A 57671-nucleotide genomic window follows, 5' to 3' on the forward strand; every position below is an offset into this window, starting at 1 on the left:
GATCGGCGTAGGCCAGCAGACGCGAACCTTCGACGGTGATTTGCAGCTTGCGGCCGGAGCGGTGGAACAGCGGCACACCCAACGACTCCTCCAGCTGCGTCAGCCGCGCCGATACGTTGGACTGCACGCGGTTCAGCCGCAAGGCGGCCAGCGTGACGCTGCCCTCTTCGGCGACCGCTTTAAAGATGCGCAGGGCGGAGAGTTCCATGGTCGATTCTTAAAATGAGATAGATGTCTTCATTATTATTCATTTTTTGAAATAGTCAAACCATCCTATAGTGCAGTCATGAAAACCGACCACGCCCCTTCCCTGGCCATCCTGCTCGCATGCAGCTTCGCCTTTATCATCGTCCAGCTGGACGTCACCATCGTCAACGTCGCCCTGCCGCAGATAGGCCGCGAGCTGGGCGCGGACGTGACCGACCTGCAATGGGTGGTGGATGCCTACACGCTGGGCTTCGCCGTCTTCCTGCTGTCGGCCGGCGCGCTGGGCGACAAGTTCGGCTCGCGCCGCACCTTCCTGACCGGATTCGCGCTGTTCACGGCGGCCTCTTTGGCCTGCGCGATGGCGCCCGGCGCCACCGCCCTGAATATCGCCCGCGCGCTGCAAGGCGCCGGCGCCGCGCTGCTGGTGCCCAGCTCACTGGCCATCCTCAACGCCACCTACGCCGACGACAAAGCCATGCTGGCCAAGGCCATCGCCTGGTGGACCGCCTCCGGCGGCATGTCGATCGCGGCCGGGCCGGTGCTGGGTGGCCTGCTGCTGTCGGTGGCGGGCTGGCGCAGCATCTTCTGGGTCAATATCCCGATCTGCGTTATCGGTTTCTGGCTGACCTGCCGCGTGGTGCCCGCGCTGGCCGGCCGCGATCCGCACCGCTCGCTGGACCTGGCCGGGCAACTGCTGGCCATCGTCGCGCTGACCGGCTTGATCGGCGCCGTCATCGAATTCGAGTCCCTGGGCTGGTCGCACTGGATGGTGCGCGGCGGGCTGGCGGCGGCAGTGGTGGCCGGGGCGCTGTTCATCCACGTCGAATCGCGCAGCAAGTCGCCGATGCTGCCCCTGGCGCTGTTCCGCAGCGCGCCCTTCTCCGGCGCGGTGCTGTTCGGCGTACTGATGAATTTTTCATACTACGGCGTGATCTTTGTGCTCAGCTTCTACCTGCAAAAAGTGCGCGGCTTCGGCGTGCTGCATGCGGGGCTGGTGTTCCTGCCGCTGACGGCCACCTTCATCCTGTCCAACATCGTCAGCGGCTGGATGGCGCCGCGCACCGGGCTGCGCACGCCGATGATCCTGGGCGCCTTGATTGGCGCCAGTGGTTACTCGCTGCTGGGCTGGTGGGGCATCTCGAACGACGCCACCTTCCTGCAAATGCTGCCCGGACTGGCGCTGATCCCGGCCGGCATGGGCCTGGCCGTGCCGGCGATGACCACCTCGATCCTGTCCGGTGTTGAGCGGCGCCAGGCCGGCACCGCGTCGGCGGTGCTGAACACGGCGCGCCAGGTGGGCGGCGCGGTGGGCGTGGCGATCTTCGGCGCACTGGTGGCGGCCAACCGTGACATCCTCAGCGCAATCCAGCTGGCGATGGGAGTGTCGAGCGTACTGCTGTTGTTGGCGGGGCTGCTGGCGTTTGCGTGTATCCGCCGGCCGGCGCCGGCGCCGCTTCAAGCCGTTGCGGACTGTCCTGGATAGACGGTGGCGACAGGCAGTTGTCGCACCGGCAGCAGCGCTCGGAGTCCGGCGGGCGGTCGCCGAAGTAATCCAGCAGCAGCTTCCAGCGGCAATAGCCGCTTTGGGCGTACGAGACCATCTGGTCCAGTCCCAGGCGGTCGCGCTCTTGTTTGTCGACGTAGACCTGCGCCATCCGCTCGAATTCCGCGGCCTTGGGCGTGCCGCCCGCCAGCACATAGGCCAGTTTGCGGTTGCGCTTCAACAGTTTGCCGTCCTTGAGCATTTTCAGGCAGACCTTCAATTGTCCGGCCGGCGTTTGTTCCAGCAGCGACTTCAGTTCCGCCTCCGTGCATGACGCCTGGCCCAGCGCCACCGCGGCCTCGTAGACGGCCTTCAGCTCATCGGCGGACGGATAGTGCTTGCTCAGGAAGTACTGCTGCAGGCGCTTGTCCGCATGGTAGTACAACAGCGTGCATTCGGCGTCGAGGCCGTCGCGCCCCGCGCGGCCGGATTCCTGGTAATACGCTTCAAGGTTGGCCGGCACCTGCAGATGGATGACGAAGCGGGTGTCGGGCTTGTCGATGCCCATGCCGAAGGCATTGGTCGCCACTATCACGCGGCGCTGGCCGCTCATGAACAGGTTCTGGTTTTGATTGCGTTCGGCGGCACGCAGCTTGCCGTGATAAATGGTCGCGCTCTCGCCTGCCTGCAGCAGCAAGTCGTGCATCTCCTCGGCCGCCTTCACGGTCGCCGCATAGACGATGCCGACACCTTCGCTAGCGCGCGCCAGCTGCAAGGCGGTCGCGTACTGCTCTTCCGGATTGGTCACCTGGCGCACGCGGTAGTGCAAATTCGGCCGGTAGACACCGGTGTTGACCACTTCCAGGCGCGGGCGGCCCAGCTGCCGGCGGATATCGGCGATCACTTCGTCGGTCGCGGTGGCGGTCAGCGCCAGCAGTTGCGGACTGCCCAGCGCGTCGAGCGCCGCGCCGATCTCCAGGTAAGCCGGACGGAAATCATGGCCCCACTGCGAAATGCAGTGCGCCTCGTCGACCACCACCAGCGAGACGCTGCTACGCTTGAGCAACGCCAGGAACTCCGGCGTCACCAGCCGCTCCGGGGTACAAAAGATCACTTCCTTTTCCGCTCGCTCAATCGCGTCCAGCGCGGCCAGTTCGTCGCCGCGCGACAGGCTGCTATTGATCTGGGCCGCGCTGGCGATGCCGCCGTCCTCCAGCTTCTCGGCCTGATCCTTCATCAACGATATCAACGGCGATACCACCACCGTCGCACCGTCGAGCAGGCGGGCCGGGAGCTGGTAGCACAGCGACTTGCCGCTGCCGGTCGGCATCACGGCCAGCGTGTCGCATCCCGCCAGCACGCTCTCGATGACGTGGCGCTGGCCGTCGCGCAGGGCCTCGATGCCGAATACCTTGCGCAGCACGTCGGCGATCTGTTTCTTTTGCCTGATTTGCGGGTTTGCCATATCACTCTCCGGTCAGCGGGATGCTCCGCAGTGCAAGCAGATTAGCCAGCGCCGTACCGACGGTATGTACGGCAGCGCACCGCCAATCGCAAACGGCTGAAGTGCTCCGGCAGGGCTTGAGGTCCCGGCCGCCATCCAAATCTGTCATACTGGTGTTTTTTCGCTGGCATGAATAGATGGACCCGAGACGAGAACATGTGCGTCGCCTGCTACAGGTGGACGCCCACATCAGCGACATGGATGGTCGAAACAACACCGTTACGCAAATCATCGACATTTCGCGCATGGGCGTAGCCTTTCTCAGCGACCATCCGCTGCCGACAGACACCAACTACGTGCTGACGTTCTGCTTTCCCGGCAGTTCCGTACAAAACAAAGTCACGCTGACGGTGCTGCACAGCGCCCTGATCGGCACGCACGGCCGTTATCGCAACGGTGCGCGCTTCCTGGCCATCCCCGACCAGGCTGCCGAATTGATATTCGATTACCTTACCAGCGCGCCGGAAGCCTGACCTGGTTACCAGCCGATATCCCTGAGCAGCGGGAAGCTCAGGTCGCGCGGCGGGATCACCTCGTGCGTCAGGTCGCCGTTGATGGACGGCTCCATCAACAGGTTCGGGACAGCGCTGACATCGTAGTGCGACACGGACGATCCCGGCTGGTTGGGATTGGGCGCGTACATCAGCACCCGGCCTGCCGCATCGGTGCCCGCGCGAATCGCCAGGTTCACGCCAAGATTGGCGTAAACGCCGGAATGCGTGCGCGAGCGCGTCGCCAGCGCCGCCTTGAGGCGGATGCCGTCGTCCAGCGTGATGCGTACGGCGGGGATCACGATGCCGGGATCGGTGCCGCCCAGGCCGGGCGGCGGCGCGCCGGCGGCGTTGTCGGCGATGATGACGCCGATGGCGCCGGCGTCCTGCGCGTTCTTGACCTTGACCACGAAGGTGCAGGTGCCGCGATCGATCAGCGCGATCTTGCCGTTGACCGCCAACGCGTTGGCCGGCGATAGCGGTGCGCAGGCCAGGCCGCGGTCGGGCGGCGTATCGACCACCGGCATGACTTCGCCTGTCACCCCGGGGCTGGCCAGCGGCGGCCCGAAGCTGGCCGTGCCGACCTGGATGATGCCCGCGATGCCGGCCGGCGCCAGCATCGTCAACACCGGCGTACCTTGTTGCAGCACCGTCTGCGCGGCCAGCTTGACCATCGCCCCATTCCACACCAGCTTGCCGGACTTGAGGGCCGACGCCGCGCGCTCGGTGTCGCTCATGTCCTTCCACAGCTTGCCGGTGCTGGTGTCCAGCAGGAAGTAGTCCCAGATGCTGGGGACGCCGTCCAGTTGTTCGCCGGTTTCGTCGTCGGTGTAGGTCTGGAAGCCGAGGCCGTGGCCGAACTCATGCAGCAGCACCGTCACCAGATCGACCTCGGCGCCGTGCAGGTTGTCCAAGCCGAGATAGAACGGCGTGCCGGTGAAGCAGCCCGGCCGTCCCAGGTTGACGTTGAAGCGGGCGCGGATGTCCGGCGTGGAGGGATCGACGTCGGCGCCGACGTACTTGTTGGTCTCCGCCTTGCTGAACCAGGCGTTGGCGAGCGGCGCGCCGGGAAAGTCCCTGAACACTTCCAACGCGCCGGCCGAACCCAGCACCGCGCCGCCGTCGTTGCACGGCAGTGCTTCCCAGGTCGCCAGGATGCGGATCGGCACCGTGCTGGTCAGCGTTGCGCCCCACTTGCTGGCGGCGGCCTGGAAGGCGTTCAGGCGTTGCGCGCCCAGCGTGGTGCCGGCGTTGCCGCCGACCGGAGCAACCGCCGTGGCGTCGTTGAAGCCGACGCCGGCGGGGTCGCCGTTGACGATGGTGATGGTTGCGGCGGCCCAGGCCGCCGATGTGCACAGCAGCGCCATTGCTGTCATAAAGGCTGGCAGGACGCGCTTCATTTTTGTTCTCCTTGGGCGGTGGGATTCTTGTGCACGACCGAATACTGGGTATGCGCCTCATCGAGCATCACGCCGACGCCGCCGTGCGGCGGATGGATGGGCGCCGGTCGAACGAGACGCGACTTCGGCCCGGCCGCGCTGGCGCGGATTGCCTTGTCCAGCTCGGCGGCCTGGTCTGGGTTGGGGCTGCCCAGCTTGCCGGTAGCGGGATCTTTGTAGGCCTTGAGACCGCCGGCATCCGCTGTTGCCGTCTGCTGTGGCGCGGCCTGCTGCGCGACAACGTTCACATACGGGAACGTCATCAGGCCATTATCCGGCACGGCCTGCGCCGCCGTTGCCGCCAACGCCAGGCCGGATAACGCCAGCCAGTTGGCCGGCCGGCGACCGCGCGATACACCGGCCAGCGCGCACAAGCCAAGCGCGAGCAATGCGATGGTGCCGGGAACAGGAATCGCGATCGCGTTCACGCTGACGGTATCGATGCCGATGTAGTCGCCGTGGATGCGGGTGTCGTCGACCACGTAACGGAAGGCAAATCTTCCGCTGGCCGGCGCCGTCAAGCCGCCGACCGTGATGGCGTGGTCGATCCAGCCGGTATCGGCGGCCGAGGCAAATGTGCCCAGCAGATTGAAGCCGCCCAGGCTGGTGCTGGCGCCGCCGGTGCTCAGGTACACTTCGACCGTGTCGAGAAAACCTTCTCCCAGCAGCCGCAGGGAAAAGTTCAACGACTCGCCGTTGAGCAGCGCCAGCTCCGGCGTCAGCAGCCAGTTGCTGACCGCGCCGCCGAACGCGGCGTTGTTGAAGTTGGCACCGATATAGGCATTGGACGGGCCGGCGGCCGCCGCAAAGATCGCGGGTTCGCCCTGGAACCAGGAAGTACTGCCGGACGGCGAACTGTTGTTCACGAACACCCAGCCGTTGGCGGACAAGGCCGTGATGTCGTTAAAGCCTTCGTTAAGCAACGGTGCGGCGGAAGCGGAGACGGTACAACCAGCGGCGACTGCAAGCAGCCCCGCCCAGCGTTTGATCAAGTCCATGTCTATCCCCATGATGAGAAGGTCGAATCGGAAACCTCATTGGTACGGCTCAACTTGCCTTGATTAGACCGGTTCGATACTCATCAGTTCCCGCGACGCGAAAAAAATCCGGCGCGGTGGCCGGATAATTTGGGGAATCTTTTCGCTCGAATGGTCAGCTGACGGTCGTGTTGATCACCATCCCGGCCTTCAACGTCAGCGTCACCGGCGTCTTCTCGGCGATTTCGGCCATGCGGTTTTTTTGTTCGGCGTCCAGCGCGCCGGCGAAGGACAGCGTGCGCTTGACCATCATCGCGCCATCGTCGCCGTGGCTCAGGTGCAGGCCGACATCGACCGCGTCCAGCGGCCACTGCTTGCGGTCGGCGTACATGCGCAGCGTGATGGCGGTGCAGGCGCCCAGGCCCGCCAGCACGAAATCGTAGGGCGCCGGACCGGTGTCGCGGCCGCCGTTGCGCTCCGGCTCATCCCCGACCAGCGTGTGGCCGCTGACTTCGATGGTGGTTTGATAGCTGTCCTTGCCGATATGTGCGGTGCCGCGTGCCATGTGATTCTCCTATGTGAAGGCCGCTATTTTATCCCGCAGCTCGCCCCATAAGTAAAGTATTGTAAATAGCAATCATTCTTACCTGAGTTCAAATGTAAAATATCATCCTTTCAACGACGAACAAGACGGCGCCGATGCATCGGCCCGACTCCCCATGCACAAGATATTCCTGACCGCCTGCCTCGCCGCGCCGCTGACCGCCCTCGCCCAAACCCAGCCTGCCACCGATAAACCGGAGGCCAAGCCGACCACCTCGGCCAAGCCCAAGGAAGCTGCGCCGGTGGTGCCGTCGGTCACGGTGGCCGGCGAGCGGCCGACCAACCGCATCGACCGCCAGGTGTACGACGTCAAGTCCGACATCAGCAGCACCAACGGCACCGCCGCCGATGCGCTGAACAACGTGCCGTCGGTGGCGGTCGACCCGGACGGCACCGTCACGCTGCGCGGCAGCAGCAATGTGCAGATCCTGGTCGACGGCAAGCCGTCCGCCATGCTGCAAGGCGACAACCGCGGCCCGACGCTGCAGGCGATGAACGCCGACGATATCGAGTCGGTCGAAGTGATCAACAATCCCGGTGCGCAGTTCGGCAACGAAGCCGGCGGCGGCCCCATCCTCAACCTGGTGATGCGTCGTAACAAAAAGCCGGGCGGCTTTGCCAACCTCAACGCCAACGCCGGTTACGCCGGCCGCTACAACAGCGCCGCGTCGGGCAGCTACAACGAGGGACCGTGGGGCTTCCAGGGCGGCGTCAACGTGCGCCACGACGGCCGCAACTCCACCGCAGTGGTCAGCCGCGACCGCCTCGATCCGGCAACCGGCGCCTTCGTGCACAGCAGCCAGACTTCGTCCGGCGCCGGCCTGAACGACATGGGCGGCGTGAACGGCACCGTCAGCTACAACCTGGACCAGAGCGACACGCTGACCGCGAGCGCCAACTACATGGGTCGCGGCAACGACCAGCGCGGCGTCGACCACTACGTCAACGGCGCCACCGCCGGCTTCCCCGCCACCGACTACGTGCGCACCACCTCGCGCGAAGGCGACGCCAAGAACTTCAGCTGGGGCGGACGCTACGACCACAAGGGCCAGTTGCCGAACGAAACGCTGAAGATCGACCTGCGCGTCTCGGCCTCCGAGAACGACAGCAACAGCGCCTACGCCAATGACTACGCCGGCGGCAACCTGCCGGACACCCGCGCCCACCAGCGCAACGACAACAGCAGCCACATCGTCGACTTCACCGGCGACTACGAGCGTCCGCTGGCCGGCGGCAGCCTCAAGGCGGGCTACAAGGTCGCCACCAACAAGAACAACTTCGACACGCTGTACACCGACATCGATCCGCTGAGCTCGGTCGCCGTGGTCAATCCGGCGCGCAGCAACCGCTTCGACCTGGAAGAGACCGTGGTCGCGCTGTACGGCTCCTACCAGCTCAAGCTGAACGACAGCTGGGGCGTGCTGGGCGGCCTGCGCACCGAGTACACCGGCATGGACATCCACCAGATCACCAGCGGCGTCGAGGCCAAGAACAACTACACCAACCTGATCCCGAGCTTGTTCGCCACCTACAAGGCGACCGAGACGGCCAATATGCGCTTCTCCTACGCGCGCCGCATCCGCCGCCCGAACGCCAACGACCTCAATCCCTACGTGGTGTATCGCGACGAGTTCAACGTCTCGTCCGGCAATCCGATGTTGAAGCCGACCAAGACCGATTCCTTCGAAGTGGGCTATGAAACCAAGTTCGGCACGCTGGAAACCAATCTGCGCGGCTACTACCGCAAGGACACCGACGCCATCGTCGACTACCGCACCTTCATCGCCAACAACGTGTTGCTGACCACGCGCCAGAACGGCGAAGGCAGCCATTCAAGCGGATTGGAATTCACGGTCAGCGGCAAGCTGACGCCGTCGCTGACGCTGAACTCCAGCGGCAACCTGGCGCGCAGCCAGCAGACCACGCAGGACGACAGCGGCGCGCTGGTCACCCGCACCGCCAACTCGCTGAGCGGCCGCGTGCGCCTGAACTATGCATACAGCGCCGCGACCCAAGTGCAGATGGCCTTGCAGATGCAGGGCAAGACGCTGTCAGGCCAGGGCTTCCGCTCGCCGAACAGCACCTTCAACCTGAGCGTGCGCCAGGCCGTGACGCCGCGCCTGAGCCTGGTGGGCACGGTCACCGACCTGTTCAGCACCAACAAGATGGAGACCGTCATCAACAGCGCCACGCTGCGCGAGACCAGCACCCGCCGCTTCGACGGCCGGGTGTTCTATCTGGGCCTGTCCTACCGTCTGGGCGGCGCCGCCACGGCGGCCGACTCGAACAACGAGCCACGCTTCGGCCCGCCACCAGGCGGCCCAGGCCCAGGCGGCCCCGGCCGCGGCCCGTCGGAAGGCTAAAACCCGGGGTCAGGTCCCCCATTTATTCATCAGTTCGGCTGAATAGCCGAGCTGATGAATAAATGGGGGACCTGACCCCGGATTAGTTATTTCATCACCGCTACTTTTTCGCGCTTGGCGTTGCGGAAGGTGTAGATCGTCAGCACGCCGTCTTTCACGTCGCCGCGCGCATCGAAGGTGATGTTGCCGGTCACGCCTTTGTGGGTGATGCCGGCCAGCGCCGGCAGGTACTTGGCCGGCTCCGGCGAGCCGGCCTTCTGCATCGCTTCGACCATCGTCATCAGCGCATCGTAGGCGTACGGCGCGTAAGTCTCGACGTCGATGCCGAATTTCTTCTTGTAGGCCACGCGGAAATCGGCCATGCCTTTTTCCTGGGACGGCTCGACCCCGCCCGCTTCGGCGCAGATCACCTGGCCGTCGCTCATGGCGTCGCCCGCCAGGCGCGGCACCGAATCCGAACACATGCCGTCGCCGCCCATGAACTTGATCGGGATCGCCAGCGCCTTCATCTGGCGCAGCATCGGCCCGGCCACGGCGTCCATGCCGCCGAAGAACACCATATCCGGCTTGGTCGCCTTGATGGCGGTCAGGATGGCGCTGAAGTCGGTGGACTTGTCGGTGGTGAACTGGGTCGACACCACGGTCGTCCCCGACGCGCCGCCGGCGCGCTTGACGTTCTTGACGAATTCATCGACCAGGCCCTTGCCGTAGGCAGTGCGGTCGTCGATGACGGCGACGCGCTTGGCCTTGACGTTCTGCATCGCGTAACGCGCCAGCGCGGCGCCCAGCTGCTCGTCGTTGGCGATGTTGCGGAACGCGGTCTCGTAGCGCTGGCGGGTGTACTGCGGATTGGTGGCCGACGGCGAAATCTGCGGTATGCCGGCATCATGGTAGATGCGCGAGGCCGGTATCGTCGTGCCTGACGTCTCATGCCCGATCACGCCGTTGACCCTGGCATCCACCAGCTTCTGCGCGGCGGTGGTTCCCTGCTTGGGATCGGCGGCATCGTCTTCCGCCTGCAACACGATCTTGTACTTCTTCCCGCCGATGACCACGCCCTTGGCGTTGAGCTCGTCGACCGCCATGCGGGCGCCGTTCTCATTGTCCTTGCCCAAGTGGGCGATCGGTCCCGAAGTCGCCGCCACATGGCCGATCTTGATGATCGCTTCCGCCTGCGCGGCGCCGGTGGCGACGAAGGCCAGCGCAAGCGCCTGGCCACATGTTTTTGTTATTAATCGCATAAGATTATTGAGCCATCCTCATTGGTTAAGTGGTCAAGGATACCATCAGGCAAATATGTACGCAGTCGTGCGTACTGACTTCCCTATCTGAAGTAGAATAACAAATCGAAACATTTGCCATAGAGACACTTTGCATGGAAACATCACAACGCATCGCCCGCTCCAAGCCGCTGGCGACCACCGCAATGCACGGCCGGGTCGACGCCATGAAGGCGCGCGGCGAGGACGTGATTGACTTTTCCATCGCCATTTCGCATTTCCAGGCGCCGGAGAGCGTGCTGCAAGCAGTGCGCGACGGCTTGCAGCAACCGTCCCTGGCCTACACCACGGTCGGCGGCGACGCCGGCATCCGCGCCCGCCTGGCCGCCAAGGTCAGCAGCGAAAACGGCATCGCCGCCAGCGCCAGCGAAATCATCGTCACCAACGGCGCCAAGCAGGCCTTGTACCAGGCGCTGTACGTGATGGCCGACCCGGGCGACGCCGTCATCATCTTCAAGCCGCACTGGCCGGCCTACGTCACCACCTGCAAACTGCTGGGACTGGAGCCGGTGCTGGTCGATTTGCCCGCCACCGTCAGCGCCGAATTCCTCGACAGCCTGCCGCCGGCCAAGATCCTGATCATCAACAATCCGCACAACCCGACCGGCGGCGTGCTGCGGGCCGACGAAATCGAACGCATCGCCGGCTGGCTCAAACGCACCGGCACCCGCGCCATCGTCGACGAGAGCTACGAAAAGCTGATCTTCGAAGGCGTCCATACCAGCCTGGCCGCGCGGCCGGACTGGCAGCAGATCGGCATCGTCAGCCTGTATTCCGCCTCGCAAAGCTACGCGATGATGGGCTGGCGGGCAGGCTTCGCGGTGGCGCCGCCCCACATCGTCACCGCGATGGAGACGCTGCAAGGCCCGATCACCGCCGCCGCGCCCATGCTGATCCAGCTGGCGCTGGCCGCCGCCTTCGAATCCGGCGAACCGATGGCGATGCTGGACGAATACCGCCAGCGCCGCGACCTGGTGCTGGACCTGGTGCACGGCCTGCCCTGGATGCGCATGCACTGCCCGGCCTCCGGTCCCTATCTGTGGGGCGACGTCTCGGCGCTGACCATGGACACCAGGCAGTTCGCCGAACAGCTGCTGAACCAGCACTCGGTGGCGCTGATGCCGGGCGACGCCTTGGGTGCGCCGGGCTTTATCCGCATCGGTTATATTTCGGACGACATCGCCACGCTGCGGCGCGGTGTGGAAGCGATTATCAGCTACGGCAACGCACGTTATCGGGCCCGTTAAGCACCCAGCATGGCCTTTCTTCTCTTCCAACTCAATAGCTTGCGCAGCCGCCTGATCCTGCTGGTGGCGCTGGCGATCGCCCCGATCGCGGTGATGACGCTGGTCAGCGGCGTGCGCGAACGCCAGCACGCGGTGCAGGTGGCGGAAGAGAACCTGCAGCGCCTGACCAACCTGGCCGCCGCCAACGAAGCGCAGTCGATCGAGGGCGCGCGCCAGATCCTGCGCGACCTGGCCAGCATTCCCGACCTGACCGGCGACCAGGCCCATTGCAGCCGCCTGCTGGCCAATATCCAGCAGCAGAACCCCGACTACGCCAACCTTGGCCTGATCCAGCTGAACGGCGACGTCACCTGCAGCGCCATCCCCTCGTCCGCGCCGGTCAACCTGGCCGACCGCTCGCACTTCCGCCGCGCCGTGCACCTGCGCCGCTTCGTGGCCGGCGGCTACGTGTTCGGCCGCGTGATCCAGAAGCACACCGTCAACCTCACCTACCCGCTGCTGGGCGACGGCGACCAGGTCAAGGCCGTGGTGTTCGCCGCGCTGGACCTGACCAAGCTGGATCGCTTCGTGGCCGACATCAAGCTGCCACCGGGATCGCTGCTGCTGACGTCCGACTCGGAAGGCAAGATCATTTCGCGCAAGCCCAATCCGGAGCAGTGGTTCGGCCAGATGGTGTGGCCGGAGATGCGCGCCGCCATGGCCGGCGAGCCGGGCAAGCCGGTGCTGCTGACCGGGCCCGATGGCATCGAGCGGCTGCACCGCTTTGCCCGCGTCGGCAACAACGGCCTGTCCGACTACACCGTCACCATCGGCATTCCGGCCGACGACATCACCGCCGCCGCCCGCCACGACCAGCTGCTCGACATGTCGGCGCTGGCCGTCACGCTGGTGCTGGCGCTGCTGGCGGCATGGTTTGTCGGCGATGTGCTGGTGCTGCGCCGGGTCAAGCGCCTGGCCACCACCGCCAACAGCATCGCCTCCGGCACGCTGGGCGCGCGCAGCGGCATCGTCTACGGCAACGAGGAAATCAGCGAACTGGCGCGGGCGCTGGACGCGATGGCCGAGGCCTTGCAGCAAAAGGAAGTCCAGCACCTGAAGGCGGAAACCCAGCTGCGCCTGGCCGACCAGCGCAAGGATGAATTCCTGGCGATGCTGGCGCACGAACTGCGCAACCCGCTGGCGCCGATCAGCGCCGGCGCGCAGCTGCTGCAAAGCGGCCACGCCACCGCGGCGGCGGTCGAACGCACGGCCGCCATCATCGTCCGCCAGGTGCACCACATGACGCGCCTGGTCGACGACCTGCTCGACGTTTCGCGCGTGACCCGCGGCCTGGTGACGGTGACGCGCGTGCCGCTCAACGTGGCCGACGTGGTGGCCGACGCCGTCGAGCAGGCGGAGCCGCTATTCAGGAACAAACACCAGCATTTCGAACTGTCGCTGCCCGAGGTGCCGCAGCAAGTCAACGGCGACCACAAACGGCTGGTGCAGGTGCTGGTCAATGTGCTCAACAACGCGGCCAAGTACACCCCGGTCGACGGCGTCATCAAGTTGTCGGTGCATGGCGGGGACGGCGTGGTGCGGCTGGTGGTCAACGATTCCGGCATCGGCATGGCGCCGGAGCTGCGCGCCCGCGTGTTCGAGTTGTTCGCCCAGGCAGACCGCAATCCCGACCGTTCGCAAGGCGGGCTGGGACTGGGCCTGGCGCTGGTCAAATCGCTGGTGGAGCTGCATGGCGGCAGCGTGTCCGCCGACAGCCCGGGCGAGCAGCAAGGCAGCACCTTCACCATCTCGCTGCCGGGTGGACCGGGCCAGCACGCGCCGGCGGCGTCCGGACCATTGGCGGCCGGCGGCGCCAGGCTGCGCGTGCTGGTGGTGGACGACAATATCGACGCCGCGCAAACGCTGCAACTGCTGCTCGATGCGTCCGGCCACGAAGTATTGGTCGCGCATACCGCGCTGGAGGCGCTGGAGATCGCCCAGCGCATGTCGCCGCAACTATGCCTGCTCGATATCGGCCTGCCCGACATCAGCGGCAACGAGCTGGCGCGCGGCCTGCGTGAACTGCCGCAAACCGCCAATGCCACGCTGGTGGCGGTGACCGGCTACGGCCGCCGCGAGGACCGCGACCTGGCCAGCGAGGCGGGCTTCGACCACTACTTCGTCAAGCCGGTCGATGTCGAAGCGCTGTTGGCGTTGATCGGCAAACTGTCGTCGGTTACTCCCAAGCCTTAGCGATACGTTCCAGTTCTCCGCTTTTTTCCAGCGTCTGCAAGGCCGTTCGCAGACGATCGACCAAGACCGGATCGACGTGCTTGCCCAAGACGAAGTACAGCGGGCTGATGGCCATGACGGTCGGCAGGATCTTGAATTTCTCGGCCAGGCCCGAACGGTCCAGCACCGCCTGCAAGCCCGGCATCCGATGGAAGAAGAAGCGGCCCCGGTGGGCCAGCAGCTTTTGCAGGTTGAGTTTCGGGTCCGAGGCGCCGGCGTCGATCTGCGCCACCCCGGCCGATTCCAGCACCGTCACACCGGCGAAGCCGCGATTGGCCAGCACCACGTTGTCCGGGGCCAGCTTGCGCAGGTCGTCCCAGTTGGCGATCACCGCCGCGTCGTCGTTGCGCGCGATCAGGTGATAGCGGATCGAGAACAGCGGCGGGCCGACAAACACGTATTTCTTGTCCCGTTCGGGCGAATGCGAGAGGCCGCAGGAGGCATCCAGCACGCCGCGGTCCATGCCGGAGTAAATGCGAGGCAATGGCTGCCAAGCCTGGTCGCCGGTGAATTTCAAGTCGGAATCGAGCTTTTCGACGGCGCGCATGATGTCGATGCAGATGCCGACCACGCGCCCGCCTGTCGCGCTGGCGCTCTGGAACTTGGGTTCGGTGCCCTGCTGCGCCGAAGTACGGATCTCGGTCGCGGCGACACTTGCCCCGACCGTCGACAGCAAGGACAGCATCGCACTCAGTACAACAACCCTGGTTGGCACACGTAGCATCAGCCCATTGTAGCGCGAGCTTACCGCGCCGTCACCAATTGCCGACGACGCGCAAGCCTGGCTCAGAACTGGATGGTTTTCAGCCGTTTGGTTTTGCCGTAGTGTTCATCGAAGCCATACACTTCGATGCGCACCCTTCCGCTGGCGTGCACCTTGACCAGCGCCCATGCGTAGCTCCGGTCCTGCGGATTGCGGCTATCTCCGGCCTTGGCGCTGAACGGCGAGCCGCCGGAGCCCACCATCACCTGCCAGGCCTTGCCGCCACCGGCGCGTGCCGGCTGCTGCGCGTTGAAGATGTGCTGGTGGCCGCAGAAATAGGCGCCGCCGTATTCTTCCATCACCTGCCAGAAGGCCTTGGCATTGTCCGGATAGATGTCCATGCCGTCCGCCTCCACGCCGTCCTTGAAGTAGTAGGTGTAGGCCGGCTTGTGGCCGAACACGAAGAAGCGTTTGGCGCCGCGCGCCCTGGCCTGGCGGAAGTCCTCCGCCAGCCAGTGCGCCGGGCCGTGGCCGTCGTTGCCAACCGGGTCGGTGTCGATCACGGCGAAGTGGCTGCCGCCGGCGTCGAAGGAAAACGTCAATTGCGACTGGCTGGTCCGGTTGCCATCCGGCCCGCCCACCGGCGGCGCGTTGTTCGCGTCGAAGGCGCTGGCCTCGATGCCGGTGACGGCCTTCCAACGGGCGGTATCCAGTATCAGGTCGCCCATGCTTTCGCGCCACAGCTCCTCGTTTTCAAGACGCGCGATCTTGGTGGTCTTGCCGGCGGCGTCCTTGTCCTTGAACTGTATTTCATGGTTACCGGTCACCGGCACCACGTAGGTGCCGCTTTCCATCAGGCCCGCCGTCATGCCGCGCCAGTAGGCGTATTGGCGGGCGATCGCGGACTTGTCGGCGGTGTAGCCCATGATCATGTCGCCGTTGAAGAACAGGGCCTTCGGCCGGGCCGCCTGGATCTCGCGCAGGATGCGCGACAAGGCGCGGGTGTTTTGCAGGTAGACCCCGTCCTGCGCCGTTTCGGCGCTGGCCGGGTCGGCGCGCGAGTCGCCCACGGTGGCGAACGACATCACCACCGGATCGGCCGCCGCCAGCACAGCGCCCTGCCACTGCCCCAGCACCAGCGCCGCGCAACACAGCATGGTGGATGTGCGCATGCGGGCCACCTTAGAAGTCAGCATTGAGCGACACCGTCCAGCTACGCTCAGGCACAAAAGTGTACTGATCAAACGCCGCGCCTTTGCTGTTCGCGCTGATCGACGTCGCATCCTGCTTGTTGAAGACGTTGTTGACGCCAACCTGCACCTTGAGCATCTTGACGACGCCGCCCACGCGCCAGCGGTAGCCGGCGGTGAAGTCGGTCAACGTGTAGGCGCCGATCTGGTAGGCGGCCGGTTCGCCGTCCTTGGCATACTGGCTGCCGTTGGTCTTGGCGATCAGCGAGCCATACAGGCCATGGTCCTTGTACAGCAGGCCCAGTGCGGCCGTGGACTTGGGCACCTTGGCGATTTGCAGGCCGGTGTCCTTGGCTTCGGCCTTGTTGACCGAACCGTTGGCATGCAGCGAGAAACCGCTGCCGACATAATAAGTCGCCGCGCCTTCGATGCCCTTGTAGACCACGCCGCCCTGGTTGTAGTACACCAGGTCGTTGCCGCTGCCGGTCGAGGCGATCTTGTTGTTGAAATCGATGTAGTAGATGTCCGCATCGAAGGTCAGGTTGCCCGACTGGTGCACGGTGCCCAGCTGGTAGTTGGTGGAGGTCTGCGGCTTGGGCGTGCTCAGGTTCGGGTTATTCACGTAGAACATCGACAGGTCCGGCACCAGGAAGCCGCGCGCCACCTGGGCATAGGCCGACCATTGCTTGTTGACGGCGTGGTTCGCGGTCAGGAACGGCAAGGTGGTGTTGTACGTCTGGTCGGCCGTGGTCGGAATGCGCGTGCCCTGGTTGACCACCGCATCCAGCGAGCGCTTGAAGTTGACGTACTTGAGGCCCGGCGTCACGGTCCATTGCGGCGCCACCGCCCATTCGAATTCAACGAAGGGCTGATACTGCTTCCACGACGAGTTCTGGTTGTAGGCCACGTCTTTCGGCGCGGTCGCTTCCTTCGGGTTCGGTACGTTCAGCGTCCAATCCAGGTCGAAGGTGTGGCGTTCGGTGTCCGAGCTCTCCAGCCAGACGCCGGCGCGCAGCAAGCCCGCCTGCAGCTGCTTGGTCAGCTTGAAGATGTCGCCGTTGACGCGATAGGAATTGAGCTTGTTATAGCCAGGGACGTTCTTGTTGCCGGCCGCGCCGGACTTGGTGCCATTGGCGGTGGCGCCGCTGGCGTCCTGGCCGGAGAAGGTGTTGTTGTCGTAGGCGTAGGTGTAGAGCGTGTTGTCGATCGCCCAGCCGCCGTCCAGATTCGATTGCAGGCGGATGTATTCGAAGTCGGTGCGCTTGTCGTTGTAGTTGTAGCCGTAGTAGTTCTGGCTGGTCTTGTCGTTGTTGAGCGAGTAGTTTTTACCGTACAGCGCAACCTGGGCCAGCGTGACGCCAGCCTTGTCCGGCACATAGCTGTGGATCTTGTTGTAGGTCGAGAACACCGTCAGCATGGTTTCCTTGCCCAGCGGTTTCTGGAACTTGAACTGGTAGTTGTCTTCCTTGACGCCGCTGTAGGTCTGGTAGCCGTCGCTGGTCAGGCGCGAGGCGTTGAACATCATGCGCGCATCGCCGAACTGCTCCAGCTGGCCGGAGTCGATCTCCGCGCCGAGGATTTTGGTGTTCCAGGAGCCGTAGGTGGCGTAAGGCGAAAAACGGAAGTCAGTCGCCAGCTCTTTCGAAAACAGGTTGATCGAACCGCCGAAGGTGGCCTGTCCCAGATTGCTGGCGTTGCCGGGGCCGCGCTCGATCACCATGCCGCCGATGATGCGGGCCGGGAAGTAGGAGGTCGAATGGTGGGTCGGATTGTTGGTGTCGCCGAACGGGATGCCGTCGTAGGTGATGTTGTATTCACCGTCCTGGAAGCCGCGCAGCGTGACCTTCGATTCGCCCAAGCCAGGGCCATTGGACGACAGGCCCGAGCCGACGCTCGGCGCGATGCGCGCCACGGCGTTGAAGTCCGCCAGCGGCGTCACCGCCTGCTCGATGAAGGTCGCGGTGATGATGGACTGCGGCTGGGTCGCCTTCAACGAAGCCTGCACCGGCGCGCGGTTGGCGGCATTGGAGCCGGTGATCACCACGCGGCTTTTGATCGCGTCCGAATCCAGCGCAGTATTCGATACCGGCACATCCTCGATGGCCGGTGCTGCGGTTTGCGCCTGCACGCCGCCGGACATCAGGGCCAACGCGGCCAGAACATGCGCGGACATCGTCGACAAGATCAAGTGCGGCTTCGGATTCTTCATATATCTTTCCAGTTTGCGGGGGTGAAAACCGGAAAGTCTAAGAATGAATTATGACAACATCATGAACACCGCGCCGTGATCGGCATCGAGCACCGCTTCGCCGAGACGGCGATCATCCCGTCGACCTGGCGGGCGAGAGCAACGGCCCCGCTAGCTTGGCCGTCTGGTCGAGATCAAGGCCGCTCATTTGCAACGCGATGGCGAGCGCCGTGTCGGCCGTGGCCAGGTGAGCGTGAAACCACGGCAGCACCAGACCTACAGCCGCCCTGCCGCTTTTGATCTCCCCCGCTTCCAGCTGATGCAAAGTGGCCAGCACACGGGCGTGCTGCTCGCGATGGCTGCGCAGCGCCGGGTAGTCGATCGCGTCCATCAGCGCTTCCTCATGGCGGAAATCATCTTCCAGGCATTCGATCAGTTGCGCCAGGCCGGCGGCGAAGTCCGCGTCCTTGCAGTGTGTCAGTAATTTGATCTGCTCCGCCAGCGCCTCGTGCGCTTCGTCGAACAGCGGTATGCCCAGCGCCATGTCCGGGGTCCAACCGATATCGTCCATAATGTCCTCGTGGTCTGTCGGGCCGGCGCACACTGCGCCGCTGACAAAGACTATGGGCGTGCGGCCCGACTAAATCCATGATCCAGATCAAATTAAACCAAGCGGAGACCGGTGGCTGGCCAGCCATTGCTGCAACTGCCCGGCCGGCACCGGCTGGCTGAACAAAAAACCCTGGTAGCGATGGCAGCCCAACTGTTCCAGCAAGCGGCGCTGTTCGAGACTTTCCACGCCTTCCGCGATGACGTCCAGGCCCAGGCTGCGCGACATGGCGATGATGGTCGTCACGATGGCCTGGTCGTTGCTGTTGCAGGCCAGTTCGTTGACGAAGGAGCGGTCGATCTTCAGCTGGCTCAGCGGCAAGCGCCGCAGATATTGCAGCGAAGAGTAGCCGGTGCCGAAATCGTCCAGCGAGAAGTGCACGCCGATCTTGCGCAGCCGCTCCATGGTGCCGATGATCTGCTCGATATTTTCCAGCAGCAAACCCTCGGTCAGCTCCAGCTTCAGGCGCGACGGGTCGAAGCCGTGGCGCCGTATCAGGTCTTGCACCCGCTCGAAAAAATCCGGTTGGTGGATCTGCGCCGCGCTGATGTTCACCGCCATCACCAGCTGCGCCATGTGCGGCTGGTCTTGCCACTGCCGCAGCTGGGCGCAGGCCGTTTCCATCACCCACTGGCCGATCGGCAGGATCAGGCTGGCCTCTTCCGCCAGCGGAATGAAGCGGGCCGGCGACATGAAGCTGCCGTCCGGCTGCGGCCAACGTATCAGCGCTTCCGCGCCGACCGCCTGTCCCTGCTCGTCGACCTGGGGCTGGTAGTACAGTTCGAAGCGCTGCTCAGTGATCGCCCGCCGCAACGCTTCCTCCAGCCGGGCCCGGGTGCTGATCTTGTCCTGCATTTTCTGGTCGAAGAAGCGCATGCCGTTGCGGCCCGCCTGCTTGGCCTGATACATGGCGATGTCGGCCTGCATCAGCAATTCCTCCGGATGGGCCGGCCAGCCGTCATGGAACAAGGTCGTGCCCATGCTCGGCGTGCTGTGGCACAGGTGGCGATCGAGCATGTAAGGACGATTCAGCTCGGCCAGGATCTTCGACCCGAGCTGCTCGGCCTGGGCCGCCGCCGCCGGTTCGGTGCAGCCCAGGCCCTCCAGCAGCACGACGAATTCATCGCCGCCCAGGCGGGCCACCGTGTCGCCTTGCCGCAGGCATTCCTGCAAGCGGTCGGCGACCTGTTGCAGCAGCAGGTCGCCGACGCTGTGGCCCAGCGTATCGTTGAGCGTCTTGAAGTTGTCGAGGTCGATGAACATCAGCGCGCCGTAACGATCGTGCAGCTTGCTGGCATCGAGCACCTGGCGCAAGCGCTCCAGCAGCATGCGGCGGTTGGGCAGGCGGGTGAGCGGATCGTAGAACGCCAGGCTGCGGATCTCGTCGCTGGCCGCCTTGCTCAAGGTGACGTCGGTCAGCGCCGCGACGTAGTTGCAGATGCTGCCACTATCGTCGCGCACCGAGGTGATGCTCAGATATTCGGGATAGACCTCGCCGTTCTTGCGGCGGTTCCAGATTTCGCCGGACCAGCTGCCACGCTCGCCGATCTCGGCCCACATCGCCCGGTAGAATTCGGCGTCGTGGCGGCCGGAGCTGAGCATGCGCGGAGTGTGCCCCACCGCCTCCTCCATCGGATAGCCGGTGATGCGGGTGAAGGCCCGGTTGACCTTGAGGATGATGCCGTTGCTGTCGGTGACCATCATGCCCTCGTTCGATTCGAAGGCGGTGGCGGCGATCCGCAGGCTGGCCTCGGCCAGGTGGCGCTCGGTGATGTCTTCGTGGGTCACTACCGCCCCCTGCCAGCCGTAGCTCATCGGCGACACCGTCATGCGGAACCAGCGCCGCGCAGTCGGGGTATGGCAGGGATATTCCATCTGGAATCGGCCGCTTTGTCCGGCCAGCACCGCCTTGATGCCGGCCTCTGCCTCGGCTGCGCCTTCGCTTCCCCGCCCCACCGCGTCACGGCACAACTCAAGGTAATTGCTGCCGATGTCGGTGTACAAGGCGGGCTGCCCCGGCTGGCGGCGCGTGGCGGAAGCCTGGCGCCAGGCGGCGTTGACGGCCAGGATGGTGCCATCCGCCCCCACCACGGCAAGCTGTTCGCGCAAGGCGTCAAGCACGGCGCAGGCAAAGCTGTGGCAAGCCCCGGCGGCCGCGGCGCGCAGCGGTGGCGCAGGTCCCTGCTGGACGGTCGTTGCGGGGCAGGAAAAGTCGCACGACGCGCCGCCCAAGGACGGTGAATGCAGCAATGGCTGGTGATTGGTCATGGCAATGCCTCGCTGAGAGCTGATTTCCACAAGGATACTGATTCAAATCAATAAAAGATTTGACTGAGATCAAGTTTCCGACATCAAGGAAAGTCGTACGGCGCCGCGAGCGAATGGCCAATGACAAACCACACCAAGGCCGTCATATTGATCGGAATAGCGCAAAATTTGACTGGATTGGTTACTCACGTATGTGCTTAGCCCTCTATAATTTCATCACTGCCTTCCACTTTTATAGAAGAACTTCCAGCCATGAAATTGACCAGCATCAGCTTTTCCAACAACCAGCCCATCCCCGGCGAGTTCGCCTTCGCCGTGATCGCTCCGGACACCCACATCACCCTCTCCAGCAACCGCAATCCGCAGCTGGCGTGGGACGAGGTGCCGGCCGGCACGCAGTCGTTCGTGCTGATCTGCCACGATCCGGACGTGCCGAGCCGAGGCGACGACGTGAACCAGGAAGGCCGTGAAGTGCCGGCCAGCCTGCCGCGCGTCGACTTCTTCCACTGGCTGCTGCTGGACATCCCGGGCGCCACGCGCGCCATCGCCGCCGGCAGCCACAGCGACGGCGTCACGCCGCACGGCAAGACCGGTCCCGAAGCAGCCGGCGGCATGAAGCACGGTATCAACGACTACAGCAACTGGTTCGCCGGCGACGCCCAGATGAGCGGCAATTACTACGGCTATGACGGTCCTTGCCCACCGTGGAACGACGCCTTGCTGCATCACTACGTCTTCACGCTGTACGCGCTCGACATCCCGGCCTTGCCGCAAGACCAGGCGCTGGACGGCCTAGCCATCCGCAGCGCGATCGCCGGCCATGTGCTGGCCGAAGCCACCCTCACCGGCACCTACACGCTCAATCCCAAGCTGCTCTGACGATGGACAACGGCCAGTGGACACTGCCCTCCGGCATGCCGATCGCGCGGCGCGGCCTGTGCATGCTGGCGCAGCCGTCCCTGCGGCAGCCGCAGCGCGCCAGTGGTTTTCGCTTCATGGAGGCGACCATCTTGCTGGTCAAGTCGGGCAGCCTGAGCCTGGACACCGGCGAGGCGCAAGCGTTGCTGGAAGGACCATCCGCATTGATGGCGGTGGCCCGGAACGTCTGCGCGGACCTGGTCAAGCTGCCCGGCGGCGATGAGTCAAGGTTTCGTTCGCTGCTGCTCGCCATTGCGCCGGAAGTGCTGCGCGAATTTTACAAGCGCTATGACCAGGAAGAGTTGTCCCCTGCCCCCGTAGCCGCATGGCGCGCAACGCCCCTCGATGACGATCTGGCGGACAGTTTGGAGCACTGCATCCGTAGTGTGGACGCCGGCGTCAGCCAGCGGGTGCTGATGCATCGGCTGGTCGGACTGCTGCTCGCGCTGGCGGACCGTGGCATCGTGTTTGCGCGCCCCGCCAGCCAGAACGTCGGCGATCTGCTGACCAGCCTGCTGAGCGACGCTCCCGGCCAGCAGTGGACCGCCGCCAAGGCCGGCCGCGAATTGGCGATGAGCGAGGCCACCCTCAGGCGGCGCCTGGCGGCCCAGCATCTGCGCTTTGAAACCCTGCTGCTGGAGGTGCGCATGCATCACGCCATGGGCCTGCTACAGACCACGGGATGGAGCATCCCGCTGGTCGCCGAGGCGTGCGGCTACCAGGCGCACGCGCGCTTCTCCTTGCGTTTCCGCGAGCGCTTCGGCTGCCCGCCCTCCCATGTGCGCTGAGGATCACTTGCCTTCCGGCGGCTCCCACAATTCGACCTTGTTGCCGTCGGGGTCGATGACCCAACCGAACTTGCCGTACTCCGATTCATCAACCTTGTCCTCGACCCGGCAGCCTTCGGCACGCAGCGCGGCCAACAGGCCATGCAGGTCGGCGACCCGATAGTTGATCATGAAACTGGCCGTGCTTGGGGCGAAGTAGTCGGTGTCGGCCTTGAAAGCATTCCACGCAGTGGTACCGGTGCCGCTCGGATTATCCGGGCCGGACCAGCGGAATGCCACGCCGCCCCATTGGCTGACCTCCAGGCCGAGATGGACCCGATACCACTCGGTCAGCGCCTTGGGGTCGGGAGATTTGAAGAACACACCGCCTATGCCAGTGACACGTTTCATGCAGGGCTCCTAAGGTAAACGAGAGTTTAATTTGTCTTCGCTGTAGCATTTTAACGTATCTCTCCGATGCAAATCAGCGGCGCAGGAACGCCCTCAGGACGCCGGAAAATCAGATCCTCGGACAGTCGCTTGTGAAAATAGTGTAATTCGCATAATATTGATATAGATCAACAAAGATCGAGCCGTGGTGCCAGTGCAACAGCGTGGGAAGGATACCGTTACGCACCGGGGCCGCCCACACCACAATTCCTGTCCCAATCACATGTTTATCGAATACGAAGATCTCGACAACAATCTTAACCTGCCGGGATTGGAACTGTACCGCTGCCGCTACCGAGCCGACCAATACACGCCGGACCTGTTCGCGCATTTCCGGCTCGCCCAGCCACCCGGCCTGCAAAGCTGGGCGGTAAAGCGCCAGGCGGAGTTCCTGGCCGGACGCTACTGCGCCGCCCGCGCCTTGGCCCGCGCCGGCCAGGCGGGACACCAGGTCGCTGTGGGGCCGAACCGCGAGCCGCTATGGCCACCAGGCTGGCGTGGTGCGATCACCCATACGCAGCAACATGCCCTCGCCGCGGTGGCCGCGTCGGTAGAAGGGGTGGGCATCGATCTGGAAGCGATGATGGACACCCGTCAAGCCGCCGAGTTCGCCCCCTTGATCCTCAACGCGTCGGAACTGGCGCTGGGCAGGGCCGCGGGGCTGGACTTGCCCCCCCTGGTATCGCTGTGTTTCTCGCTCAAGGAAAGCATTTTCAAGGCCCTGTATCCGCAGGTAGGCCGCTACTTCGGCTTCGAGGCCGCCGAACTGGTCAGCCTGGACCCTGCTGCGGGGAGCTGGAGCGCGCGCCTGACTGCACCACTGACGGCACGCCTGCCCGCAGGCTTTCCACTGTCGGGCCGTCTGCAACTGAACGCGACAAGCGTATTGACCGGCGTAGTGCTGGCACAGCAATAACAGCGGGCCGTATCCACCCGCCTCATCCGGCTGATGCCGTTCTGAATTCCGCCTCCCCGCCGCCCCTCGCCGCACAGTCACTATCGATCAGGAACCTAGTACCTACCTATCAGTTCCCAGGTCATTTCCTATCTTGTTTACTAGTTCCTCGGCCTAGTCGCTTCGCATAAAGTAACCACATCGCATAACCCTTTTAACCGATAGACGACTCAGGAGATAGACATGGCTTCAATGATCCAAATAGGCGCACGTGACAGCTTCAAACCAATCGACCTGCGCAGCATCTACCAGTTGCGCGCCAAGGTGTTTCAAGGCCGGCTGGGCTGGGAAGTGGCGGTGTTGGGCGGCATGGAAGTGGATGGCTACGACGCACTCGATCCCTACTACATGATGATACGCGACGACACCCAGCGCTTCTGCGGCTGCTGGCGTTTGCTGCCGACCACCGGCCCCTACATGCTCAAGGACACCTTCCCGGAACTGCTGCATGGCAAACAGGCGCCCGAGGACGGACAGGTATGGGAACTGAGCCGCTTCGCCATCGAGAGTGGCCGCGACAGCAGCTTCGGCTTCGCCGAACATGCGATGAACGCGATGCGCGAAGTGGTGCGTTTCGCCGATGACAACGGCATCGTGAAATACGTGACGGTCACCACCACCGCGATCGAACGCCTGCTGCGCCACGCCGGCATCGAGATGACGCGCTTCGGCCCGCCGATCCGGGTCGGCATCGAGGACGCAGTGGCGCTGGAAATCCACCTGGGCCAGAAGACCCATGCCGCGCTGTTCGATACATTCCACTAGGCGCTCGCCAGTATCGTCACACCGGAGGGAGAGAGTATGAGCATCATGCCATTTTACAAAAAAGCAGTGTTCCGCATCACGCCGCGTGATACGGCCCTGATCCGCGACCTGCGCTACATCCTGGGCGAAAACCAGACCCAGTTCTGGCAACGCTTCGGCGTCAGCCAGTCCTGCGGCAGCCGCTTCGAGCGCGGCGGCACGATACCGTTCCCGGTATTGATGCTGACCCGCTTGCATCTGCTGGAAATCATCAGCGATGATGATCTGGAGCGCGTCAATTCGCCCAACTTTGAAAGCGAGGTCGATGTGACGCCGGCGCCGCAGGAACGGTCCGGTCCGCCCCAGACAGCACTGCCGCGCTAACATCAATCTGTCTTGAGTGCAAGCCCCTCCGCCAGCGGCCAGCCGGCGGCGGAGGCGTGCCTGACAGCAAAATGACAAAACTTCAATTATAATTTCTTGACAATTTATGCCGCGTGCACAAGTTGGCAACAAATTAGCACCATTTCAACGCCATGCATGCCCAGCCATGAATACCGCGCCCTACGCCGTAGCACTCAGCGGCGCTCACAGCCAGCAATGCCCAACACGCTCAGTAAGGAACTTATGGACGATAACTTGTCAACCAGCGGCGAAAGCGTCACCAAAGGTCTGGCCAACTTTGCGCCCATCATGGAGGCCTGCTCCAGCGCGGAAGCGATGTCACATGTTGAGCGGGCCGTGCGGGCCCTGGGTTTCGAACGCTTGCTGTTCGCCGTGACCGCCCAGACCAGCAACGGCAGCAAGGACCTGTATTTGCATAGCACCTACCCGCAAGCCTGGCGCGAACACTACGAAAAAAACAATCTGCGGGCCAACGATCCGACCGTGGTGCACTGCTTCAAGTCGATGTCGCCGTTCGTCTGGAAGCCGGAATCGTTCCACACCTCGGCCCAGCAAGGCATGCTGGAGGAAGCCACCGCGTTCGGCCTGCATTCCGGCGTGACCCTGCCCATCCATGGCCTGAACGGCGAGGTCGGCATGCTCACCTGCGTGCGCGACGACAGCTCCGCCGCTTCCTTCCAGCGCGACCTGAGCCAGACGCTGGGCGAACTGTGCCTGCTGCGCGACGTGGCGGTCGACGCCATCATCTCCCACATCGCGCCCAAGGTCGAGGAGGAGGCGCCGGTGCTGACGGTACGCGAACTCGACTGCCTGCGCTGGATCGCGGCCGGCAAGACCACCTGGGAGATCGGCCGCATCCTGAGCATCTCCGAGGCCGGCGTCAACTTCCATATCTGCAACCTGCGTACCAAGTTCGGTGTCAACCGCCGCAGCGACGTCGTCATCAAGGCGATCCGGCTGGGCCTGATCGCCTTGCCATGAGGCGCCGGCCGGCGCCGCGCCGCGATCAGGCCGGACCCTTGGCGCGCAGTGTGGCGTGGGCCGCCGCGATCCGTCCGGCCACCTCGGCCGTATTGATCAGCACCGCCATATTGGCCTTGGCCGAGCGCCCGTCCGTGACCCGGTCCACCGCCCGCATCAAATGCTTGGTCAGCGCGTTGCCGCGGATGCCATCCTGCTCGGCGGCCAGCACGGCCCGGGCGATGACCGCCTCGATCGCCGCGCCGTCGATGGCGTCCTCCTCCCGGGTGGGGCTGGTGATCAGCAGCGAGCTGTGGTTGCCCAGCGCCCAATGCATGGCGACGGCGCGGGCGATCTGCTCCGGCGCATCCAGGCGGTGCGGGCTGGCGTGGCCGCTGGAGCGGCAATAGAAGGCCGGGAAGTCATCGAACTGGTAGGACACCACCGGCACGCAATGGGTTTCCAGGAATTCCAGCGTCAGGCCCAGGTCGAGAATGTTCTTGGCGCCGGCGCACACCACCGCCACCTTGGAGCGGGTGAACTGGATCAGATCGGACGAGATATCCATGCTCTGCGCGGCCCCGCGGTGCACCCCGCCGATGCCGGCCGATGCGAAATAGGCGATGCCGGCCAGCTCCGCCGCCACCAGAGACGAGGCCACCGTGGTCGCGCCCATGCCGCCCTGCGCCAACACGAAGGGCAGATCGCGGCTGCTGACCTTGGGGATGCCCGGGGTCTGCGCGAAGCGGTCGATGCTGGCCTCGCTCATGCCGATCAGGATGCGGCCGTCCTCGATGCCGATGGTGGCCGGCACCGCGCCGCCGCGCCGCACCGCCGCCTCCACCCGGCGCGAGGTGGCCACATTGTCCGGATAATCCAGGCCATGGGTGATCACGTTCGATTCCAGCGCCACCACCGCCTGGCCGGTGGCCAGGGCCTCGGCCACCTCGTCGGCGAACACCAGTTCGATGCCGTGCGGCGCGCCGTTCGATCGGGCTTGGAGAGTCTTGTTTGCTGCGTTCATAGTAGTCCTTGTGTAGGGTAAGTTGAGTAGTCAGTACTTCGGGGTCTTGCACAACAATTCCTTGCGCAGCTCCAGCTCCGGGTGATACACCCGCTGGCGCCACTCCTCCGGCGCGACCGGCTCCAGGGCGATGGAGACGGCGCCGTCCGGGCAAGCAAAAGTCTTTTGCACGATGCTGCTCAGCGCCTGAACCAGTTCGTCCTTCTGGGCCGCGCTCAGCTCGACCCGGAAGTGTTTGATGTTGATGTGCGGCATATTTACGCTCCTTAACCGGCGGCCAGTTCCGAGGCGTCCTCCGCCACTTTGCGGCCCGGCGCGACGCCGAGCCGGGCATGGATCACGGACACCAGCTCCTCGATGCCGGGCAGCTTGAGCATGCTGTAGTGGTCCGCTTCCAGGTTGATCACGTCCGGCTCGACTTCCGAGTAGCCGGCGCTGTTCTCGATGAACGAATAGTCGTCGCCGTCGGCCTTGAAGATGGTCAGCGGCGCGCGGATGCTGCGCTCGGCCAGCTCGTGGAAGGTGTACTTGAACTCGTAGGTCTGGCAGACGATGTCGATGATGCGTTCGACCAGGTCCTGGTCCAGGCTGCGTATCCGGCCGCAAATGAAGGCCGCGAAGCTGTGCTTATCCTTGGCCACCTTCAGGCATTCGGCCAGGCCCGGTCCGCTGATGCTGTGGGTGAACACCGAATACAGGATGGTGACGAAGGCCGGATTGTCGTAGCTGGGCGCGTTGCCATGCTCGGCCGCGTCCTCGGCGCGCAGCTTGGGCGAGCCCGGCGCGATCAGATACAGGTCATCGACCACCTCGCCGGCCTGCTCCAGCTGGTAGGCCACCTCGAACGCGACCCGCGCGCCGAAGGAATAGCCCCACAGGGTGTAGGGTCCGTGCGGCTGCACCCGCTTGATGGCCAGGATGTCCTCCTGCGCCATCCTGGCGATGCTGGCATAGGCCACCTCGTCCCGATTGATGCCGTGCGCCTGCACCCCATAGAACGGATGGTCGCTGTCGACCTGCTGCGCCAGCAGCCGCAGATTCATCGGGTAGCCGCCCAGGCCCGGCCAGCAATAGATGGCCTTGCGCTGGCCGCCCTTGGCCAGCAGCACCAGGCGCGACAGCGAATCGGCCTGCCCCGCGTCGACCTTGGCGGCCAGCTTCTCGATGGTGGTGGCCTCGAACAGCAGCTGCAGCGGCAGTGACGAACCGAAGGCCTTGTTGATGTGGTTGATCAGGCGCACCGCGATCAGCGAATTGCCGCCCGATTCGAAGAAGTCGTCATGCACCGAGACCGCGTCCCACTTCATGGCCTTTCTCCAGATCTCGCCGATGCGCAGCTCGGTCGGCGTGCGCGGCGCCACGAAGGGCCGGTCGCTGGCCTCGGCGTTGGCCTGCTTGGACGCGGCCAGGGCCTTGTGGTCGATCTTGCCGTTGGCCGTCTGTGGCAGGCGGTCCATCACGATGATCTTGTTCGGCATCATGTAGTTCGGCAGCAGCTTCAACAAATCCTCCTTGATGATCTCGGCCGGCCCCTTCATGTGGATGGCGTCCTCCTTCATGCCCTCGCTGGCGATCTGCTCCTCGCTGACGCGCCCGCCCAGGGCGAAGTAGAACGGTCCCGGAACCTCGCCCCGCTGCGCCAGGATGGCTGCCATCTGCTTGGCCGACGGCAGGTCGTTGCCGGTCTTCGAGCTGTAGCCGGACGACATGAAGCCCAGCTGGCAGCCATTCATCTGCAAGTGCTGCAGCTTGCGCCCGAGCGCGATGAAGTGCATCCAGTCGCGCTCATCCCGGCTGATCAGCGACACGCCGAAGCTGGAACGCTCGTACACCTGCTGGTTGATCGCGATCACATGCTTCTTCTGGATCAGCTGATCGGACACCGCTTCGAAGTCGCCGTCGCGGTAGCGATATTGCCCTCCCGCCAGTCCGGCCACCTTGTCGCCATGCGCCTGGAGGTAGATGTCCATGGCCTGCTCCGGCCGCGCACCCTGCTGCGCCGCCGACACCAGTTCAAAGGTGCCGAGATAGTAGTCCTCGTCCGCGCACGCCAGCTGCGCCTTCACCTCGGGCAGGAAGGCGCCGCCGTCAATGGCCAGCTGGTGCGCCGGCAGGATCTCGTCGAACAGCCCCAGCATGTGGCCGGCTTCCATCTCCAGCACTTCGAGGATGTTGTTCTTGTAGACCGGCTCGATGGCGCTCTTCTTGCCGACGAAGTGGAGCTTGATGCTGCCGCCGGACTCGCCCGCCAGTTCGCTGATCAGCACCAGCTGGTGGTGGACCGGGTGGTAGTAATAGACGCCGTGGCGCAGGCCGCCGATGCCGCCCAGCTCGAAATACATCTGGGTTGCGTACAGCGCGCCGGGCGAGGCATAGCCGTATTTGGGCAGCAGGCGTTCGCCGCTGGCGAACTGGCCGAAGTTGCGCACGATCTCGCCGAATTCGGCGTACCCCAGGCTGGCCGGGCTGCGCGCGGCGCTGGGCGCCCGCGGGGCGGCAAGCAGTTGCGCCAGCTCGTCGCGGTTGACCGGGCCGCCATCGAAGTAGCGATAGGTTTTGCGGGCGAACACGCGCCGGCGCTGCGCCGCGCTGGCGTTCTTACCTGGCAGCTCGACGGTGACGCGCGCGGCCAGGTCGGCGGCGTCGCGGCAGCCGACGTTGGACAGCTGGGCCTTGACCTGCAACTTGCTGTTCTTGGACTGGTGGTGCGCACCGTGGTTGCCCTGGTCCATCAAGGCGGCCTCGCGCGGATTGAGCTCGATGCAGGCGATCAGATTCTGGAAGCCGGTGCGGCTGTCGTTCTTGATCAGCAAGGCGGCGTTCTTGACCCAGTCGTGGTCCTCGATCGCCAGCCGGATCTCGTCCAGCTCGACGCGGAAGCCGCGCAGCTTGACCTGGTTGTCGGCGCGGCCGGAGAACTGCACCGTGCCGTCGGGGTTCCAGAGGCCCAGGTCGCCGGTGCGATACAGCTTGTCGCCGCGGCCCTCGGGCGCCAGCGGATTATCGACGAAACGCTCCGCCGTCAGGTCGGGCCGGTGCAGATAGCCGCGCGCCAGTTGCGCGCCGCCGATATACAGCTCGCCGATCTCGCCCTGCTTCACCAGCGCCATATTGCCGTCCAGGATGTAGTACTGCGTGTCGCGCACCGGCGCGCCGATCGAAATCGCGTTCGGACCGGCGGCCACCGTGTCGCGCCGCACCTGGTAGGACGAGGAATTGATGGTGCACTCGGTCGGACCGTACAGGTTGATCAGCTCGCAATTGGACATGGTGTCCAGGCATTGCTGCGCCAGATGCTTGGACAGGATCTCGCCGCCGCTGAAGATCTGCGTCAGCGAGGTGCAATCCTGGAAGCGATCGCTGTCCAGCAGCGCCTGCAGCAGGGTCGGCACGCACTGCAGGGTGGTGACCTGCTGTTCCAGGATGGTGTCGAGCAGCGCCTCGGGATCGCGATAGATGCCGGGCGCGCCCACCACCACCGTGCTGCCGCAGGCCGGCGCCAGGATTTCCCACTGGGCGGCGTCAAAGCTCATCGGGGTTTTTTGCAGCACCACGCGTTGATGGTCCAGCCGATAGGCGTCCTGCAGCCAGCCCATCTGACTGACGATGCTGCGATGCTCGATCATCACCCCTTTCGGTTTGCCGGTGCTACCCGAGGTGTAGATGATGTAGGCCAGGTTGTGCGGACGCACAGGCTCATGTTGTTGCTGCGCGGCGTGCGCCACCGTGCGGCCATGGGCCACATGGTAGGCCAGCGCGTCCTCCATGGTGACGACACGGGTCCCTTCCGGCGCCAGGCGCGCCAGGCGTCCCTTCAACTCCTCCTGGGCGAACACAACATCGACGCGGGCATCCTCGAGCATGTAGCGCAGGCGCTCCTCGGGGTATTCCGGCGACAGCGGCAGGTAGGCGCCGCCCGCCAGCAGGATGCCCCATACGCCCGTCATCAGTTCCAGCGAAGGGTCGACGAAGATGCCGATGCAGGCGTCGCCGACCACGCCCAGGTGGCGCAAATAGGCCGCCAGGATGGCGCTGCTCTGCGCCAGTTCGCGGAAGCTCAGGCGCTGCTGGCCGCTGATCACGGCCGGATGATCCGGACGCGCGCGCACCTGCTCCCACAGCAGATCGGGCAGGCATTTGCCTTCGTCCAGTTTATTTACATTAATAACAGTATTCATATTCACCTCGTGCCAGTAATTTGTTAAAAATAATTAAATTTTCGGAATTAAATAAACATCAGATCGGATACGAATCAAAGGCAATATCCTTGCAAATCAATGCATTGGGATGCATTGGGATGCATCAATAAAATGCCGCGCGCCGCGCTGATTAATATTTGACTAACGGAATCCATTAAATCAAAAAATAACAATCAGCATCACTATCAATACTGTCAGGGTCGATGAATAAACATCTCGCATAATTTATTCAATATAAATAATTAAATAAAAACGCATAAATACCAATGAAACCGGCGGAGAGCAGAAGTGGGGAGGAAAAACAGGAGGCGTAAAATGCGCGGCGTCCGGGCGGACGCCGCGCGGTCAGGCGTTTATTGCACGGTCCAGCCGCCGCCCAGCGAGCGGATCAGGGCGACCGTCGACACATAACGATTGCCACGCAACTGCACCGCGTTGCGCTCCACGCTGGCCAGGTTGCGCTGCGCGTCGAGCAAGTCCAGATAGCTGGAACGCCCGGCCTGGTAGAGCTTTTGCGCCAGGTCGGCGGAGCGCCGCGCCGACAGCACGGCGGCGTCCAGCTGCTCGCCCTGCCCGGCCAGGATACGCAGGCCGGCCAGGTTGTCCTCGACCTCGGCGAACGCCGTCAGCACGCTCTGCCGATAGCTGGCCACCGACTCGTCCAGCGCCGCCTCGCTGCGGGCGATGTTGGCCTTGTTACGGCCGCCGTCGATCAGCGGCATCGACATCAGCGCCCCCACCACCCAGCTGCGGGCATCCCACTTGAACAGGCTGGCCAAGGTGTCGGACTCGCCGCCGCCGGCGCCGGTCAGCGCCAGCGCGGGGAACACGGCCGATCTGGCCAGGCCGATGCGGGCGTTGGCCGCCACCATCGCGCGCTGGGCGGCGGTGATGTCGGGCCGGCGTTCCAGCAGGGCCGACGGCAAGCCCGCCGGTATCGCCGGCACCGCGCCGCCTTCCTCCAAGGGCTGCACCGCGAAGGCGAAACTGGCGGCCGGCTTGCCCAGCAAGACCGCCAGCGCGTGTTCGGCGCCGACCCGCTGGCGCTGCAAGCCGATCGCCTCGGCGCGCGCCGTGGCCAGCTCGGTCTTGGCCCGGGCCAGGTCGAACTCGCCCAATTCGCCCAGGTCGAAACGGCGCTGGTTGACCTGCACGCTTTGCTCGCGCAGGCGCACCGTCCGCTCCAGCGTCGCCAGCTCGGCGTCGGTCGCGCGCAGCCTGAAATAAGTCTGGGCCACGTCCGCCTGCAAGGCCAGCAGCACCGAGCGATAGTTCGCCTCGCTGGCCGCCGCGTCGGCCTGCGCCGCGCCGACGCTGGCGGCGACCCGCCCGAACAGGTCGACCTCGTAGCTGGCGGCCAGTTTGCCCTGCCAGGTGTTGCCCACGCCAACCGCCGCGCCGGGCGGCAGGCCCAGCGCATGGTTGGCGGCCCGGCCGCGCTGTGCGCCCAGCTGGGCGTCCAGTTGCACGCCGCGGTCCGCCTCGGCCACGCCGGCCAGGGCGCGGGCCTGCCTGACCCGGGCCGCCGCCACCGCCAGGTTGGCGTTGGCGGCGCTGGCGTCGTCGATCAGGCCATTCAGCACCGTGTCGTTGAAGGCCAGCCACCATAGCCCGCGGGCCCGGGCCTCGGCCGGCCGCGCCGGTTGCCAGCGGCTGCCGTCGGCGGCGCGCTCCGGCGTCTGCGCTTCCTTGAAGCCGGCCGGCAGGTCCAGCACCGGCGCGCTCAGTTGCGGCGCGGCGCAGGCGCTGAGCAGCATGGCCGCCAACAGTGGAACGCTGTGTTGTATGCGGCGCTTCATGGCGCGCTCCCTTCCAGTTTGGCCGCGACCAGGGACGCGGCGCGAGGCTTTTCAAAACGCTGGGCGAAGCCGCGCAGCAGGACGTAGAACACCGGTGTCAGGAACAGGCCGAAGAAGGTCACTCCCAGCATGCCGCCGAATACCGCCACTCCCATCGCGTGGCGCATCTCGGCGCCGGCGCCGTGCGAAAACACCAGCGGCAGCACTCCCATGATGAAGGCGATCGAGGTCATCAGAATCGGCCGCAGACGCAAACGGCACGATTCCAGCGCGGCCTGCACCACGCTGCGGCCATGGTGTTCCAGTTCGCGGGCGAATTCCACGATCAGGATCGCGTTCTTCGAGGCCAGCCCCACCAGCACGAACAGCGCGATCTGGGTGAAGATGTTGTTGTCGCCGCCGCTCAGCTTGACGCCGATCAGCGCGCACAGGATGGACATCGGCACGATCAGGATCACCGCCAGCGGCAGGGTCCAGCTTTCGTACTGGGCGGCCAGCACCAGGAACACCAGCAGCACGCACAGCGGGAACACCAGCAGCATGGTGTTGCCGGCCAGGATCTCCTGATAGGTCAGGTCGGTCCATTCGATGGTCACGCCTTTGGGCAAGGTTTCGGCGGCGATCTTCTCCAGCGCGGCGCGCGCCTGGCCGGAGGACACGCCCGGCGCCGGGGCGCCGTTGATGTCGGCCGCGACGTAGGCGTTGTAGCGCTGCACCTGGCCCGGACCGTAGCTGTCCTTGACCCGCATCAGCGACGACAGCGGGATCATCTCCCCCTTGTCGTTGCGCACCTTCAGGTGGGCGATGTCCTGGGCGTGCGAACGGAACGGCGCGTCGGCCTGCACCCGCACCTGGTAGGTGCGGCCGAACTGGTTGAAGTCGTTCACATACAGCGAGCCCAGGTTGATCTGCAGGGTCTGGTAGATGGTTTGCAGCGGTACGCCCAGTTGCTTGGCTTTGCTGCGATCGACGTCGGCGAACAACTGCGGCACGTTGATCTGGAAGTTGGTGAACACGCCGGACAACTCCTTCGACTGCCAGGCCTTGTTCTGCAAGTCCTGCACCGCCTTGTACAAGGCGTCGTAGCCGACGTTGGCGCGGTCCTCCACCATCAGTTTGAAGCCGCCGATGGTGCCCAGACCGCTGACCGGCGGCGGCGGAAACACCATCACAAAGGCGTCCTGCACGGCGCCCATGCGCTGGTTGATCTGCTGGGCGATGGCGCCGCCGGACAGGTCGGCGCTGGTGCGCTGCTCGAACGGCTTCAACGGGAAGAACACGATGCCGGCGTTGGAGGCGTTGGTGAAGCCGTTGATCGACAGGCCGGGGAAGGCGTTGGTCGATTCCACGCCGGGCACGCCCAGCGCGATGTCGGACATGCGCTTCAGCACGGCGTCGGTGCGGTCCAGCGAGGCGCCGTCCGGCAGCTGGGCGAAGCCCACCAGGTATTGCTTGTCCTGCGACGGCACGAAACCGCTGGGCACCGCCTGGAACACGAACACGGCGCACACGCTCAACAGCGCGTAGACCGCCACCGCCAAGGTCTTGCGGCCCAGCACGCCCTTGACGCCGCCCTCGTACCGGACCGAGGCGCGGCCGAAGAAGCGGTTGAAGCCGGAGAAGAAGCGGCCGAACAGCCGGTCCATGGCGCGGGTCAGCGCGTCCTTGGGCGCGTCGTGCGGTTTGAGCAGCGTCGCCGCCAGCGCCGGCGACAGGGTCAGCGAGCTGATGGCCGAGATCACGGTGGAGATCGCGATGGTCAGCGCGAACTGGCGGTAGAACTGGCCGGACAGGCCGGACACGAAGGCGATCGGCACGAACACCGCGCACAGCACCAGGGCGATGGCGATGATCGGTCCGCTGACCTCCTTCATCGCCTGCACGGTGGCGTCGCGCGGCGTCAGGCCGGCGCCGATGTTGCGCTCGACGTTCTCCACCACCACGATGGCGTCATCGACCACGATGCCGATCGCCAGCACCAGTCCGAACAGCGACAGGGTGTTGATCGAAAAGCCCAGGCCCAGCATCACGGCGAAGGTGCCGATGATGGAGACCGGCACCGCCAGCAACGGGATGATGGAGGCGCGCCAGGTCTGCAGGAACACGATCACCACCACCACCACCAGCGCCACCGCCTCCAGCAGCGTGTGGATCACGGCCTTGATCGACTCGCGCACGAACTGGGTCGGGTCGTACACCACGCTGAACTCCACGTCCTGCGGGAAGTCCTTTTTCAGTTCCGCCATCTTGGCGCGCACATTGGCCGACAGCTCCAGCGCGTTGGCGCCGGGCGCCTCGAAAATGGCGATCGCCACCGCCGCCTGATTGTCCAGCAGCGAGCGCAGGGCGTAGGCGTTGGATCCCAGTTCGACCCGGGCCACGTCCTTGAGCAAGGTCAGCGCGCCGTCGGCGCCGGTGCGCACGATGATGTTGCCGAACTCCTCCACCGTCTGCAAACGGCCCTGGGTGTTCACGGTCAGCTGGAATTCCGCGCCCCTGGTGGGCGAGGCGCCGATCACGCCGGCCGCCACCTGCACGTTCTGTTCGCGGATCGCGCCCACCACGTCGCCGGCCGTCATGCCGCGCGCCGCCACCTTTTGCGGATCGAGCCAGACCCGCATGGCGTAGTCGCCGGCGCCGAGCAGCACGGTTTCGCCCATGCCTGGTATGCGGGCCAGCTGGTCCTTGATGTTGAGCACCGCGTAATTGCGCAGGTAGACATCGTCGTAGCGGCCCTTGGGTGACGACAGGTGCACCACCATGGTCATGTTCGGCGAGCTCTTGACGGTGGTGACGCCGATCTGGCGCACCTCCTCCGGCAGGCGCGGCAAGGCGCGCTGGACCCGGTTCTGCACCTGGGTCTCGGCCTGCTCGACGTTGGTGCCCACCTTGAAGGTCACGGTCAGCGCCAGCGAGCCGTCGGCGGTCGACTGCGAGGACATGTACAGCATGTTCTCGACGCCGTTGACCTGTTCCTCCAGCGGCGCGGCCACGGTTTCGGCGATCACCTTGGGGTTGGCGCCGGGGTACTGGGCGCGCACCACCACCGACGGCGGCACCACGTCCGGGTATTCGGAAACGGGCAGCTTGAAGATGGACAGCAGCCCGGCCACGAAGATCATGATCGACAGCACGGCCGCGAAGATCGGCCGGTCGATGAAGAAGCGTGAGATGTTCATTATTGTTCCTTGGTTGAGGCGGTCGTGGCGGCGGCGACCTGGTCGGCGCCCACCTTGGCCGCCGACGGCAGGCCGGCGTCCATCGCCACCAGCACGGCCGCGACCGGCGCGCCCGGACGCACCCGCTGCAGCCCGTTGACGACGATTTTTTCGCCCGCCTTCAAGCCCTGGCGCACCACGCGCAAGCCATCGACCGGGCGCCCCAGCATGACCTGGCGGTATTCGGCCTTGCCGTCGGCGCCCACCACGAACACATACTTGCGGTCCTGGTCGGTGCCGATGGCGCGCTCGCTGATCAGCGCCACCTTGGCGGGCGCCGACTCGTCGCCGCCCAGCTGCACCCGCGCGAACAGGCCCGGCGCCAGGCCATGGTCGGCGTTGGCGAACCTGGCGCGCATGCGCACGCTGCCGGTGCCGGGATCGAGCCGGTTGTCGACGAACTCCAGCCTGCCCTGGTGCGGGAAGCCGGTCTCGTTGGCCAGGCCGACCCGCACCGCCACCGCGCCGCCGCGCTGGGCCAGGCGGCCGACGCGCAGATAGGTGTCCTCGTCGCCGTCGAAGCTGGCGTAGATCGAGCTGGTCGAGACCACCGAGGTCAGCACCGCGCTGCTGTCGACCAGGTTGCCGACGGTGATCTCCGCCTTCGACACACGGCCGCTGATCGGCGCGACCACCTGGCTATAGTTCAGGTTCAGGCGCGCGGCCTCGAAGCTGGCCTGGGCGGCGCGCGCGTTGGCGTCCAGTTCCTTCAGGCTGGAGGCCTTCTCGTCGAGCTCGCGCTGGGGGATGGCCTTGTCGGCCAGCAGCAGCTCGGCGCGGGCCAGTTCCAGCTTGGCCAGGGCGGCCCTGGCGCGCGCCGCATGGGCGGCCGCCTCGGCGCGATTGGCCTCGGCCTGGAACGGCCGCGGGTCGATCGTGAACAGCACGTCGCCCTTGCGCACCTCGCTGCCCGGGGTGAAGTTGACCGCCGTGATGAAGCCGCCCACGCGGGGACGGATCTCGACCCGTTCCACCGCCTCCAGGCGACCGGAGAATTCCTGGCTGTCGGCCACCGCGCGTTCCAGCACGGCCGCGGCCGTGATCGGCGGCGCGCCGGCCGCGCTTTCTTGTGGCTGGCCCACCGCCTTGTCGCAGCCGGACAGGCCCAGGACCGCCACACCGGCCAGCGCCAGCGCGGCCACCAGTGGGCGCGCCAGCGTGTTCACAGTATTTGGTTTCATACGAATTCCTTTGTTGTTAAAAACGGGTGGATGGGACGGCGCCGGCGCGGCAACGGCGGCGCCCACGTCCCCGGGCTTACAAGGACGGATAGTCGGTGTAGCCGCGCTGGTCGCCGCCGTACAAGGTGGCTTGATCCAGCGCGTTGAACGGGCCGCCGGCCTGGATCCGGGCCGGCAGGTCGGGGTTGGCCAGGAACAGCGCGCCGAACACCACGGCGTCGGCCAGGTCCTGCTCCACCACCGCTTCGGCGATGGCGCCCGACACCGGGCCGTCGTCGGCGCTGGCATGCGGATTGAGGATCAGCGCGCCGCGCCAGTTCTCGCGCACCGCCAGCGTCTGCTCGCGGCAATGGGCTTCCATGATGTGCAGGAAGGCCAGGTCCGGCAGGCGCGACACCAGCTCGCGATACAGCGCCAGCGAATCGCCCTCGGCGATGTCGTTGTAGGGGTTGGACGGCGAGATGCGCAGGCCGGTGCGGCCGGCGCCGATGGCGGCGGTCACCGCCTCGGCCACCTCGACCGGAAACCGGACGCGCGCGGCCAGGCTGCCGCCGTATTCGTCGCCGCGCAAATTGGTGTTGGCCGCCATGAACTGGTGCAGCAGGAAGCCGTTGCCGCCATGGATCTCGACGCCGTCGAAACCGGCCGCGATGGCGTTGCACGCCGCCGTGGCGAAGTCGTCGATGGTGCGGGCGATCTCGCTCTTGGTCATCACGATGGGCGTGGGGTAGTCGAGCATGCCGTCGCGGGTGTAGGTCTTGCCCTCGGCGGCGATGGCCGACGGCGCCACCGGCAGGTGCGCGCTGGGATACAGCGCCGGGTGGCCGATGCGGCCGGCATGCATCAACTGGGCGACGATGCGCCCGCCGGCCTGGTGCACGGCGCCGGTGACCGCCTTCCAGGATTCGATCTGTTGCGGCGTGTGCAGCCCGGGGGTGCCGGTGAAGCCTTGTCCCACCTGGCTGGGCTGGATGCCTTCCGAGATGATCAGGCCGGCGCTGGCGCGCTGCGCATAATAGGTCGCCATCAATTCGGTGGCCAGGCCGTCTTCGGTGGCGCGGTTGCGCGTCATCGGGGCCATGACAAATCGGTTTGCCATGGCGATATCGCCTAACGAAATGGGCTCAAACATTTTTTTCATGATTCTTCCCTGCGTAGGTTGGTAAGTGAAGAAGGAAGGCGCGGTGCGCTGCACCGGCCCGCCTCCGGTTGGTGCGGACGGAGCCGGCCGCGCTTATTTGGCCGGCGCCTTGGCCAGGCGGCCGTTCGGCGCGACGGCCCGCAAAGGCGGCGCCGCCGGCCGGCGCGGTTGCACGATCACCACGGCGGCGATCACCGCGCCCGCGCCCAGCATCTGGGTCAGGCTGAAGCTTTGACCGAGGAAAACGAATCCCAGCAAAGCGGCCATCAAAGGGCTGGCGAACGACAGGAAGGACACTGTCAAGGCTGGCAAACGCTGGATGCCGCGGAACCAGACCATGTAGGCGAACAGCGCGCCGACGATGCCCAGGTAGGCGAAACCCAGCCAGTTGGCGCCGGTGAGCGCCGGCGGCATGCCCTCGGTGAGCACGGCGACCGGCACCAGCACCGCGCCGCCCACCACCAGCTGCCAGCCGGTGAAGTTGAGCACGCTCACCCCCTCCGGCCTGCCCCAGCGCTTGGTCAGCACGATGCCGGCCGCCATGCAGGTGGCGCCGGCCAGCCCGGCCAGGATGCCGATGCCGTCCAGCCTGGCGGCCGGCTTCAGCACCAGCAGGCCGATCCCGAGCGCGCCCACCAGGCAGGCCAGCACCTGGGCCGGGCGTATCCTCTCGCCCAGCAGACCCAGCCCCAGCAGCAGCACGATCATGGGCTGGATCGACATCACCAGCGCCGCCACCCCGCCCGGCAGGTGGTAGGCGGCGACGAACAGGAAGTAAAAGAACGCACCGATGTTCAGCACGCCCAGCACCAGCGCCCTCCACCACCACGCGCCCGCCGGCAGCTTGCGACCGATCGCAAGCAAGATCAGGCCGGCGGGCAATGCTCGCAGCACCGCGGCCAGCAATGGCCTACCCGGTGGCAGCAGTTCGGTTGTGATCAGATACGTGCTGCCCCAGATGGCCGGAGCGAGCGCGGTCAGCAGCGAATCGAACATCAATGTGTGCTTTTTCATCGTCTGCTCCTAGCGCGCGGTGCCGAAATAACGGTCGCCGAAATCGCCGATGCCCGGGATCATGTAAGCCTGGTCGGTCAGTTCCTTCTCGACCGAGGCGGTGACCACGCGCAGTTTGGGGTGGGTGTCGAGCAGGCGCTTCAGGCCGACCGGCGCCGCCAGCAGGTTGACGAAGATAATGTGCTCCTCCGGCACCCCCGCCTTCAGCAAGACCTCGATCGCCGCCAGCGCCGAACCGCCGGTGGCCAGCATCGGCTCCAGCAACAGCACATGACGCTCGCTGATGTCCGGTGGCAGATGCGAGTACAGCAGGTCGGGCAGCTTGGTCTGCTTGTCGCGCTGGATCAGGATCTTGCCCATGCGCAGGCCCGGATACATGGCCCGCAATTCCGGCTCCATGCTTTCCCCGGCCCGTATCACCGATACGCCGCACAGCTTGACGGCCAGCTGCAACCCGTCGAAGCTGGCGCCGATCGGCGTGGTCACCAGGCGCGGTTCGAAAGGCAGCAGGTTCATGCCGGTTTCCAGCAATTGCCGGATGATCCTGTTCGAATAGAACACGAAGTCCTCCTGGCTGGCGTGCTTGTCGCGGATGATGGAATGCAGCGCGCGCAACTGGTTGGTTTGCGGTAGTACGTGAACAGCAGCTTGATTGAACATGACTGGCCCTCCTTTCCGCGCCGCTTACGCGGCCTCGATTTCGTTGAACGCGAGGCGGGCCTCGGCCACGAAGCGGCGGGTCTTCTCCAGATCCTTGCGGCCGTTCGGGCCTTCCAGTCCGGTGTGGGCGTCGACGGCGGCCGGGCGCACCTGGCGGATCGCGGCGGCGACGTTGTCCGGCGTCAGGCCGCCGGCCAGCATCAGCGGCTTGGGCGAGCGGCGCACCAGTTCGGCGCTGACCGACCAGTCATGGGTCAGGCCGGTCGCGCCCTTGGCGCCGGTGGCCGGGTTGTAGGTGTCGGTGATGAACATGTCGACCGCGTCGGCGCATTGATCGACCAGCGCCAGCAGTTCCTCGGCGTTGTCCTCGCGCACAACCAGGCTCTTCAGCACATACAGGTCGGGACGCTTGGCCTTCAGCTTGCGCAGCTGTTCGACTTCCACGTCGCCGTGCAGCTGCACCGCCGTCACGCCCAGTTCGGTGCAGAAGGCGCTGACCTCGTCGGCGTCGGTCAGGTAGCTGATCAGCACGCCCGCCTGTGGCGTGTTCAGGGTGGCGATGATCTTGGTCGCGGCGGACTCGGAGATATCGTCCTTGCCCGATGGCAGACGCAGCGGGAAGCCCAGCCAGTCCACGCCCTCGGCGGACAACAGTTTGGCTTCTTCAGCATCGATGATACCGGCGACTTGAACTAGGTTTTTCATGGTGGTTCGTCTTTCTTGGCGGGTGGGAAAAGTGATTGGATAGGCTACATTTGCGCTGTCGCCGCCGAGCCGTTCAAGGTCTCGAAGTGCGTCGCGTTGGAAGGCATTAAATCAAAAATCCGTCTTGGATATCACTAGCAAAGCTGCTAGGTTGACGCCGGAACGGCCAGGTTCAGGACCCGGCCGTTACAAAAAAAGGCCTGCGTCAGATTGACGCAGGCCTTTGATTTTGTTGATAAATTCTGGTGGGAAGTGCAGGTTTGATCCGCCGCAGGCGAGATCGATGCGCGCCAGCCTCGATCAGCAGTTATGCCGAAGTGACGATGCCATTCAGCTTACGGACGACTTCCGGCGGCAGTACCAGACCGGCAGCGGCGGCATTTTGACGCAGGTGGGCGACGGATGAGGTGCCGGGAATCAGCAGGATATTCCGCGAACGTTGCAGCAGCCAGGCCAGCGCTGTCTGCATAGGCGTGGCGCCCAGCTGGGCGGCGACCTCGGACAGGATAGCCGATTGCAGTGGCGAGAAGCCGCCAAGCGGGAAGAACGGCACGTAGGCGATACCGTCTTTTGCCAACTCGTCGATCAGTGCGTCGTCGTGGCGGTGGACCAGGTTGTATTGATTCTGCACACAGACAATGGGGGCTATGCCGCGCGCCTGCCTCACTTGCCGCGCGGTCGCATTGCTCAAGCCAATGTGACGTATCAGGCCGCGTTGCTGCAGTTCCGCCAGCGCGGTGATGTGGGCTTCAATGTCGCCTTCCGCCGGCCCCATCACGTCAAACATGAGACGCATGTTCACCACATCCAGCCGTTCCAGGCCGAGGTTGCGCAGGTTGTCATGCACTGCCGCTTCCAGCGCCTTCGGCGACTGGGCCGGCAGCCAGGAAGCGTCGTCACCGCGCGAGGCGCCGATCTTGGTGACGATCACCAGATCGTCCGCGTACGGATGCAGCGCCTCGCGGATCAGCTGGTTGGTGACATGGGGGCCGTAGAAATCGCTGGTGTCGATGTGATTGATGCCCAGCGCAACCAGCTCCCGCAGCACTGCCAGCGCTTCCTCGCGGTTCTTGGGTGGGCCAAAGACGTGCGGGCCAGAAAGCTGCATGGCGCCATAGCCCATGCGGTTGACAGCCAGATCGCCAAGTTGGAAGGTGTTCAAAATATGCTCCTGAAGGATGGGTTGGTGAACACAGTCTAGGCGCGAAAACTTTGTGCGACAATACCTCGCAATGGCACAACTTGTGCCGAATACAGGACAATAACCGATGGCTGAACTGCAGGATATCGGCGCCTTCGTCGCGGTCGCCAAACACGGCGGCTTTCGCGGCGCCGCGCGCATGACGGGCAATAGCGCGTCACAACTGAGCGAAGCGGTGCGGCGGCTGGAGGCCGGCCTTGGTGTGCGCCTGCTGAACCGCACCACCCGCAGCGTGGCCACCACCGACGCCGGCCAGCGCTTGCTGGAGCAGCTGATGCCGGCGCTGGGCGCGGTCGAATCCGCGCTGGATGTGGTGAACGGTTTTCGCGACCGTCCGGCTGGCAGGCTGCGGCTCAACGTGCCGCTCAGCGTATCGAAACTGATCCTGCCGCGCATCATTCCGCCGTTTATCGCCGCGTATCCGGACATCTGCCTGGAGATCATCGTCGATGACAGCTTTGTCGATCTGCAGCACTCCGGCTGCGATGCCGGCGTCCGCTACGAAGAACACATGGAGCTGGATATGGTGGCGATTCCGATTGGACCGCGCCGGCAACGTTTTGCGCTGGCGGCGTCGCCTGACTACCTGCGACAGCACGGCGTGCCCAAGCGGCCGGAAGACCTGCTGAGACATACCTGCCTGCGCGGGCGCTTCTCCAGCGGCGCCATGCCGGATTGGGAATTCGAGCACAAAGGCAAGAAAGTCGTCATCAAACCGGCCGGTCCGTTGATTGTCAGCCTGGGCGCTGGCGCCGACTTGAAGGTGGATGCGGCATTGGCCGGCAGCGGCCTGGTGTACCTGTTTGAAGACTGGCTGAAGCCGTACATGGAGCGCGGTGAACTGGAGCCGGTGCTGGAGCGCTGGTGGCCTGCCTTTAGCGGTCCCTCGCTGTACTATCCCGGCCGGCGCTACCTGCCGGCGCCGCTGCGCGCGTTTGCGGATTTTATTCCGACCATGCGCTGGTAGCGCCCAAAACAACAAAGGCCCAAATCGAAATGATGTAGACCTTCGATTTCAAACGAATTCTGGTGGGGAGTGCAGTTTCGAACTTGCGCACCCGGGGAGGCACGCATCAGCCTGCCCCCCATCCCATCACTTACCCCCATTTAAGTAATGCTTTGTCGCACACTTCCCAATTGAGAGTTGGCCAATATCGATTGTTTGGCAGAGAGCGACACCCCTGACAGGGTGCCTGCGTTTGCGTACTGATAGGCCAGTACGCCCCCCAGTGCCGCAGAATCGCTGCTGTTGATATGGAAAGCTAGCAGCGATGACGACAGAGACCAACTATCCAAAGTAGGCTGGGCCCGCAGAGCGGCATCAAACTCGGCGACCAATCCCTTGAAATCGAAGCTGGCAATCTTGTGGCTTTTCAACGTATCCGCGGACCCGGCATCGTAGTCCGCGCCGCTGTCCACCACTATCTGCAGGGTATCAATACCTTTCCAGGTCGTCCCGTTGTACTCGCCATACCAGCCCCTGATATCGATGACATCGCTTTGGCCCGTCAACAATTCAAGATCATCGCCATTGCGTTTGAACGATAGGTCGCCATAAGAAATAGCACCACCCAACGAGATCGTGCCCGGTGCGCCGGGTTGAGTCTGCACAATATCATGACCATCGCCGCGATTAAACAGGACAATTTCGGCACTGGCTCCCAAGCTTATGAAGTCATTACCGGCCCCGCCGACAAATACTTCGTTGCCCTCGCCCCCGTACATGGTGTCATCGCCTGCGTCGCCGCTGAACAGATTATTTCCCGAACTATCCGACATGTAATCGTCGCCGTCGCCGCCCAAGGAAACATCATTGCCTCCTCCGCCGAACAGACTGTCACTACCATCGCCACCGTCCAACAGGTCGTTACCATCGGCGCCAGACAGGATGTCGTTTCCGCCCAAGCCGGCAAGCACGTCGTTGCCCTCCGTAGCATACGCCACGTCATCGAATTCACTCACACGACCGGCATCCATATGGCTCAGCAATGTCTCGCGAGTCCAGACCGTGCCATCGTCAAAGACAACTTGCTTGGCCTTGTAGCGATCATCGGCATACCAGCTGTCCAGCGCGATCCGGTCAATGCCGTTCGAAAGCAAATACAGGCTGGTGTCGTCGCGGCTAACGATGAAGTCAGCCGGTGCGCGCCCCTTGATTCGAATGGTGTCAATCTCGTCGGTGCCGTCGCTGCGAAGGTCGAACACGTCGTCGCGGCCGTCGCCCGGATTGAAGATATAGGTATCGCTTCCCGCCCCCCCTTGCAGGTAATCGTCCCCGGCGTCACCGTAGAGCACGTCGTTACCGGTGCCGGCATCGATAATGTCGTAGTCGGCACCGCCGTGCAGCGTGTCATTCCCCGCCAAACCGTAGATCAGGTCGGTACCCGCGCCGCCGTCGATGGTGTCATCGCCGGCACCGCCGCCGAGGAAGTCGTCGCCGCCGGTAGCGCCGGGAATCATGGACCACAGCTGGCTGCTGGTCCAGATCGTTCCGTTTGCGAACTCCACGCGGTCCACCTGCGGCGTGAGGACATCAAACCAGCCACTCAAGGTAATATTGTCGCTGCCATCACCTACGGACAGGATAAGGTCGTCTATACCGCGGCTGACATGCACATCCGCGGGCGTGACCGAGGCGTCAAAGCGGACCGCGTCACCTGGGCCATCGTGATCGTTCTGGGCGATCGTGTCCTGGCCGTCACCTACGGCAAACAGGTACACATCGCGCCCGGCACCACCATCCAGACGGTCATAGCCGGCGCCACCGTTCAGCGTATCGTCTCCTTCCAGCCCGATCAGAACATCGTTGCCAGCCAAGCCGTTCAGCGTACCGCCGGACGGCTTGGCCAATAGCTGGTCGTCGCCGTCGGTGGCCGGCGCCAGCTTGGCAACCAGATCGTCGCCAGTCCAGATGGTTCCATTGGCAAAGACCACTTGCTCGATGCGTTGTGCCACATCGGTCCAGTTGTTCATGGTGATGCTGTCGCCACTGGCGCCGATGTTCAGCACCATGTTGGCGCCCTGGAGCGATACGGAGACATCGTCGGGGACTATGCCGGCGTCGAACTCCACACGGTCGAACTCGCCGGCCACGCCGGCGGCATCGTAGATCGTGTCGGCGCCATCTCCGAGGGCGAAACGATAGACATCAGCCCCCGCCTTGCCATACAACAGGTCGTCGCCCCTGCCGCCGACCAGGATATCGGCGCCATCGGTGCCATACAGCACCCCAGCGTCGGTCCCGGATGCCTGTGCCTTCGCCAGCAGCGCCGCCGCGTCCCACACTTCGCCGGAGGCGAATGTCACACGCTCGATGCGGTCCGCATCGCTGCGGAACCAGTTACTTAGCAGCAAGCTGTCGCTGTCGTCGATCCGCAGGCGCAAATCGTCGCCGTCGCGCACGGCCGTCACATCGGTGCTGGCGATGCCCTCGCCCAGCGCGACCGTATCAATGTTGGCGCCATTGTCGTCGTGGTCGACGATGATATCGGCGCCGTCGCCGCGGGCAAACTGATAGACGTCGTCGCCGCTGCCGCCGTCGAGCGTGTCGTCGCCGCTGCCGCCCACCAGCACATCGTCGCCGCCCAGGCCGAAGAGCGTATCGCCGCCAGCCAAGCCCCGCAGGGTGTCCGCGCCGTCGCTGCCGCGCAGGGTGTCGTCACCATCGGTGCCGCCGGCGGCGGCGAATGCCTTGGCCAGCAGTTGCGCCGCGTCCCACACCGTGCCGTCCGCGAATTCCACCCGCTCGACCCGACTGCCGGCGCCGTTGGTCAACCAGTGCTGCAACGTGACGCGACCGGCGCCGCCGCCCAGACTCAGGTAAATATTGTTTTCGCTCTCGATGTCGCCATAGTCGGCGTCCGCCGAGACGACGATCTCGCCGCTGGCGATGCCGGCGCCAAAGCGCAAGGTATCGACGCCATCGCTGTCGCCGCTGTCGCGCACGATCACATCATTGCCGCCGTCGCGCTCAACCAGGTAGGTGTCGCGGCCTGCGCCGCCGTCGAGCGTGTCGTCGCCGGCGCCGCCGGCCAGCAGGTCGGCGCCGTCGTCGCCAAACAGCTGGTCGCCGCCCTGGCCGCCGTTCAGGCGATCCGCGCCGGCGCCGCCATGCAGCACGCTGGCCGTCGCGGCGGCGTCGATCACGTTATCGAGGCTGTTGCCTGCGCCGGTGCGCGCGGCGCCGCTCAGCCGCAAGTTCTCGATGCCGTCTGCCAGCGAATAATCGACGCTGGCCTGCACCGTGTCGACACCGCCGCCGTCGGCTTCACCCACGCTGTCTTCCGCGCTGTCGACCAGGTACAGGTCGTCACCGGCGCCGCCATCCATGCGGTCGCCACCGGCGCCGCCATCGAGGGTATCGTTGCCGGCCCCGCCCAGCAGCACGTCCGCGCCGGCGCCACCGTCCAGCACATCGTCGCCGTCGCCGCCATCGAGCACGTCCGCGCCCGCCAGGCCAATCAAGCGGTCGTTGCCGGCCAGTCCCAGCAGCCGGTTGGCGTTGGCGTCGCCCGTCAGCACGTCCGCGTCCGCCGTGCCGGCCAGCGTGTTGCTGTTGTCGGCCAAGCCCTGAAGCTGGTCGGCCGTCCAGACCGTGCCGTCGGCAAACCGCAGCTCCTCGATCCGCAAGCCCGGGTTATCGTACCAGCGCACCGTGAGGCGGTCATCGCTGCCGCCGAAGGTGAGCACGATGTCGGACGCGTTCTTGCTCACAGTCACATCCTGGGCGCGGATGCCGGCGCCAAACTCGATGCGGTCGTGGCTGCCGGTCACGCGGTCGAAGTCGGCGATCGTGTCATGGCCGAAGCCACGCTCGAACAGGTAGCGGTCGTCGCCGATGCCGCCGAACAGCCGGTCGTCGCCTGCCCCGCCGTTGAGCACGTCGTCGCCAGTGTCCCCCATCAACTCGTCGTCGCCGCCGCCGCCATTGAGCGTGTCGTTGCCCGCCATGCCTTCGATCAGGTCGGCCGTGCCGTCGCCATTGAGCAGGTCGGCGCCGTCGCTGCCCTGCATCCGGCCACCGCGCTCCAGCGAGAAATAGCGCGCCAACAGCTCGGTGCGGTTCCACACGGTACCGTCGGCAAACTCTACCGTGCCCAGCAAATCGCCTTGAGAGAACCAGCCCTTCAGGGTAATGCGATCGGTCGTCCCGAACACTGACAAATACAGGTTGCCGGTGCTGCCTTCAGTAAAGGAATTGTCGCCGGTGACGATGATATCCTTGGCATCAATTCCGCTGCCAAGAACGATGCGGCTACGCTCGCCTTTGGTGTCCCAGTCGCCTTGATCGACGACCGTGTCGCGGCCGAAGCCGCGCTCGAAGCGGAAGGTATCGTTGCCCGCGCCCCCGTCCAGGGTGTCGTTGCCGGCACCGCCCTCCAGCACGTCGTCGCCGTCGTCGCCCTCCAGTTGGTCGTCCCCCGCACCGCCCGAGAGGGAGTCGTTGCCGCGCCGGCCAATCAAGGTGTCGTTGCCTTGCAGGCCGAGCAGCACGTCATCGCCTTCCGCGCCATACAAATAATCGTCGCCGCCGTGGTCCGCGGCCGATAGGCGTTCCCGTATCTGGTCGAGGCCCCAGCGCGTGCCATCCGCGAAGGTGAAGGTGGAAACGGTCTTGCTGCTGTCGACGGTATTGAACCAATAGCCGATGTCGACCTGGTCGCTCGAACCGCGCAGGCGCACGATCAGTTGGCCGAAGGGGCCGCCCGCCAGCTGGACATCGGCCGGATCGACGCCGGCGCTGAACGCCAACGTGCTGATGTCGTCATAACCGCGGACGACCTTGTCGTGCCCCGAGCCGTAGCCGAAGACCACGGTGTCGTTGGCGCCGGCGGCGATCACGTCGTCGTTGGCGCCGCCGTCGAGCACATCGGCGCCGGCGCCGCCATCCAGGGTTTCCTGGCCGGTGGAGCCGATCAGGGTATCGTTGCCGTCGCCGCCGACCATGGTCACGTGCAGCGGCAACTGGGCGTTGGCGCCGGTGCCAAATTCCTGGTTGTAGCCATAGGGCTGCCAGATGGTGTCGGCGGGAATGTCGTACGACGCGATCTGGATCAGGTCATCCTGCCCGGTGCCCTTGAACACCATGTTCACGGAGTTCAGGGCGGCATACTGGTGGCTCCAGTCATACCCGCCCTCGATGGCCGTGAAATGGGTAATCGCCCCGTTCGGGTTGCTGCCCAGGTTCCAGACCGTGCCGTCGGAGAAGACGACGCGCTCAACGCGGTTCTCGGTCGACGCCGACGCCAGGGTGAGCTGGTCGTCCGAGCCGGCCAGATGCAGGATGCGCATACCGTCGCCGGAAATGCTCACGTCCTGCGGACGGATGCCGTCCGCCAGCCGTATGGTGTCGACGCTGAGGTCGGCCGTGTCGCTGCGGTCGTATTCGGCGATGGTGTCGTGGCCCGAGCCATAGCCGAACAGATAGGTGTCCTGGCCGGCGCCGCCGTCCAGTTGATCGTTGCCAGCGCCCCCGTCGAGCACATCGTCACCGCCGCCGCCAAGCAGAGTGTCGTTGCCGTCCCCGCCGTCCAGCCGGCTGTTGCCGCCGGCGTCGTTCAGCACGTCGTTGCCGGCGCCGCCTGCCAGAGTCACGTCGCCCACCCCGCCATAGAGGTAGTCGTCGCCATTGCTTGCCAGCGACGGCGCGGCGTCGTACAGTTCCTGCTCGCCCCAGATGGTACCGTCCGCGAATTTGAGCTTCAGCTGTCCCAGATGCTGCTGGTCAAACCAGCGATTGACGGTCAGCGTATCGTCCGAATCGATCGCCGAGATCAACAAGTCGGCCTTCTCGTGCTCGCCGGCAGTGTCGGCGTGAGAAAACCGCAGTTGGCCGGGATTGAAGCCCAGCTCAATCGTGTCGATCTCGCCGGCCGCCTGGCCGCTGAGGTCAAAGATCACGTCGTGGCCGTCACCCCGACCAAACACAAAGGTGTCGTTGCCGGAGTTGCCAGACAGCGTGTCATCGCCGGCGCCGCCCGCCAGCGTGTCGTCGCCGGCATAGCCTTCCAGCGTATCGTTGCCGCTGCCGCCGCTCAGCCGGTCGGTGCCGGCGCCGCCGGTCAGCCAGTCGTCGCCGGCACCGCCGTCGAGCTGGTTATTGCCGCCCTTGCCATCTATGGTGTCGTTGCCGGCCAAGCCGAAAATGGTGTCGTCTTGCGCGGAGCCGACCACGCTGTCGTCCCCCTCGCTGACAGCGTCGTGGAGCTGACGGGCCAGCAGGTCCGCCGACGACCAGGTGCTGCCGTCGTCGAACAAGATGGTGTTGACGTTGTCGAAGCCGCCCTGAATGCGCACCTGGTCGGTGCTGCCCCGTATCGACAACAACACGTCGACGACGCCAACGGTCGTGACCCGCACGTCGTCGGCACGAATGCCTGGTCCCAGGATGAGCACATCCGATTCGCGCGTCGCCAAGCCGGTGAAGTCGATGATGACATCCTGGCCGTCGCCGCGGGCGAAATAATAGGTGTCGTTGCCCTCGCCGCCGTCGAGCGTGTCATTGCCAGCACCGCCATCAAGCAGGCCGGCGCCGTAGGTCTCGTTCAGACTGTCGTCGCCGGCGCCGCCCACCAGGATGTCGTTACCGTAGCCGCCCATCAGGTAGTCGTCACCGGTTCCGCCGATGAGCACGTCATTGCCATAGTCGCCATCGAGCCGGTCGTTGCCGCCGCCGCCGTCGACGATGTCGTCAATTCGGCTACCAACGCGACTGTCGGCGCCATCGGTCAGCGCGGGCAAGTGTTGGTAGATGTCCTGCGCCGACCAAACCTGGCCGTTGTCAAAGGTAATTTGACTGACCACATACAAATCCTTGGCGTCGGCATACGGAGAGGCGGTGTACCAGGTCGGCACCGTCAGCGTATCGCCGCTCGACAGGGTCAGCACCAGAGTGTACTGATCCGTGAAGTTGGGGTTCTGCTGCAGCGCGAATGTGACGTCCTCCGGCTTGACGCCTTTGCCCAGCACAATTTCCATCGAACGGCCCTGCACCTCCAGACGGTCGTGTCCGTCGCCGAAACCGAACTCCACCCGGTCGCCGCGCCCCACCCACAAGGTGTCGTCGCCGCCGCCGCCGACCATCAGGTCCGCCGAGTAGCTACCGTACAGCACATCGTCGCCGCCGTGACCGATCAGCACGGTCGGACCGGAATAGCTGTCGCGCAGTCCCAGCGTCCCGGATCCGGTGTACACGTTCAGGTCGGCCAGGAACTGGCGCATCACCGGATCGCTGGCATAGGCATCCGCCTCGCTCAGCACCAGGGCGCTGAGGTCCAGGCCGGCGTTTTGCAATTGGCGGCCGTAGTAAGTGTACATCTGCACCAGATTGAAAATCGCCCCCTTCGGATCACTGTTTTTTTGCAATTGATATGCTGGCAGCGACCACACCGGAGCACCATGCTGGTCGAACCGCACCAGCAAGCTGTTCATCGTCGACGCGGCGGCCTGCTTGCTGAGCGCCTCATAAACGCTCTCGATCAGCGCGCCGTAGGCGGCATCGATATATGGCGTCGCCTCCGGGCCAGGATTTTTCTGCAGACCTGTGTGGACCAGCGTGTACGGCAGCGTGCCGGAGGCCACGTTGATGGCAAACAGTCGGTGCTTGTTGTAACTGGTATGCTCCGTGTCGAAGTCGGCCTTGTCCGCGCCGGTCCATTTCTGCACGATGGTGTCAACCAACTGCCGGCGGCTGGCGCCTGAATCGGCGGCCATAAAGTCTTGCACGGCCGCCACCAGCGTCGGGTCGAGCGCCATCGCGTCGCGCAGGTTGGTCATGGCGCCAGTGCCCTTCATCTCGGGGAGCGCGTCGATCGCCGCGCTGTGCGTCGTCTGGCCGGGCGGTCGGTAGCCGACCACCTTGCTTTCGTCGCGGTCGAACCAGACATCGTGCACCTGGCCCCAGCTGCCGTCGGCGCGGGTGAACTGCCCGATCTGCAAATGCTGGTTGTTGCTGCTGTCGACCTTGGTCGAGACCTCGTACCCGGTCGAAATCGAGGCCACGCCGGCGGCGGTCAGCCCCAGCAGTTCGCCGGCGTCGGTCTTGCCGTCGCCGTTGCGGTCCTGCCAGATGCGCAACGCGGCGAAGCTGGCGTCGGCGGCGTCGATTTTTCCGTCGCCGTTGCTGTCGGCCGTCTTCAGGGATTCAAAGCCGTTGGCAGCCAGCTTGCCGTCCGCGCCCTCCGTATAATTGCCGAACAATTCGGTACCATTGTCGATGACGCCGTTACCGTTGCGGTCCCAGGCCAGCAGGCCGTCGTCCGGTGCGACCCAGCCGGTCGCTTCGCGCAAGCCGTTGGCGTCATGATCGAAGTGCACGCCCGCCGACAGCGGCACGGTCTCGAGGCCGTCGCCATCCAGGTCCAGCACCAACGGGTCGGCCCGCCGGAACAACCCTTCGGCGAGGTTGCGATTATCAAGAATGCGCGCGATCGCGTCGGCGGAAAACTCGCTGCCCTGCCCTTCGCTGATGGCGTCCAATTCCTTTTTCAGATCGATCACGCCCTGGCTGTCCAGGGACTGCGACGGCTGCGCGCCGTCCGGCGTGGAAACGTTGGGTATCCAGTCGCGCGGATCCAGCCCCGGTGCGTTGTCGTGCACGTCGCCGCTGCCGTTGCTGGCTGGGCCTGCGCTGCCATCCCAGCGCGGTTCGGTCGCCTCCGGCGCAGGCGCCGGGTCGTCGGGATGGGCTTGCTGCGATAGCGGTCCCAGCGTGCCGGGGCCGAAGTGCTGCTCCGTGGCGCGTCCCTGGGCGTCGACGATGGTGACGGTGCCGCTGCCGTCCGGGTTGTAGATGGTCGTGGTGTTGCTGACGACGCCGACGCCGTCGGGGCCGTACACGGTATCGATGCGCACACCGCCGCTGTCATCCAGCGTGACCCCGGTCTTCACGCCGCCAACGTAATGTTCGGAATGCACGGAGCCGTTCGCCAGGAAGGCGGTGATGTCGACCTGGCCGGTGGCGCTGTGGGCTTCGACGATGGGCGTTCCGTCTTTGTCGGTGTAGCTGCGTACCACGCTGCCGTCGCTGTTCACTTGTACGGACGAGACGAACAGCCCGTGTTGGTCGTAGGTGGCGCTGAAGGAGCTGCCGTCGGCCTTGCGGTCATACCGGTCGTAACTGCCGTTCTTGTTCAGGGTGGTGCCGCTGGTGACGCCGTGCGCGGTGGTTTCATGGCCGCTGGTGCCGTCGGCCAGTTTCCAGCTGACGCCGGTCTGGACGCCGGCGCTGTCGAAGGTCTTCAAGATCACGTTGCCCTTGCCATCGTCGCTGAAGCGGCTGGTGTCGCCGTCCGCGCCGTGGTAAACGCCGACGGTGGAGCCGTCAAAGTTGTGGCTGGTGACGGAACTGCTGCCATCGGCGCCGGTACGGCTCTCGGTCACCAGCGTTCCCGCCACGGAATACACCGACGACAAGACATTGCCATCCACGTCCTTGACCGACACCACGGTGTTGGCGCCGGGATGGACTTCAGTCGTCGTGACGCTACCGTCGGAATTGGTGGCGACCGAGCCGTGACTGCCGTCGCCACTGAGCCATTGCTTGCTGAGGACTGTGCCATCCGGGTTCAGTTGTGCCGTTTCGACGTAGCCCTTGCCGTCTTCCGCATGCCGCTCGCGACTGCCGTCGGCATGGATGATATCGGTGATGATGCTGCCGTCGGCGCCGGTGCTGACTGCCCCGGTCTGCACCTGGCTCTTATCGAACGACGCGGTCTGGCGATTGCCGGCGCCGTCATCGACGTAGCGCACCGAGGTGCCGTCTGCGGCAAAGGCCACGCCCGTCTTGAGCCCGGTCTCGCGCTCCGTCTGGTCATAGCCATGGGTGCCGTCCGCGTGCTGCCAGCTTTCCTTGTACATATAGCCCAGGCGGTCGTATTCAAGCACATTGGCGTTGCCCAAGGTGTCGGCGGTCGATTTGCTGGCGGTGCCGTCGGCATGCGTAATCTCGACGCCGCGGCTGCCGTTCAATGGGTCGTAGGTGTTCTGCCCATGACTGCCGTCGGCTTTCTGCCACTGCTCGACGAGCTTGTTGCCATCGACGTCCAGGCGGGTGAAGCTGGTGTTGTGCTCGCCATCGTCGGTGGCGATCGTGGCGCTGCCGTCGCCTTTGGTAACGATGGTGGTGGTGTCGAGCACCGTGCCATCGTCGGTGTCCTTGCGCTGGAGCACTGAGGTCGTGCTGCCGAACGCCCCCGGGGTGATGGTTTCCACTTTGACGACGTCAGCACTTTCGGGCGTGGTCACAGTCCGGCTGATGAGTGTGGAAGTTTCAGGCTGGCCGCTCCATTCCGTGCGGATGTCCTGGCCGGTACCGCTGTTCTGCTGAATCAGCAGTGTGCTGCTGCTGTCGTTGGGGATCAGCCATTGCTTGTTGATGCCGGTCGAGCTGGCAGCGATCGACTCACTGTAAATGAAGCCGGATTGGAAACTGGTAATCTTCCATCCGTCCTGGACTACTTGCGTGAACGTGGGACCAGTACTAATGTGGTCCAGTAGATACTTCGTCGCTTCGGTGGCGCCGACGCCGGCGGCGATCCCTACACCGATTGCCGCGATCGCCCCTATCGCCAGTCCTAACGGTGTGAGCGGCAACAGGGTAGCCAGGAAACCTGCGGTCATCTCGCCCAAAGTCAGACCTGCAGCATAACCTGCGCCAATTTCCGCAAAGCCATTTATAACCGTCCGGGCCGCGCGACGGCTGTCGCCCGCGTCCAGTGCCGCTTGGGCATCGCCTTCAATTTGATAAATTTGGTACAGCGTCGCGACGATGCCGCCAGCGTTAAGAATTTTAGACACCGTACTAATGGCGCCGTTCATCAAAGCCAGTCGAGCCTCGGAAAAATTCTCGATGCCCTTGGAATAATTGGCATCAGTTTCCGGGGTTCGTTGCGAGGCCAAATCGGTTTCGATTGAGCGTGTGTTGGGAGTATCAGGCGGCAAGCTGGTGCCTGGGTAGCCGGAGTCCTTGAAAAAACCGGTGCTGTCTACTTTTAATATGCCGCCGTCAAAGCTGGCGCGCATGGTCGACATCAAGTCGTATGAGGCCACGGCTACAGCTTTGTTCACTTCCAGGTACGAACCCGTCTGAGCGTATATCTCTTTCAGTACAGCCACATCCATGCCATTGATGGCAGTAACGCGGGGATTGTTCAGAAGCGCAGGTAACTCGGTTTGCACGAAAACGCGGTCAGTTCCGGCCATCGCAGTTAGCACCCGCACATCGCCGTATGCGGTTTGGGCCATCATTCGATTGGAAACAAAATCGTCCAGCGCAAGTACATCGCCGGCGCCAAAATTCGATACACGGGTGCTTTTCCCGTTTACATCTGCCCATTCACCGCTAAACAGGCGCGCCTGCGCCTTTCGGCCAGCGTCGGTATCATCTCCGCCAAGCGCACCGATGACGGCATCCTTGAAGTCTTTTGCATTTAAAAGCTGGCCAGCCGGCGTATCGCTGATATAGAACACTTCACCACTGCCGGCTTGACTCAGCGCTTTGGCATAAGACCATGCGGGAAGACTACCTATGTCACCGCTATAGGCGACTGGACGAGCATTTTCTGCCCATGTTTGAGGAGTCAAAGTCTCGTACGCCCCCCAGCTTGCCCTCTCGGCGCGAACCGAAAATTTGGCGACCTCTGCCTGCAAATCGCGGGCAAACCGCGTAGTTTGCGCAGTATCCAGAGAACCATTTCCAACGATCAGTTGACCTGCGCGCCAGTTATCGACGAACGAAACAATATCTTGCAGTTCCATATGCCCCCCGATCAATAAAATTGGATGACTGGAAACTGCACGGCAACGCTGACAGCTTTTTTCCTTCTGCCAGCCCAATAAACTGTCAATGCCTCAGGAATGAGTCGTTTTATCTCATCAGCAGAGTTTTTTAAATTTTCAGGTAATGTTATTTTTGCAATATCAACGTTAATATGCTGCGTGCCGTCCACGCCCTTTTCAGTTGTGTAGCACTCAAATGCAATTGGCATGCTTTGCCAGAGGAAATTAAAGTAGTCCGGTGCGTCACCCTGACCTCGTGGATACTCACCTTCCCCCCCCAGGTCCGCCAACACGAAGTTGCGTTCGCGGTCAATCACCTGCCATCGCTGAAACGCGTAAATAGGTGGGCGTACCATTTGAATCAGTTCCGCCCCTCTGGTGTGGTCGATTTTTTCAAAGACGAACGCCATGTTTTTTCCTTTAATTTTTTATGAAAGTGTATTTACTTACTTCGAAAATCTAACATCGATGCGAATGAAGAACGCGTAAATCATCACTAACGCTCACAACGCGCCAGCCCCACGGGTCATTTCTCCCGACCGGCCTCCCGCATCGTCTTTTGCACGGGGGACAGCAAATATTCGAGTACGCTGCGTTTGCCCTGATTGATCTCAACCACGATCTGCATGCCAGCGGTCAAAGGCAGAGCAACGCCATTGGGTGCTTTCAACACCTGCGCATCGAGCTGAACCCTTGCCTTATATGTGGTTGGTAACATGTCGTTGCTGCCGTCGGCACTCATTGCGCCTGCCGCACTGGCCGTCGGCAGCGTGGCCGACCTGTTGGCTTCGGTGGCGTCCATGCTGAGGTGGACGACCTTACCGGTCAACATACCGTATTGTTGAAAAGGATAAGCCGCCAGTTTGACCTGGGTACGCTGGCCAATGCGGACAAAACCGACATCCTCGTTCTTGACGTTGACGTCGGCATATAGCGCCTCCCCTTTCGGCACCAGCGTCAACACCACGGAACCCGGCTGGACAACGGCGCCGACGGTGGTCGTGGCCAGGTCCTTGATGACGCCGTCTTGTGGCGCCCGCAGCTCCATCAAGCCTTCACGATAGATGTTTTTTTCCAGGTTAGGCTGCAGCTGGGCGATCCGCGCGCGCAGGTCCGCCAGCTCCTTTTGCAGATCGCTTTTATATGCGCTTTGCAGCTGGCTGATTTTCTTGTGCTGGGCCGCGAGGGCGGCGCCGAGCGACGCCACCACCGATTTTTGGGAATCGAAGTCGCGCGCCTTCTCGATGGCCTCGCGCTGCTTGTCGGCTGCTGCCAGATTACCCATGAAACCTTCCTTTTCCAACTTGGCATAGGCGTTCGCCACCTTGTCATACGTAGGCAATGTCTGCTCGAGCTTGCGCAAGACATCCGCCGCGCTCTGGCGCTCGTGTTCCATCTTGTTGAGCGAAGCACGCTCCTGGTCCAGGCCATCCTGGTAGGACCTGATATGGGCGAGGTACTGGCTTTTCACCTGCTGGTAAAGCTGCGGATTGTCGCCTGCGACCGGCGCCATGGTCCGCTCCTGCAATTCCGCTTCAACGCGGCGAACCTGCATGTGCTGGGTCGCCAGGTCACTGGAGACGCCAGCCTTCTCCGCGCTGGCCAAGGTGGTGTCCAGCCGCGCCAGCAATTGACCGGCCACGACCGATTCGCCCTCCTTCACCAGCAGCGCCTTGACGACGCCTGCCTCGGCAGGCTGCACGACCTTGAGCAGGGTCTGTGGCACCAGCTTGCCCTCCGCGCTCGCAATGATGTCAAGCCGCCCCAGCGCTGCCCACGCGATCAGCAGTAGCACCAGCACCGAAACCGACCACAACACAATGCGCCCGATCTCGCTCGGCGCGTCGGTTTGGATCAGGCGCAGAGGGTCGTGCCAGCGCGCCGGCGGGTGCAGCATGACAACGTTGTCGCGAGGTGGTGGTGAAGACGGCGTGATGTCAGCAGCATTCTGTTCAGGCGATGGCATAGGTGTTTGCATAAGCGTCTTTCAGATTCATCGATAACGGCGTTAGCCTGCGGCGGCTTCGCCGCCCCCCTGCGCCGCTGCCGGCACGGCCGATGCCAACTGCTGCGCGCCTTGCGCGCCGAGGCGGAATACCGCGTCAACCTTCAGCCCTTTGGGCAATCCGTGTGTGATGAACAACATCGTCACCTTGCCTCTGAGTCCGTTGATGGTGCGGGCGAACTGCTCCGCAGTCGGACCATCGAGTGCGCTGGTCGCCTCGTCGAACACCAATATATTCGGCCGCTTGAGCAGCGCGCGGGCGATGGCAATGCGCTGCTTCTGGCCACCAGACAAGCCAGCTCCGCGCTCCCCGATTTCGGTCTGGTAACCTTGCGGAAGCGCCTCAATGACGCTATGAATCTCGGCCATGCGACAGGCAGCGACGATCTGCTCAAAGCTGGCTGCCGGACTGGCCATTTGCAGGTTGTCGTAGATCGTGCCGGAGAATAGTGTTGTTTCCTGCGGCACTACACCGAAGTAGCTGCGCAGTTCATTCGCGGACAAATAGCGAATATCCACGCCGTCAATCGTGATGCGGCCAGCGCTAGGCTGGTAAAAGCCCTGCAGCAGCTTGGCCAATGTGCTCTTGCCGCAACCGGACGGCCCCATGATGGCGATCGCCTGCCCCGGCTTAACCGATAGCGACAGGTTCTCGTAGACCGCCGGCAAATGTTCGGCGTACTTGAACGCCACCTGCTCGATCGCGATCTCTCCTCTCCGCTGC

Annotated in this window: 38 protein-coding genes and 2 pseudogenes (2 of these 40 cut by a window edge); 12 read left to right on the forward strand and 28 right to left on the reverse strand. The window is 64.3% G+C overall.

The features are described from left to right. Positions 1-208, reverse strand: the beginning of a protein-coding gene (locus V6M89_RS12990) for a LysR family transcriptional regulator (protein WP_332853553.1). It extends 650 nt beyond the left edge of the window; 208 of the gene's 858 nt are visible here — the first part of the coding sequence; the start codon lies at positions 206-208; its stop codon lies off the left edge, out of view. Between the two features lie 78 nt (positions 209-286). Between V6M89_RS12990 and V6M89_RS12995 the strand changes: the two genes are divergently transcribed. After that, positions 287-1690 (forward strand): MFS transporter, encoded by a 1404-nt coding sequence (locus V6M89_RS12995; RefSeq protein ID WP_332853554.1) that lies wholly within the window; start codon positions 287-289, stop codon positions 1688-1690. Positions 1691-1712: 22 nt separating this feature from the next. On the opposite strand, the pseudogene V6M89_RS13000 reads toward V6M89_RS12995, so the two are convergent. Beyond that, positions 1713-3155: pseudogene (locus V6M89_RS13000) on the reverse strand (RecQ family ATP-dependent DNA helicase); the annotation flags it as partial. A gap of 197 nt (positions 3156-3352) precedes the next feature. Here V6M89_RS13000 and V6M89_RS13005 point away from each other — a divergent pair. After that, a complete protein-coding gene (locus V6M89_RS13005; RefSeq protein WP_332853555.1) occupies positions 3353-3667 on the forward strand; it encodes a PilZ domain-containing protein in 315 nt (104 codons plus the stop codon). A gap of 5 nt (positions 3668-3672) precedes the next feature. Here V6M89_RS13005 and V6M89_RS13010 read toward each other — a convergent pair whose 3' ends face one another. From V6M89_RS13010 to V6M89_RS13020, 3 genes are all read right to left on the reverse strand, one after another. Next, positions 3673-5085: a PA domain-containing protein gene (locus tag V6M89_RS13010; RefSeq protein ID WP_332853556.1), complete on the reverse strand. Its 1413-nt coding sequence runs from the start codon at positions 5083-5085 to the stop codon at positions 3673-3675. Beyond that, complete coding sequence (locus V6M89_RS13015) at positions 5082-6122, reverse strand: choice-of-anchor J domain-containing protein (RefSeq protein WP_332853557.1); 1041 nt, start codon at positions 6120-6122, stop codon at positions 5082-5084. Before V6M89_RS13015 ends, V6M89_RS13010 begins: the two co-directional genes overlap by 4 nt. Before the next feature lie 154 nt (positions 6123-6276). Continuing rightward, positions 6277-6666, reverse strand: a complete 390-nt coding sequence (locus tag V6M89_RS13020) for an OsmC family protein (protein WP_332853558.1) — start codon at positions 6664-6666, stop codon at positions 6277-6279. Between the two features lie 154 nt (positions 6667-6820). Here V6M89_RS13020 and V6M89_RS13025 point away from each other — a divergent pair, with 154 nt between their 5' ends. Further along, entirely contained in the window at positions 6821-9067 is a 2247-nt protein-coding gene (locus V6M89_RS13025) for a TonB-dependent receptor domain-containing protein (protein ID WP_332853559.1), read from the forward strand. Between the two features lie 86 nt (positions 9068-9153). On the opposite strand, the gene V6M89_RS13030 is transcribed toward V6M89_RS13025, so the two are convergent. Further along, a complete protein-coding gene (locus V6M89_RS13030; protein ID WP_332853560.1) occupies positions 9154-10308 on the reverse strand; it encodes a branched-chain amino acid ABC transporter substrate-binding protein in 1155 nt (384 codons plus the stop codon). 134 nt (positions 10309-10442) lie between these two features. On the opposite strand from V6M89_RS13030, the gene V6M89_RS13035 reads away from it, so the two are divergent. Further along, positions 10443-11594, forward strand: coding sequence for a pyridoxal phosphate-dependent aminotransferase (locus V6M89_RS13035; protein WP_332853561.1), 1152 nt, complete (start codon positions 10443-10445; stop codon positions 11592-11594). A 9-nt stretch (positions 11595-11603) separates the two neighbouring features. Next, positions 11604-13826 carry an ATP-binding protein gene (locus tag V6M89_RS13040; RefSeq protein WP_332853562.1) on the forward strand — a complete coding sequence of 741 codons (2223 nt, stop codon included), beginning with the start codon at positions 11604-11606 and terminating at the stop codon, positions 13824-13826. Here V6M89_RS13040 and V6M89_RS13045 read toward each other — a convergent pair. The 5 genes from V6M89_RS13045 to V6M89_RS13065 form a co-directional block, all read right to left on the reverse strand. Then, positions 13810-14550 (reverse strand): substrate-binding periplasmic protein, encoded by a 741-nt coding sequence (locus V6M89_RS13045; RefSeq protein ID WP_332853563.1) that lies wholly within the window; start codon positions 14548-14550, stop codon positions 13810-13812. The genes V6M89_RS13040 and V6M89_RS13045 overlap by 17 nt on opposite strands. Positions 14551-14651: 101 nt before the next feature. Further along, positions 14652-15740 (reverse strand): metallophosphoesterase family protein, encoded by a 1089-nt coding sequence (locus V6M89_RS13050; RefSeq protein ID WP_332853564.1) that lies wholly within the window; start codon positions 15738-15740, stop codon positions 14652-14654. Between the two features lie 10 nt (positions 15741-15750). Beyond that, the gene (locus tag V6M89_RS13055; protein ID WP_332853565.1) at positions 15751-17967 is read right to left on the reverse strand and encodes a TonB-dependent receptor; all 2217 of its coding nucleotides are present in this window, start codon (positions 17965-17967) and stop codon (positions 15751-15753) included. A 112-nt stretch (positions 17968-18079) separates the two neighbouring features. Beyond that, complete coding sequence (locus V6M89_RS13060) at positions 18080-18517, reverse strand: bacteriohemerythrin (protein ID WP_332853566.1); 438 nt, start codon at positions 18515-18517, stop codon at positions 18080-18082. An 87-nt stretch (positions 18518-18604) separates the two neighbouring features. Then, a complete protein-coding gene (locus V6M89_RS13065) occupies positions 18605-20824 on the reverse strand; it encodes a putative bifunctional diguanylate cyclase/phosphodiesterase (protein ID WP_332853567.1) in 2220 nt (739 codons plus the stop codon). 252 nt (positions 20825-21076) lie between these two features. Between V6M89_RS13065 and V6M89_RS13070 the strand changes: the two genes are divergently transcribed. After that, positions 21077-21703 (forward strand): YbhB/YbcL family Raf kinase inhibitor-like protein, encoded by a 627-nt coding sequence (locus V6M89_RS13070; RefSeq protein ID WP_332853568.1) that lies wholly within the window; start codon positions 21077-21079, stop codon positions 21701-21703. 2 nt (positions 21704-21705) lie between these two features. Continuing rightward, complete coding sequence (locus tag V6M89_RS13075; RefSeq protein ID WP_332853569.1) at positions 21706-22530, forward strand: helix-turn-helix transcriptional regulator; 825 nt, start codon at positions 21706-21708, stop codon at positions 22528-22530. Between the two features lie 3 nt (positions 22531-22533). On the opposite strand, the gene V6M89_RS13080 is transcribed toward V6M89_RS13075, so the two are convergent. Next, positions 22534-22920: a VOC family protein gene (locus tag V6M89_RS13080; RefSeq protein ID WP_332853570.1), complete on the reverse strand. Its 387-nt coding sequence runs from the start codon at positions 22918-22920 to the stop codon at positions 22534-22536. 262 nt (positions 22921-23182) lie between these two features. On the opposite strand from V6M89_RS13080, the gene V6M89_RS13085 reads away from it, so the two are divergent. From V6M89_RS13085 to V6M89_RS13100, 4 genes are all read left to right on the forward strand, one after another. Next, on the forward strand, positions 23183-23875 hold the full coding sequence (locus V6M89_RS13085; protein ID WP_332853571.1) for a 4'-phosphopantetheinyl transferase family protein: 693 nt from the start codon (positions 23183-23185) through the stop codon (positions 23873-23875). 222 nt (positions 23876-24097) lie between these two features. Continuing rightward, positions 24098-24679, forward strand: coding sequence for an acyl-homoserine-lactone synthase (locus V6M89_RS13090; protein WP_332853572.1), 582 nt, complete (start codon positions 24098-24100; stop codon positions 24677-24679). A gap of 36 nt (positions 24680-24715) precedes the next feature. Continuing rightward, on the forward strand, positions 24716-25042 hold the full coding sequence (locus V6M89_RS13095; protein WP_332853573.1) for a hypothetical protein: 327 nt from the start codon (positions 24716-24718) through the stop codon (positions 25040-25042). Positions 25043-25285: 243 nt separating this feature from the next. After that, positions 25286-26044: an autoinducer binding domain-containing protein gene (locus tag V6M89_RS13100; RefSeq protein WP_332853574.1), complete on the forward strand. Its 759-nt coding sequence runs from the start codon at positions 25286-25288 to the stop codon at positions 26042-26044. 25 nt (positions 26045-26069) lie between these two features. Here V6M89_RS13100 and V6M89_RS13105 read toward each other — a convergent pair whose 3' ends face one another. The 12 genes and pseudogenes from V6M89_RS13105 to V6M89_RS13155 form a co-directional block, all read right to left on the reverse strand. After that, positions 26070-27047 (reverse strand): pseudouridine-5'-phosphate glycosidase, encoded by a 978-nt coding sequence (locus V6M89_RS13105; RefSeq protein WP_332853575.1) that lies wholly within the window; start codon positions 27045-27047, stop codon positions 26070-26072. Positions 27048-27077: 30 nt separating this feature from the next. After that, positions 27078-27302 carry a tautomerase family protein gene (locus V6M89_RS13110; RefSeq protein WP_332853576.1) on the reverse strand — a complete coding sequence of 75 codons (225 nt, stop codon included), beginning with the start codon at positions 27300-27302 and terminating at the stop codon, positions 27078-27080. Positions 27303-27313: 11 nt separating this feature from the next. After that, complete coding sequence (locus V6M89_RS30410; RefSeq protein WP_442881972.1) at positions 27314-29779, reverse strand: thioesterase domain-containing protein; 2466 nt, start codon at positions 29777-29779, stop codon at positions 27314-27316. A 141-nt stretch (positions 29780-29920) separates the two neighbouring features. Next, positions 29921-31225, reverse strand: a pseudogene (locus V6M89_RS30415) (non-ribosomal peptide synthetase); the annotation flags it as partial. Between the two features lie 374 nt (positions 31226-31599). Further along, positions 31600-33045 carry an efflux transporter outer membrane subunit gene (locus V6M89_RS13120; protein ID WP_332853578.1) on the reverse strand — a complete coding sequence of 482 codons (1446 nt, stop codon included), beginning with the start codon at positions 33043-33045 and terminating at the stop codon, positions 31600-31602. Next, positions 33042-36224 (reverse strand): efflux RND transporter permease subunit, encoded by a 3183-nt coding sequence (locus V6M89_RS13125; protein ID WP_332853579.1) that lies wholly within the window; start codon positions 36222-36224, stop codon positions 33042-33044. Before V6M89_RS13125 ends, V6M89_RS13120 begins: the two co-directional genes overlap by 4 nt. Continuing rightward, positions 36224-37444 (reverse strand): efflux RND transporter periplasmic adaptor subunit, encoded by a 1221-nt coding sequence (locus tag V6M89_RS13130; protein ID WP_332853580.1) that lies wholly within the window; start codon positions 37442-37444, stop codon positions 36224-36226. Before V6M89_RS13130 ends, V6M89_RS13125 begins: the two co-directional genes overlap by 1 nt. Positions 37445-37520: 76 nt before the next feature. Further along, entirely contained in the window at positions 37521-38585 is a 1065-nt protein-coding gene (locus V6M89_RS13135; RefSeq protein WP_332853581.1) for an alkene reductase, read from the reverse strand. Between the two features lie 93 nt (positions 38586-38678). Beyond that, positions 38679-39599 (reverse strand): EamA family transporter, encoded by a 921-nt coding sequence (locus V6M89_RS13140; protein ID WP_332853582.1) that lies wholly within the window; start codon positions 39597-39599, stop codon positions 38679-38681. 9 nt (positions 39600-39608) lie between these two features. Then, positions 39609-40259, reverse strand: a complete 651-nt coding sequence (upp, locus tag V6M89_RS13145) for a uracil phosphoribosyltransferase (RefSeq protein WP_332853583.1) — start codon at positions 40257-40259, stop codon at positions 39609-39611. Positions 40260-40283: 24 nt separating this feature from the next. Continuing rightward, complete coding sequence (locus V6M89_RS13150) at positions 40284-40964, reverse strand: phosphoribosylanthranilate isomerase (RefSeq protein ID WP_332853584.1); 681 nt, start codon at positions 40962-40964, stop codon at positions 40284-40286. A gap of 307 nt (positions 40965-41271) precedes the next feature. Then, positions 41272-42126, reverse strand: a complete 855-nt coding sequence (locus V6M89_RS13155) for an aldo/keto reductase family oxidoreductase (protein ID WP_332853585.1) — start codon at positions 42124-42126, stop codon at positions 41272-41274. Between the two features lie 106 nt (positions 42127-42232). On the opposite strand from V6M89_RS13155, the gene V6M89_RS13160 reads away from it, so the two are divergent. After that, positions 42233-43132 (forward strand): LysR family transcriptional regulator, encoded by a 900-nt coding sequence (locus V6M89_RS13160; RefSeq protein ID WP_332853586.1) that lies wholly within the window; start codon positions 42233-42235, stop codon positions 43130-43132. A 140-nt stretch (positions 43133-43272) separates the two neighbouring features. On the opposite strand, the gene V6M89_RS13165 is transcribed toward V6M89_RS13160, so the two are convergent. From V6M89_RS13165 to V6M89_RS13180, 4 genes are all read right to left on the reverse strand, one after another. Then, entirely contained in the window at positions 43273-54921 is an 11649-nt protein-coding gene (locus tag V6M89_RS13165) for a calcium-binding protein (protein WP_332853587.1), read from the reverse strand. 11 nt (positions 54922-54932) lie between these two features. After that, positions 54933-55352 (reverse strand): hypothetical protein, encoded by a 420-nt coding sequence (locus V6M89_RS13170; RefSeq protein ID WP_332853588.1) that lies wholly within the window; start codon positions 55350-55352, stop codon positions 54933-54935. Between the two features lie 116 nt (positions 55353-55468). Then, positions 55469-56908: an HlyD family type I secretion periplasmic adaptor subunit gene (locus V6M89_RS13175; protein ID WP_332853589.1), complete on the reverse strand. Its 1440-nt coding sequence runs from the start codon at positions 56906-56908 to the stop codon at positions 55469-55471. 42 nt (positions 56909-56950) lie between these two features. Further along, positions 56951-57671, reverse strand: partial view of a peptidase domain-containing ABC transporter gene (locus V6M89_RS13180; protein WP_332853590.1) — the 3' portion only. Its footprint extends 1466 nt past the window's final position; only the last 721 of its 2187 coding nucleotides appear in the window; the start codon falls outside the window, past its right edge; the stop codon is at positions 56951-56953.

Origin of the sequence: Duganella sp. S19_KUP01_CR8 (assembly GCF_036688705.1) — a bacterium.
In the GTDB taxonomy this organism is placed as follows: domain Bacteria; phylum Pseudomonadota; class Gammaproteobacteria; order Burkholderiales; family Burkholderiaceae_D; genus Rugamonas.

Bases quoted from the DNA above. Each gene is read 5' to 3' on its own strand.
- V6M89_RS13130 (WP_332853580.1), bottom strand. From the start codon at position 37,444: ATGAAACCAAATACTGTGAACACGCTGGCGCGCCCACTGGTGGCCGCG.
- V6M89_RS13165 (WP_332853587.1), bottom strand. From the start codon at position 54,921: ATGGAACTGCAAGATATTGTTTCGTTCGTCGATAACTGGCGCGCAGGT.
- V6M89_RS13090 (WP_332853572.1), top strand. From the start codon at position 24,098: ATGGCTTCAATGATCCAAATAGGCGCACGTGACAGCTTCAAACCAATC.
- upp (WP_332853583.1), bottom strand. From the start codon at position 40,259: ATGTTCAATCAAGCTGCTGTTCACGTACTACCGCAAACCAACCAGTTG.
- V6M89_RS13085 (WP_332853571.1), top strand. From the start codon at position 23,183: ATGTTTATCGAATACGAAGATCTCGACAACAATCTTAACCTGCCGGGA.
- V6M89_RS13150 (WP_332853584.1), bottom strand. From the start codon at position 40,964: ATGAAAAACCTAGTTCAAGTCGCCGGTATCATCGATGCTGAAGAAGCC.
- V6M89_RS13110 (WP_332853576.1), bottom strand. From the start codon at position 27,302: ATGCCGCACATCAACATCAAACACTTCCGGGTCGAGCTGAGCGCGGCC.
- V6M89_RS13170 (WP_332853588.1), bottom strand. From the start codon at position 55,352: ATGGCGTTCGTCTTTGAAAAAATCGACCACACCAGAGGGGCGGAACTG.
- V6M89_RS13160 (WP_332853586.1), top strand. From the start codon at position 42,233: ATGGCTGAACTGCAGGATATCGGCGCCTTCGTCGCGGTCGCCAAACAC.
- V6M89_RS13030 (WP_332853560.1), bottom strand. From the start codon at position 10,308: ATGCGATTAATAACAAAAACATGTGGCCAGGCGCTTGCGCTGGCCTTC.
- V6M89_RS13125 (WP_332853579.1), bottom strand. From the start codon at position 36,224: ATGAACATCTCACGCTTCTTCATCGACCGGCCGATCTTCGCGGCCGTG.
- V6M89_RS13060 (WP_332853566.1), bottom strand. From the start codon at position 18,517: ATGGACGATATCGGTTGGACCCCGGACATGGCGCTGGGCATACCGCTG.
- V6M89_RS13035 (WP_332853561.1), top strand. From the start codon at position 10,443: ATGGAAACATCACAACGCATCGCCCGCTCCAAGCCGCTGGCGACCACC.
- V6M89_RS13045 (WP_332853563.1), bottom strand. From the start codon at position 14,550: ATGCTGTCCTTGCTGTCGACGGTCGGGGCAAGTGTCGCCGCGACCGAG.
- V6M89_RS13040 (WP_332853562.1), top strand. From the start codon at position 11,604: ATGGCCTTTCTTCTCTTCCAACTCAATAGCTTGCGCAGCCGCCTGATC.
- V6M89_RS13075 (WP_332853569.1), top strand. From the start codon at position 21,706: ATGGACAACGGCCAGTGGACACTGCCCTCCGGCATGCCGATCGCGCGG.
- V6M89_RS30410 (WP_442881972.1), bottom strand. From the start codon at position 29,779: ATGGACCAGGGCAACCACGGTGCGCACCACCAGTCCAAGAACAGCAAG.
- V6M89_RS13015 (WP_332853557.1), bottom strand. From the start codon at position 6,122: ATGGACTTGATCAAACGCTGGGCGGGGCTGCTTGCAGTCGCCGCTGGT.
- V6M89_RS13140 (WP_332853582.1), bottom strand. From the start codon at position 39,599: ATGAAAAAGCACACATTGATGTTCGATTCGCTGCTGACCGCGCTCGCT.
- V6M89_RS13070 (WP_332853568.1), top strand. From the start codon at position 21,077: ATGAAATTGACCAGCATCAGCTTTTCCAACAACCAGCCCATCCCCGGC.
- V6M89_RS13065 (WP_332853567.1), bottom strand. From the start codon at position 20,824: ATGACCAATCACCAGCCATTGCTGCATTCACCGTCCTTGGGCGGCGCG.
- V6M89_RS13020 (WP_332853558.1), bottom strand. From the start codon at position 6,666: ATGGCACGCGGCACCGCACATATCGGCAAGGACAGCTATCAAACCACC.
- V6M89_RS12995 (WP_332853554.1), top strand. From the start codon at position 287: ATGAAAACCGACCACGCCCCTTCCCTGGCCATCCTGCTCGCATGCAGC.
- V6M89_RS13055 (WP_332853565.1), bottom strand. From the start codon at position 17,967: ATGAAGAATCCGAAGCCGCACTTGATCTTGTCGACGATGTCCGCGCAT.
- V6M89_RS13050 (WP_332853564.1), bottom strand. From the start codon at position 15,740: ATGCGCACATCCACCATGCTGTGTTGCGCGGCGCTGGTGCTGGGGCAG.
- V6M89_RS13095 (WP_332853573.1), top strand. From the start codon at position 24,716: ATGAGCATCATGCCATTTTACAAAAAAGCAGTGTTCCGCATCACGCCG.
- V6M89_RS13025 (WP_332853559.1), top strand. From the start codon at position 6,821: ATGCACAAGATATTCCTGACCGCCTGCCTCGCCGCGCCGCTGACCGCC.
- V6M89_RS13120 (WP_332853578.1), bottom strand. From the start codon at position 33,045: ATGAAGCGCCGCATACAACACAGCGTTCCACTGTTGGCGGCCATGCTG.
- V6M89_RS13010 (WP_332853556.1), bottom strand. From the start codon at position 5,085: ATGAAGCGCGTCCTGCCAGCCTTTATGACAGCAATGGCGCTGCTGTGC.
- V6M89_RS13080 (WP_332853570.1), bottom strand. From the start codon at position 22,920: ATGAAACGTGTCACTGGCATAGGCGGTGTGTTCTTCAAATCTCCCGAC.
- V6M89_RS13100 (WP_332853574.1), top strand. From the start codon at position 25,286: ATGGACGATAACTTGTCAACCAGCGGCGAAAGCGTCACCAAAGGTCTG.
- V6M89_RS13135 (WP_332853581.1), bottom strand. From the start codon at position 38,585: ATGAAAAAAATGTTTGAGCCCATTTCGTTAGGCGATATCGCCATGGCA.
- V6M89_RS13175 (WP_332853589.1), bottom strand. From the start codon at position 56,908: ATGCCATCGCCTGAACAGAATGCTGCTGACATCACGCCGTCTTCACCA.
- V6M89_RS13105 (WP_332853575.1), bottom strand. From the start codon at position 27,047: ATGAACGCAGCAAACAAGACTCTCCAAGCCCGATCGAACGGCGCGCCG.